Annotated in this window: 56 protein-coding genes (2 of these 56 running past the window's edge); 21 read left to right on the top strand and 35 right to left on the bottom strand. The window is 64.4% G+C overall.

The features are described 5' to 3' along the window. Both XI04_RS07010 and XI04_RS07005 read right to left on the bottom strand, forming a co-directional pair. Window positions 1-626, bottom strand: partial view of a lytic murein transglycosylase gene (locus XI04_RS07010; protein ID WP_271608249.1) — the 5' portion only. It extends 193 nt beyond the left edge of the window; 626 of the gene's 819 nt are visible here — the first part of the coding sequence; it begins with the start codon at window positions 624-626; its stop codon lies off the left edge, out of view. 36 nt (window positions 627-662) lie between these two features. After that, window positions 663-2,516, bottom strand: coding sequence for a flavin-containing monooxygenase (locus XI04_RS07005; protein WP_152103115.1), 1,854 nt, complete (start codon window positions 2,514-2,516; stop codon window positions 663-665). 176 nt (window positions 2,517-2,692) lie between these two features. Here XI04_RS07005 and XI04_RS07000 point away from each other — a divergent pair, with 176 nt between their 5' ends. From XI04_RS07000 to XI04_RS06990, 3 genes are all read left to right on the top strand, one after another. After that, window positions 2,693-4,318: a long-chain fatty acid--CoA ligase gene (locus XI04_RS07000; RefSeq protein WP_028145210.1), complete on the top strand. Its 1,626-nt coding sequence runs from the start codon at window positions 2,693-2,695 to the stop codon at window positions 4,316-4,318. A gap of 161 nt (window positions 4,319-4,479) precedes the next feature. Then, window positions 4,480-5,592, top strand: coding sequence for a glycoside hydrolase family 172 protein (locus XI04_RS06995; protein WP_038970949.1), 1,113 nt, complete (start codon window positions 4,480-4,482; stop codon window positions 5,590-5,592). Window positions 5,593-5,622: 30 nt separating this feature from the next. Further along, on the top strand, window positions 5,623-6,834 hold the full coding sequence (locus tag XI04_RS06990; RefSeq protein WP_271608251.1) for an acyl-CoA dehydrogenase family protein: 1,212 nt from the start codon (window positions 5,623-5,625) through the stop codon (window positions 6,832-6,834). 57 nt (window positions 6,835-6,891) lie between these two features. On the opposite strand, the gene XI04_RS06985 is transcribed toward XI04_RS06990, so the two are convergent. Together XI04_RS06985 and XI04_RS06980 are read right to left on the bottom strand one after the other, a co-directional pair. Next, window positions 6,892-7,800 carry an amino acid ABC transporter substrate-binding protein gene (locus tag XI04_RS06985; protein ID WP_271623544.1) on the bottom strand — a complete coding sequence of 303 codons (909 nt, stop codon included), beginning with the start codon at window positions 7,798-7,800 and terminating at the stop codon, window positions 6,892-6,894. 159 nt (window positions 7,801-7,959) lie between these two features. After that, a complete protein-coding gene (locus XI04_RS06980; RefSeq protein WP_028145214.1) occupies window positions 7,960-8,379 on the bottom strand; it encodes a nuclear transport factor 2 family protein in 420 nt (139 codons plus the stop codon). A gap of 143 nt (window positions 8,380-8,522) precedes the next feature. Between XI04_RS06980 and XI04_RS06975 the strand changes: the two genes are divergently transcribed. Next, the gene (locus tag XI04_RS06975; RefSeq protein ID WP_271608253.1) at window positions 8,523-9,764 is read left to right on the top strand and encodes an amidohydrolase family protein; all 1,242 of its coding nucleotides are present in this window, start codon (window positions 8,523-8,525) and stop codon (window positions 9,762-9,764) included. A gap of 205 nt (window positions 9,765-9,969) precedes the next feature. After that, window positions 9,970-10,317: a hypothetical protein gene (locus XI04_RS06970; RefSeq protein ID WP_212477027.1), complete on the top strand. Its 348-nt coding sequence runs from the start codon at window positions 9,970-9,972 to the stop codon at window positions 10,315-10,317. On the opposite strand, the gene XI04_RS06965 is transcribed toward XI04_RS06970, so the two are convergent. From XI04_RS06965 to XI04_RS06935, 7 genes are all read right to left on the bottom strand, one after another. Then, window positions 10,307-11,221 carry a DUF1932 domain-containing protein gene (locus XI04_RS06965; RefSeq protein WP_370156925.1) on the bottom strand — a complete coding sequence of 305 codons (915 nt, stop codon included), beginning with the start codon at window positions 11,219-11,221 and terminating at the stop codon, window positions 10,307-10,309. The two genes, XI04_RS06970 and XI04_RS06965, sit on opposite strands and share 11 nt — an antisense overlap. Next, complete coding sequence (locus XI04_RS06960; protein ID WP_271608254.1) at window positions 11,221-12,090, bottom strand: hypothetical protein; 870 nt, start codon at window positions 12,088-12,090, stop codon at window positions 11,221-11,223. The genes XI04_RS06965 and XI04_RS06960 overlap by 1 nt, the downstream gene beginning before the upstream one ends. A 20-nt stretch (window positions 12,091-12,110) precedes the next feature. Next, complete coding sequence (locus XI04_RS06955; RefSeq protein ID WP_271608255.1) at window positions 12,111-12,794, bottom strand: 4-carboxy-4-hydroxy-2-oxoadipate aldolase/oxaloacetate decarboxylase; 684 nt, start codon at window positions 12,792-12,794, stop codon at window positions 12,111-12,113. Further along, complete coding sequence (locus XI04_RS06950) at window positions 12,791-13,504, bottom strand: PIG-L deacetylase family protein (RefSeq protein ID WP_027517331.1); 714 nt, start codon at window positions 13,502-13,504, stop codon at window positions 12,791-12,793. The genes XI04_RS06955 and XI04_RS06950 overlap by 4 nt, the downstream gene beginning before the upstream one ends. A 67-nt stretch (window positions 13,505-13,571) precedes the next feature. Continuing rightward, entirely contained in the window at window positions 13,572-14,873 is a 1,302-nt protein-coding gene (gene dctA, locus XI04_RS06945) for a C4-dicarboxylate transporter DctA (RefSeq protein ID WP_271608256.1), read from the bottom strand. Continuing rightward, entirely contained in the window at window positions 14,870-15,754 is an 885-nt protein-coding gene (locus tag XI04_RS06940; protein WP_028145221.1) for an amidohydrolase family protein, read from the bottom strand. The genes dctA and XI04_RS06940 overlap by 4 nt, the downstream gene beginning before the upstream one ends. 30 nt (window positions 15,755-15,784) lie before the next feature. Further along, window positions 15,785-16,495 carry a TetR/AcrR family transcriptional regulator gene (locus XI04_RS06935; RefSeq protein ID WP_097668147.1) on the bottom strand — a complete coding sequence of 237 codons (711 nt, stop codon included), beginning with the start codon at window positions 16,493-16,495 and terminating at the stop codon, window positions 15,785-15,787. Between the two features lie 112 nt (window positions 16,496-16,607). On the opposite strand from XI04_RS06935, the gene XI04_RS06930 reads away from it, so the two are divergent. Beyond that, entirely contained in the window at window positions 16,608-17,588 is a 981-nt protein-coding gene (locus XI04_RS06930; protein ID WP_038946341.1) for a tripartite tricarboxylate transporter substrate binding protein, read from the top strand. A 78-nt stretch (window positions 17,589-17,666) separates the two neighbouring features. Here XI04_RS06930 and XI04_RS06925 read toward each other — a convergent pair whose 3' ends face one another. After that, window positions 17,667-18,806 carry a mechanosensitive ion channel family protein gene (locus XI04_RS06925; RefSeq protein WP_028145224.1) on the bottom strand — a complete coding sequence of 380 codons (1,140 nt, stop codon included), beginning with the start codon at window positions 18,804-18,806 and terminating at the stop codon, window positions 17,667-17,669. A 128-nt stretch (window positions 18,807-18,934) separates the two neighbouring features. On the opposite strand from XI04_RS06925, the gene XI04_RS06920 reads away from it, so the two are divergent. Next, window positions 18,935-20,185, top strand: coding sequence for a DUF763 domain-containing protein (locus tag XI04_RS06920; RefSeq protein WP_038946340.1), 1,251 nt, complete (start codon window positions 18,935-18,937; stop codon window positions 20,183-20,185). A 38-nt stretch (window positions 20,186-20,223) separates the two neighbouring features. Here XI04_RS06920 and XI04_RS06915 read toward each other — a convergent pair whose 3' ends face one another. From XI04_RS06915 to XI04_RS06890, 6 genes are all read right to left on the bottom strand, one after another. Beyond that, entirely contained in the window at window positions 20,224-20,466 is a 243-nt protein-coding gene (locus XI04_RS06915; protein ID WP_028145226.1) for a hypothetical protein, read from the bottom strand. A gap of 82 nt (window positions 20,467-20,548) precedes the next feature. Further along, window positions 20,549-20,749, bottom strand: coding sequence for a hypothetical protein (locus XI04_RS06910; RefSeq protein WP_028145227.1), 201 nt, complete (start codon window positions 20,747-20,749; stop codon window positions 20,549-20,551). A 13-nt stretch (window positions 20,750-20,762) separates the two neighbouring features. After that, window positions 20,763-20,948 carry a hypothetical protein gene (locus XI04_RS06905; protein WP_028145228.1) on the bottom strand — a complete coding sequence of 62 codons (186 nt, stop codon included), beginning with the start codon at window positions 20,946-20,948 and terminating at the stop codon, window positions 20,763-20,765. 141 nt (window positions 20,949-21,089) lie between these two features. Beyond that, entirely contained in the window at window positions 21,090-22,358 is a 1,269-nt protein-coding gene (locus XI04_RS06900) for a cytochrome P450 (protein ID WP_028145229.1), read from the bottom strand. 90 nt (window positions 22,359-22,448) lie between these two features. Next, window positions 22,449-22,775 (bottom strand): hypothetical protein, encoded by a 327-nt coding sequence (locus XI04_RS06895; RefSeq protein ID WP_028145230.1) that lies wholly within the window; start codon window positions 22,773-22,775, stop codon window positions 22,449-22,451. Between the two features lie 105 nt (window positions 22,776-22,880). After that, entirely contained in the window at window positions 22,881-23,654 is a 774-nt protein-coding gene (locus tag XI04_RS06890; protein WP_028145231.1) for a ferredoxin--NADP reductase, read from the bottom strand. A 157-nt stretch (window positions 23,655-23,811) separates the two neighbouring features. Between XI04_RS06890 and XI04_RS06885 the strand changes: the two genes are divergently transcribed. Beyond that, a complete protein-coding gene (locus tag XI04_RS06885) occupies window positions 23,812-25,008 on the top strand; it encodes an amidohydrolase family protein (protein WP_028145232.1) in 1,197 nt (398 codons plus the stop codon). A gap of 124 nt (window positions 25,009-25,132) precedes the next feature. After that, on the top strand, window positions 25,133-25,822 hold the full coding sequence (locus tag XI04_RS06880) for a hypothetical protein (protein ID WP_028145233.1): 690 nt from the start codon (window positions 25,133-25,135) through the stop codon (window positions 25,820-25,822). A 10-nt stretch (window positions 25,823-25,832) separates the two neighbouring features. Here XI04_RS06880 and XI04_RS06875 read toward each other — a convergent pair whose 3' ends face one another. The 9 genes from XI04_RS06875 to XI04_RS06835 all read right to left on the bottom strand — a co-directional run bounded on the left by XI04_RS06875 (window position 25,833) and on the right by XI04_RS06835 (window position 34,619). Continuing rightward, a complete protein-coding gene (locus XI04_RS06875) occupies window positions 25,833-26,219 on the bottom strand; it encodes a hypothetical protein (RefSeq protein WP_028145234.1) in 387 nt (128 codons plus the stop codon). Between the two features lie 160 nt (window positions 26,220-26,379). Further along, window positions 26,380-26,835, bottom strand: coding sequence for a MarR family winged helix-turn-helix transcriptional regulator (locus tag XI04_RS06870; protein ID WP_028145235.1), 456 nt, complete (start codon window positions 26,833-26,835; stop codon window positions 26,380-26,382). 25 nt (window positions 26,836-26,860) lie between these two features. Next, window positions 26,861-27,565: an ABC transporter ATP-binding protein gene (locus tag XI04_RS06865; protein ID WP_028145236.1), complete on the bottom strand. Its 705-nt coding sequence runs from the start codon at window positions 27,563-27,565 to the stop codon at window positions 26,861-26,863. Next, window positions 27,562-28,353 carry an ABC transporter ATP-binding protein gene (locus XI04_RS06860; protein ID WP_028145237.1) on the bottom strand — a complete coding sequence of 264 codons (792 nt, stop codon included), beginning with the start codon at window positions 28,351-28,353 and terminating at the stop codon, window positions 27,562-27,564. Before XI04_RS06860 ends, XI04_RS06865 begins: the two co-directional genes overlap by 4 nt. Beyond that, window positions 28,350-30,239, bottom strand: a complete 1,890-nt coding sequence (locus XI04_RS06855) for an ABC transporter permease (RefSeq protein ID WP_028145238.1) — start codon at window positions 30,237-30,239, stop codon at window positions 28,350-28,352. The genes XI04_RS06860 and XI04_RS06855 overlap by 4 nt, the downstream gene beginning before the upstream one ends. A gap of 147 nt (window positions 30,240-30,386) precedes the next feature. Next, window positions 30,387-31,589, bottom strand: a complete 1,203-nt coding sequence (locus XI04_RS06850) for an ABC transporter substrate-binding protein (protein ID WP_028145239.1) — start codon at window positions 31,587-31,589, stop codon at window positions 30,387-30,389. Window positions 31,590-31,668: 79 nt separating this feature from the next. Beyond that, window positions 31,669-32,253, bottom strand: a complete 585-nt coding sequence (locus XI04_RS06845) for an amino acid synthesis family protein (protein ID WP_018320970.1) — start codon at window positions 32,251-32,253, stop codon at window positions 31,669-31,671. Window positions 32,254-32,268: 15 nt separating this feature from the next. Next, window positions 32,269-33,165, bottom strand: coding sequence for a UPF0280 family protein (locus tag XI04_RS06840; protein WP_212477110.1), 897 nt, complete (start codon window positions 33,163-33,165; stop codon window positions 32,269-32,271). Beyond that, the gene (locus XI04_RS06835) at window positions 33,162-34,619 is read right to left on the bottom strand and encodes a hypothetical protein (protein ID WP_028145241.1); all 1,458 of its coding nucleotides are present in this window, start codon (window positions 34,617-34,619) and stop codon (window positions 33,162-33,164) included. The genes XI04_RS06840 and XI04_RS06835 overlap by 4 nt, the downstream gene beginning before the upstream one ends. Window positions 34,620-34,868: 249 nt before the next feature. Here XI04_RS06835 and XI04_RS06830 point away from each other — a divergent pair, with 249 nt between their 5' ends. Continuing rightward, on the top strand, window positions 34,869-35,351 hold the full coding sequence (locus XI04_RS06830) for a (2Fe-2S)-binding protein (RefSeq protein WP_028145242.1): 483 nt from the start codon (window positions 34,869-34,871) through the stop codon (window positions 35,349-35,351). After that, on the top strand, window positions 35,351-38,875 hold the full coding sequence (locus XI04_RS06825; RefSeq protein WP_271608258.1) for a molybdopterin cofactor-binding domain-containing protein: 3,525 nt from the start codon (window positions 35,351-35,353) through the stop codon (window positions 38,873-38,875). Before XI04_RS06830 ends, XI04_RS06825 begins: the two co-directional genes overlap by 1 nt. Here the strand turns inward: XI04_RS06825 and XI04_RS06820 are convergent. Continuing rightward, window positions 38,872-39,840, bottom strand: a complete 969-nt coding sequence (locus tag XI04_RS06820; RefSeq protein ID WP_028145244.1) for a catechol 2,3-dioxygenase — start codon at window positions 39,838-39,840, stop codon at window positions 38,872-38,874. The two genes, XI04_RS06825 and XI04_RS06820, sit on opposite strands and share 4 nt — an antisense overlap. Window positions 39,841-40,258: 418 nt before the next feature. Between XI04_RS06820 and XI04_RS06815 the strand changes: the two genes are divergently transcribed. The 3 genes from XI04_RS06815 to XI04_RS06805 all read left to right on the top strand — a co-directional run bounded on the left by XI04_RS06815 (window position 40,259) and on the right by XI04_RS06805 (window position 43,341). After that, window positions 40,259-41,998: an ATP-binding protein gene (locus XI04_RS06815; RefSeq protein WP_026202466.1), complete on the top strand. Its 1,740-nt coding sequence runs from the start codon at window positions 40,259-40,261 to the stop codon at window positions 41,996-41,998. A gap of 238 nt (window positions 41,999-42,236) precedes the next feature. After that, window positions 42,237-42,815 carry a peroxidase-related enzyme gene (locus XI04_RS06810; RefSeq protein WP_271608259.1) on the top strand — a complete coding sequence of 193 codons (579 nt, stop codon included), beginning with the start codon at window positions 42,237-42,239 and terminating at the stop codon, window positions 42,813-42,815. 10 nt (window positions 42,816-42,825) lie between these two features. Continuing rightward, window positions 42,826-43,341: an MgtC/SapB family protein gene (locus XI04_RS06805; RefSeq protein ID WP_038946318.1), complete on the top strand. Its 516-nt coding sequence runs from the start codon at window positions 42,826-42,828 to the stop codon at window positions 43,339-43,341. A 3-nt stretch (window positions 43,342-43,344) separates the two neighbouring features. Here XI04_RS06805 and XI04_RS06800 read toward each other — a convergent pair whose 3' ends face one another. From XI04_RS06800 to XI04_RS06775, 6 genes are all read right to left on the bottom strand, one after another. Further along, window positions 43,345-43,554, bottom strand: a complete 210-nt coding sequence (locus XI04_RS06800) for a hypothetical protein (RefSeq protein ID WP_271608260.1) — start codon at window positions 43,552-43,554, stop codon at window positions 43,345-43,347. A 3-nt stretch (window positions 43,555-43,557) separates the two neighbouring features. Beyond that, window positions 43,558-44,703 (bottom strand): PepSY-associated TM helix domain-containing protein, encoded by a 1,146-nt coding sequence (locus XI04_RS06795; RefSeq protein WP_271608261.1) that lies wholly within the window; start codon window positions 44,701-44,703, stop codon window positions 43,558-43,560. 8 nt (window positions 44,704-44,711) lie between these two features. Next, entirely contained in the window at window positions 44,712-46,676 is a 1,965-nt protein-coding gene (locus XI04_RS06790) for a TonB-dependent siderophore receptor (protein WP_370157313.1), read from the bottom strand. 553 nt (window positions 46,677-47,229) lie between these two features. Then, complete coding sequence (locus tag XI04_RS06785) at window positions 47,230-49,806, bottom strand: HAD-IC family P-type ATPase (RefSeq protein ID WP_028145249.1); 2,577 nt, start codon at window positions 49,804-49,806, stop codon at window positions 47,230-47,232. Next, window positions 49,803-49,970, bottom strand: a complete 168-nt coding sequence (locus tag XI04_RS06780) for a hypothetical protein (RefSeq protein WP_162832235.1) — start codon at window positions 49,968-49,970, stop codon at window positions 49,803-49,805. The genes XI04_RS06785 and XI04_RS06780 overlap by 4 nt, the downstream gene beginning before the upstream one ends. 230 nt (window positions 49,971-50,200) lie before the next feature. Further along, on the bottom strand, window positions 50,201-50,344 hold the full coding sequence (locus tag XI04_RS06775) for a hypothetical protein (RefSeq protein WP_162832236.1): 144 nt from the start codon (window positions 50,342-50,344) through the stop codon (window positions 50,201-50,203). Between the two features lie 268 nt (window positions 50,345-50,612). On the opposite strand from XI04_RS06775, the gene XI04_RS06770 reads away from it, so the two are divergent. Beyond that, window positions 50,613-50,768 (top strand): hypothetical protein, encoded by a 156-nt coding sequence (locus XI04_RS06770; RefSeq protein WP_162832237.1) that lies wholly within the window; start codon window positions 50,613-50,615, stop codon window positions 50,766-50,768. Between the two features lie 52 nt (window positions 50,769-50,820). Here the strand turns inward: XI04_RS06770 and XI04_RS06765 are convergent, their stop codons facing one another. Next, window positions 50,821-51,450 carry a ParB-like protein gene (locus XI04_RS06765; RefSeq protein WP_028145250.1) on the bottom strand — a complete coding sequence of 210 codons (630 nt, stop codon included), beginning with the start codon at window positions 51,448-51,450 and terminating at the stop codon, window positions 50,821-50,823. A 338-nt stretch (window positions 51,451-51,788) separates the two neighbouring features. Between XI04_RS06765 and XI04_RS06760 the strand changes: the two genes are divergently transcribed. The 6 genes from XI04_RS06760 to XI04_RS06735 all read left to right on the top strand — a co-directional run. Then, window positions 51,789-52,130: a hypothetical protein gene (locus tag XI04_RS06760; RefSeq protein ID WP_028145252.1), complete on the top strand. Its 342-nt coding sequence runs from the start codon at window positions 51,789-51,791 to the stop codon at window positions 52,128-52,130. Window positions 52,131-52,353: 223 nt separating this feature from the next. Continuing rightward, window positions 52,354-52,641 (top strand): acyl carrier protein, encoded by a 288-nt coding sequence (locus XI04_RS06755; RefSeq protein WP_007592476.1) that lies wholly within the window; start codon window positions 52,354-52,356, stop codon window positions 52,639-52,641. A gap of 10 nt (window positions 52,642-52,651) precedes the next feature. After that, the gene (locus tag XI04_RS06750; protein WP_028145253.1) at window positions 52,652-53,122 is read left to right on the top strand and encodes a 3-hydroxyacyl-ACP dehydratase FabZ family protein; all 471 of its coding nucleotides are present in this window, start codon (window positions 52,652-52,654) and stop codon (window positions 53,120-53,122) included. After that, on the top strand, window positions 53,119-54,324 hold the full coding sequence (locus XI04_RS06745) for a beta-ketoacyl-ACP synthase (protein ID WP_271595029.1): 1,206 nt from the start codon (window positions 53,119-53,121) through the stop codon (window positions 54,322-54,324). Before XI04_RS06750 ends, XI04_RS06745 begins: the two co-directional genes overlap by 4 nt. Before the next feature lie 18 nt (window positions 54,325-54,342). Beyond that, the gene (locus XI04_RS06740) at window positions 54,343-55,620 is read left to right on the top strand and encodes a beta-ketoacyl-ACP synthase (protein WP_028145255.1); all 1,278 of its coding nucleotides are present in this window, start codon (window positions 54,343-54,345) and stop codon (window positions 55,618-55,620) included. An 8-nt stretch (window positions 55,621-55,628) separates the two neighbouring features. After that, window positions 55,629-55,865, top strand: the beginning of a protein-coding gene (locus tag XI04_RS06735; protein WP_271608263.1) for a lipid A biosynthesis lauroyl acyltransferase. Its footprint extends 696 nt past the window's final position; the window shows 237 of its 933 coding nt (coding positions 1-237); it begins with the start codon at window positions 55,629-55,631; its stop codon lies beyond the right edge, outside the window.

Here is a 55,865-nt window from a genome sequence, read left to right as displayed (position 1 = left end):
ACCTCGAGGTTGCCGGTGCCATAGGCCAGGATGTTCTTGGGCATGAACTGGGTCTGGCCGACCTCGCCATGCATGGAGCCGCGGGTCGCCCCCGACAGCGTGCCGCGGTCGACCAGCTTCAAGGCCGCGTAGAGCTGGTCGGTGAAGAATTCAGGACGGCGGCAGTCATAGGCCAGGGTTGCGATCGACGACAGCATGTTCTGGTTGCCGCGCTGGCTGCCGAAACCGGTCTCCATGCCCCAAATCGCGATCAGCGGGCCGGGCGGGACGCCATAGCGCTGCTGGATGGAGGCGAACAAGGCAGCCTGCGACTGCTTGAGCTGGCGCCCCTTGGCGACGATAGTGGTGGCGCCGCGCTTGGCGAGAAACTGGTCGAGCGTCAGCGAAAAGCTGCGCTGGCCGCGGTCGGCCGCGATGGTGGCACTGGCGTAGTTGGTCTGCATCAGCGCCGAGAGCGCGGTCTGGCCGATGCCCTTGCCCTGCGCCTCTGCGCTGAACTGTCGTTTCCAGGCCTCAAAACCCGCCGGCGAGCTGCCGCATTGCGCGGCCGCGGCGGCGGACGCCAGGCACCCGAGCAGCGCCATCGCACCAACAACCGCTCCCGCAACAGCCCTGCCCGTGGTCATACCCAATCTCCCGTCCTGTAACCGATCGGCGCAACCTTACCCGGAGGAACGCGCCGACTCCATGGCCTGATCATAGGACAATTCGAGGCCGTCCAGATTGCCTTCCTTCCGCCATTTGTCGAGCAGCCGCAGGAAGGCCACCGGCCCGCGCCAATATTGGCTGTTTCTTGCCGCGATCGGATCGAACACGCCCTCGTTGTTGTAGTAACCGGGCGTGCATTCGGCGAGATAGGTCTGGCGGCCGAGCGCGGCCTTGACGACCTCCTCGACCCAGGCGTTTTCCGCGGCCAGCGTCGGCTCCAGCGTTCGGGCTTTGCGCTTGCGCGCTTCGGCGATCACATAGGCGATGTGCTGCGACTGCTCGTCGATGATGTGCGGGAAGTTGGCGCTCTGGCCGGCCTGCACCGTGACGATCAGGAAGCAGTTCGGAAATCCGCGGCTGTAGAACCCATGCATCGTCTTGACGCCGCCTTGCCAGCGCTCGGTCAGGCTCATGCCGTCGCGGCCGTAGACCTCGAAGCCCATGCGGCGGGCGTAATCGGTGCCGACCTCGAAGCCGCTGGCATAGATCAGGCAGTCGAGCTCGTAAGCCTTGCCGCCAGCCACGACGCCGTTCTCGGTGATGCGATCGACCCCCTGCCCTTTGGTGTCGACGAGATGCACGTTGGGACGATTGAAGACATCGAGATATTCGTCGTGGAAGCACGGCCGCTTGCAGAACGCCTTGTACCAGGGCTTGAGCGCGTCCGCGGTCGCCGTGTCCTTGACCACCGCATCGACGCGGGCGCGGATCTCCTCCATCTTGCGGTAGTCGGCCTGCTCGATGACTTTCAGCGCCTCTTCCATCGAGGTCACCGGCTGCGGCTGCCGACGCGGCGCCAGCAGGATCTCGCCGAGCAGGCCGGTCCAGCCGTCCTGCACCAGGTCCCGTTCGACCGGCTCGCCGGAGATCACGGCGGTGAAATTGTCCATACGCTCGCGCTGCCAGCCGGGCCTGAGGCTCTGCGCCCAATCTTGATCCGTCGACCGGTCGTCGCGCACGCCGATCGCCGACGGTGTGCGCTGGAAGACATAGAGCTCCTTCGCAGCGCGTCCGAGATGCGGCACGCATTGCACGGCGGTGGCGCCGGTGCCGATGATGCCGACGCGCTTGTCGGCAAGTCCGGTCAGACCACCATCCGCATTGCCGCCGGTGTAGCCGTAGTCCCACCGACTGGTATGGAAGCTGTGGCCCTTGAAGGTCTCGATGCCGGGAATGCCCGGCAGCTTCGGTCTGCTGAGCGGACCTCCGGCGAGAATGACGAAACGCGCACGGATGCGATCGCCCCGATCGGTCTCGACCAGCCAACGCGCCTCCTGCTCCTGCCATGCCATTCGCGAGATGACGGTCTGAAACAGCGCGCGATCGTAAAGACCGAAATGGCGGCCGATGCGACGGGAGTGCTCGTAGATCTCCGGCGCGCGCGCATATTTGCGCACCGGCATGTAGCCGGTCTCTTCCAGCAGCGGCAGATAGATGTAGCTCTCGGTATCGCAGGCGGCGCCAGGATAGCGATTCCAGTACCAGGTGCCGCCGAAGTCGGCCGCCTTTTCCACGATGCGGAAATCATCGATGCCGGCTTCGCGCAAACGCGCGGCACAGAGCAGCCCGCCAAAGCCGCCACCGACGACGAGCACTTCAGTCCCTTCACTGACAGGTGCGCGCGCAAATCCGGGATCGGCCCAGGGGTCGTCGAGGTAGCGGCCGAATTCCCCTGTTACCTCGACATACTGGGCCTTGCCCTCGGCACGCAGACGGCGGTCGCGCTCGTCGCGGTAGCGCGCGCGGAGAGCTGCAATATCGACGGTAGGTTCGCCGGCTGCACCGGTCTTGTGTCTTTCCGCTGACATGCATTTCCTCCACGGAGAACGCTGCTTCGCCGGCAGCTCGGATCAGTTAGCCCTGAAAAAGTGACGCATGCAATCGCGTCCAATGCTTTTTGCGTGAACGCCGCGCGACGTTCCGCTAACCTCACGCGCAAATCACAAGGGCAACGCCACGCAACGACGTGGCCGTGGAGGAGACCATGCAGGGATTGATGATGGACATGCCGCTTCTGATCAGCGGCCTGATCCAGTATGCCGCGGACTATCACGGCGAGGCCGAGATCGTCGCGCGCGAGATCGAGGGCGACATTCATCGCTACACTTATGCCGATGCCCATCCGCGCATCAAGCGCATGGCGCTGGCGCTGAAGCGGCTCGGCATGAATCCGGGCGATCGCGTCGGCACGCTGGCCTGGAATACGCATCGTCATTTCGAGATGTTCTATGCCGCGCCGGGTATGGGCTATGTGCTGCACACCGTCAACCCGCGGCTGTTTCCCGAGCAGCTCGTCTACATCATCAACCACGCCGAAGACCGCCTGCTGTTCATCGACCGCGCCACGCTGCCGATCGTCGAGGCGATCGCGCCGCAGCTCAAGACGATCGAAGCTTATGTCGTGATGTCGTCGCGCGAGCGGATGCCCGAGACCAAGCTCGCCAACGTGCATTGCTACGAGGAGCTTCTCGACAAGGAGAACGAGGCCGGCTTCACCTGGCCGGAGTTCGACGAGAAGTCCGCCTCCACCATCTGCTACACGTCCGGCACGACCGGCAATCCCAAGGGCGTGATCTATTCGCACCGTGCCGCGATCCTGCAGACCATGACCTGCTGCAATTTCGACTTCCTGCCGGGACATGTCGAAGGCGTGCGCGAGGTGATGATGCCGATGGCGCCGCTCTTCCATGGCAATGGCTGGAACATGCCGTTCACGGCTCCCTACACCGGATCGAAGCTGGTGCTGCCGGGCCGCAACTACGAGCCCGACAAGCTCTATGAATTGCTCGAAGGCGAGAAGGTGACGCTGTCGGCGGGCGTACCGAGCTTCTGGCTGATCCTGCTCGACTGGCTGGGCCGCACCGGCAACAAATTCTCCACGCTGCGGGCAACGTTGTCGTCGGGCTCGGCGCCGCCGCGCGCCATGGTCGAGAAACTGAAGCGCGACTACCATATCGACTACATCCAGGCCTGGGGCATGACCGAGGCGCTCGGCTGCTCGATGCCGGGCTTAAGGCCCGGCTCGGAGCATCTCGGCGACAAGGAGAGGTTCGACCGGCGCCAGGTGTCTGGCCGCGCCTGCTTTGGCACGAGCTTGCGCATCGTCGACGACAGCGGCGCCGAGTTGCCACGCGACGGCAAGTCCGTCGGCCATTTGCGCGCTCGTGGCCCCTGGGTCGCCTCCGGCTACATGAAGCTAGACGAAGGCCTCGACCGCGACGGCTGGCTGATCACCGGCGACATGGCGGTGATCGACCCACAGGGCCACGTCACGCTCACCGACCGCTCCAAGGACGTGATCAAGTCCGGCGGCGAATGGATCTCCTCGATCCAGCTCGAGGACGTCGCCTTGTCTCACCCCGACGTGCTTCAGGCAGCCGTGGTCGCGATCAACCATGAGAAATGGCAGGAGCGTCCCCTCCTCCTCGTCGTCCGCAAGAAGGGCGCGACCGTCGACGGCAAGACGCTGCTCGACCATATGCGCCCGAAAATCGCGAGCTGGTGGATGCCGGACGCGGTCGAATTCCTCGACGAATTCCCGATGACGGGGACCGGCAAGGTGTTGAAATCGGCTCTGCGCGAGAAGTTCAGGGAGTATCGCGTCGCGTGAGCCGCGCGCAGAGGCGTCGACCTTGTAGCCCGGATGGAGCGCAGCGCAATCCGGGCTACGAAGGCGGACATCGGTCGTCTTCCCTGACGCCATCATCTTCACCTTTTGGTCAATTCAGCGACGATATATCGGGAGGTCGCTAACCCCGCATCGAGGACATCATGGCGTTTTCCGGATTGGGCCTGCATCTCGGCAATCTGTCGCGCCTGTCGAACGCGCAGACGCGTTCGATCAGCCCCGAGAACTTCACCGGCGAGAAGGGCAAGGGCGGCATGTCCGTCGATGGCCCCGCCGCCCGCCAGGCCCGCGATCTCGGACAGGGCTGGAAGGTCTCGCCCTACGTCGTCATCGAACCGGGCACGACCTTCACGCTCGGCGACATCGCCGGGCAAGGCGCGATCCAGCAGATCTGGATGACGCTGGCGCGCGGACGGCTGCGGCATTCGATCCTGCGCATCTACTGGGACGACCAAACGCTGCCGAGCGTCGAGTGCCCGGCCGGCGATTTCTTCGCTTGCGGATGGGAAGAGTTCGCGCAGGTGTCCTCCCTCGCGGTCTGCGTCAATCCCGGCCGCGCCTTCAACTGCTATTGGGAGATGCCGTTTCGCAAGCGCGCGCGCTTCACGCTCGAGAACCGCAGCGAGGAGCAACTCACCGTCTACTACCAGATCAACTACACCCTGACCTACGTGCCGGAGGACTGCGCCTACTTCCATGCCCAATTCCGCCGCACCAACCCGCTGCCTTACAAGGAGGTCTATACCATCCTCGACGGCATCAGCGGCGCGGGCCACTATGTCGGCACCTACATGGCCTGGGGCGTCAACAACAACGGCTGGTGGGGCGAAGGCGAAATCAAGTTCTTCATCGACGGCGACGGTGACTTCCCGACGATCTGCGGCACCGGCACCGAGGACTATTTCTGCGGTGCCTATAATTTCGATCCCTATGTCGCCCATTCCGGCCAGGGCCAGCAATCGCGCTACCAGGAATTCACCACGCCCTATGCCGGCCTGCCCCAGGTGATCCGCCCCGACGGCGTCTACAAATCGCAGCAACGGTTCGGCATGTATCGCTGGCACATCCCCGATCCCGTGCGCTTCCACTCCGATCTGCGTGTGACGATCCAGGCGCTGGGCTGGTTGCCGGGCACCAAGGAGGCCAAATACCTTCCGCTGCAGGACGACATCGCCTCCGTCGCGTTCTGGTATCAGACGCTGCCGACGGCGCCCTTCCCGAAACTGCCCGGCCCGGATTATCTCGAAATCGGCTGATCCTGCCGCCGATCAATAAGGAGACCAGAGATGCTTTACCCGATGTCGCCAAAAGTCGTCGAGCTCAAGCGCAAGCTCGAGAGCTTCATGGACCGGCACATCTACCCGAACGAGGAGCGCCTCTATCGCGAGGCGGAAGAGCTGGGACCCTGGAAGGTCTATCCCGTCGTCGAGGAGTTGAAGCCGCTGGCGCGTGCGGAAGGTCTCTGGAATCTGTTCCTGCCGGAGTCCGGCCATGGCGCAGGCCTGACCAATCTCGAATACGCGCCGCTCTGCGAGGTGATGGGCCGATCGCATCTGGCGCCCGAAGTGTTCAACTGCTCGGCGCCCGATACCGGCAACATGGAGGTGCTGGAGCGCTACGGTTCGGAGAAGGACAAGGAGCGTTGGCTGAAGCCGCTGCTCGCAGGCGAAATCCGCTCCTGCTTCGCCATGACGGAGCCTGCGGTCGCCTCATCCGATGCGACCAACATCGAAAGCTCGATCGTGCGCGACGGCGACCATTACGTCATCAACGGCCGCAAATGGTACACGACCAACGCAACCGATCCGCGCTGCAAGATCTGCATCTTCATGGGCAAGACAGACCCTGACAATCCCGACCGCCACAAGCAGCAATCGATGATCCTGGTGCCGATGGACACGCCGGGCATCGAGGTGAAGCGCCCCCTGCCCGTGTTCGGCTTCTACGGCGTGCCTGACCGGGCCTCCGAGGTCGTCTTCACCAATGTGCGGGTCCCCAGGGAGAACATGCTGCTCGGCGAAGGCCGCGGCTTCGAGATCGCGCAGGGCCGCCTCGGCCCCGGCCGCATCCACCATTGCATGCGGCTGATCGGCCTTGCCGAACGCACGCTGGAGAAGATGTGCCGCCGCGTGCGCAGCCGCGTCGCCTTCGGCAAGCCGGTCTCCGAGCAAACGGTGACGCAAGAGCGCATTGCAGAATCCCGCATCATGATCGAGCAGGCCCGGCTGCTCACGCTGAACGCGGCCTACGCGATGGACACGGTCGGCAACAAGGTCGCGAAGGCCGAGATCGCGATGATCAAGGTCGCCGTGCCCAACATGGCCTGCCAGATCATCGACTGGGCGATCCAGGCCCATGGCGGCGGCGGCACCTCGAACGATTTCGGTCTGACGCAGGCCTATGCGACCGCGCGTTTGCTGCGGCTTGCCGATGGACCGGATGAGGTGCACCGAAACCAGATCGCCCGGTTCGAGCTGAAGAAATATTCGAACGCGTAGATCCGGTGTTCGCCGAGAGCGCGCGGGTCGTTTGCCGCGCGCCTCGGCGCCCTCGCCTCAGTTCGCCAGATACACGTCCGGATCTGCGCTCCAGCTCGGCTTCTTGAAGGCGTTGCGCAGGGCGGGCGACATCGGGACGTTGTAGTTGAGGCCGTTCGGCGGCGTCGGGGACTGCAGCCATTTCTTGTAGAGCACCTCGATCTCCGGGCTTGCATAGAGCTCCGCAGTCGCGCGGTCGGCGAGCGCCTTGAACGTCGCATCCTCCCGCCGCAGCATGATGCCGTAGGGCTCGGGCTTCGAGAACGCCTCCTCGCTGATCATGAAGGCTTGCGGCTCCTTCGAGCGCGCAATCGCGACCGCGAGCTGCACGTCGTCGAGTGCGTAGGCCTGGGCGCGGTCGGTTTCCAAGAGCAGGAAGGCCTCGGCCTGATCCTTCGCCGGCATCAGGCTGATGCCGAGATTGCGTTCCGTGTTGACCTTGGCGAGCTGCGTCAGGTTGACTGAGCCGGCCACGGCCGTGACCGCCTTGCCCTTGAGATCGTCGATGGTGTTGATCTTTGCTGCCTTCTTGGCTGCAAAGCGCGTCGCGCTGAGGAAGTGCGTGTTGGTGAAGGCGGCCTGCTTCTGGCGGTCGGCGTTGTTGGTGGTCGCCGAGCAGTGCAGATCGAGCGTGCCGTTGACCATCAAGGGGATCCGGTTCGACGAGGTCACGGCGAGCGTGTCGACGACGATGTCGGGCATGCCCAGCTGTTTCTTCACGGCATCGACGATCCCAAGGCAGATGTCCATGGCGAAGCCGACCGGCTTCTGGTTGCCGTCGAGATAGCTGAACGGGACCGAGGCCTCCTGATAGCCCAGGGTGATCTTTTTGGTCTCCTTGACCTTCTGGAGCGTGCCCGACAAATCTTCGGCTGAAGCTGCGCCTGCAAGACATGTCAGGGCCAGGATAACGGTGGGTAGACGCATCGGCTGCTCCTAAAGGGGCTCGCGCCTCCATGCCGGGCGCAATCGCGGGATTTGATAGCGCAGGCGCACGCCAGCCGCCAGATGGGCTCGCGCCTATCAGCTATCGCAGCTTTCGATATGACGAGCGGCCGTTCGGCTCCGCCTGTGGCGTGACGGACCTTACGCGTCGATGCCGCGCTGGACCAGGATGCGCTCGGCGCTATCGTTCCAGACATCCATCCTGGTGATCTTGCCATTGCGCACCACGAAGCGGTCGACATAACGGTTGCCCTCGAACGGAGTCCCATCCTTCCATTCGCCGTAGAGCGTACCGACGCTGTAAACCACGGTCTCGCCGTCGCCGGGGCAGACGTCGAACCGGTCCATCTTCTTCTTGACCCAGCGGTAGCGCTTGGCGTTGAAGCCGGTCGGGCCGCGCGGATGATCGAACTCGCGCCCGCCGGTGAAGGTGATCACGGTGCCCGGCGCCATATAGGTCGCCGCAGCGTCGGGATCGGGAATCATCGATGCCGTGAGATAGGCCTCCACGATCGCGGCGTCGGACAAATCAGCAGTTTCGGCTCTGGCGGCAACGGACATGGCAGGCTCTCCTGGGTTCGCGGAATATTACCGCCACTGTCGCGCAATCCATGCATATATTTTGAACATTTGCCTCGCTACACTGCCGACAATCTGGAGCCGCCGATCCCGGCTGATTGCTCTAAATTCCGTCCGCAAGAGCCATGATCACCCAGCCCGCCTTCGACCTGATCTTCCGTAACGCGCTGCTCCGATCATCCGCCGCGCCCGTCGACATCGGCGTGAAGGGCGGCCGGATCGCCGCGATCGCGCCGAAGCTCGCCTGCGAAGCGGTCGAGGTCGATGTCGGCGGGCACCTCGCCCTGCCCGGCTTCGTCGACACCCACATCCATCTCGACAAGGCCTGCCTGCTCGACCGCTGCGGCCACGATCACGGCAGTCTCGGTGACGCCATCCGAGCCGTATCGGCGATGAAACGCGACTTCACCGTCGAGGACGTCTACGCCCGCGGCGCCAAGGTGCTCGAACGCGCGATCGTGCACGGCACGACGCGCATGCGCACGCATGTGGAAATTGATCCGCGGATCGGCCTGCGCAGCTTCGAGGCGGTGAAGGCGCTGAAGCGCAACTATGCGTGGGCGCTCGACCTGTCGCTCTGCGTGTTCCCGCAGGAGGGGCTAACCAACGATCCCGGAGCCGAGGAGCTGCTGGTCCAGGCGCTGCGCGACGGCGGCGAGACGATCGGCGGCTGTCCCTATACCGACACCGATCCGACCGCGCATCTTGCGCGCATCTTCGACCTCGCCCAGGAATTCGACGTCGACGTCGACCTCCATCTGGATTTCGATCTCGATCCCTCCTGGTGGCATCTCGACGAGGTCTGCCGCCAGACCGAGCGGCGCAACTATCATGGACGGGTCGCGATCGGCCATGCGACAAAGCTCTCGGCATTGCCGCCCGAACGGATGAAGGCTGCCACCGCACAACTGGCAAGAGCCGGCGTCGCCGTCACCGTGCTGCCCGCGACCGATCTCTATCTCATGGGGCGCGAAGCCACCCACAACGCGCCGCGCGGGCTGACCCTCGCCCACAAGCTCGCGGGCGACGGCGTGGTTTGCTCGGTCGCGACCAACAACGTCCTCAATCCCTTCACCCCGTTTGGCGACGCCTCATTGCTGCGGATGGCGAACTTCTACGCCAATGTCGCACACGCTTCGGTCGGGGATTTCGACACCTGCTTCGATCTCGTGACCGAGCTGCCGGCGCGGCTGATGAACCTCGACGATTACGGCATCAAGGTCGGCAATCCCGCCGATCTCATCGTGCTTGATACGCAAGACAGCCGCTTCGCCATCGCCGAGCTGCCCGACGTCATGATGGGCTTCAAGGAGGGCCGACAGACGTTTGCACGGCAGCGGCCCACTCTGTTCCGGCCTGGGGCCTGAACGCGTTTCCGGTCGAATCTCCAACGGTAAAATCGTCGGGAACACGGCTGATCGTCGGACCGTTTCGTACCGATTCACGGCCGATCCGTCCCCAGATCCGAGTCCGGTAGAATCCCGGACCGTAGCTGTGCGCATTGCACAACGGGTCGTCCGGATCATACTAAGCGGACGCACTGAACGACCTGTTCAGTGGGGAAGTATGTATATGTTCAGCGCATTCAGTAGCATCGATTATCGCTCCATTCGGGCCAACTCGCCGGCTGAAACCGCCGTCAAGCGACTGAATGGTATCGGCGAAGTCCTATCTGGCCTCGATATCTCGGCGATCCACACGCAGGACGACATGACCCGCGCGCTCTGGACGCTGGATACCGCCGACAAGTGCATCCGCATGATTCTCACCGAGTTCCGCACCGCGCCCGCCAAGGAGCAAGTCGTCCACGAGGCCAAGCGCCTGGTCGACCTGATCGAGCTCGCCCGTGACGAAATCTCGAACTATCGCGACAGCGGCAGGGTTTTTAGCTCAACCCACGCGTTCGGCGTCAGCGTTTGATCTTGCTCAGGATTCGATCTGCCTCGGTACGCCAATCAGCGCTGCGCGCGAACTCCGCCGCGCCCCTGACGCCGAACAGCCCTTCATCAGCAAGGTCAGCCACCCAGGCCTGACGCTCTGCCGTGCCCTGCGCGGACCATGGTGTCAGTCCCGCCTCACGCACGGTCTCGGCGACCTCACGCACCTCCTCGGCGCGCCGGCGACCGTGCTCGATCACGCGCTGGAAGAAATAGGCGCCCTGCTTCTCCCAGTTGATCCCGGGGAACGTCTCCGCGAGCGAGGCCAACACCGCATCCTCGACCCCATAGGCACGCGCGGTCGTAAAACTCTCGATGACCATCGCCTCCAGGCCCTTGATCATGATGCTGCGGCACATCTTCACCGCGGAGGACACGCCGAGCTTGTCGCTCGCGACCTTGGCGGCAAAACCGATGGTGTTGAGCAGCGGCTCGATCTCTCTCGCGCCGGGGCCGCCGAGAAGCAGCGGCACCTTGATGCGATACGGCGGCACCGAGGTCATCACCGCACCCTCGACATAGCGGCCGCCTCCGCCGTCGATCAGCGCCGCGGCGCGCTGCTTGGCGCCCGGAGAGGCCGAATTGAAGTCGAGGAACCAGGTGCCCTGGTTGATCGCAGCGGCGCAGGCCTTCGCCACCGGCACGGCCTGGCTGGCGGTGACCGCGGAGATGATGAAGTCCGATTTCGCCGCCAACTCGGCGTGCGAGGCCGCAAGCGCCACACCGTGTTTCGCCGCATGCTCCTTCAGCGGCGCGCCCTGCTCGCCCCCGAGCTTGATGTCATAAGCCGAGACCTTGATGTCCTGCTGGCGCAAATCCTCGGCCAAGATTTTGCCGACTTCGCCGTAGCCGACCAGCCCGATCTGCCATCGTTTCGGATCCACCATCAGTTCAATCCTCGTGTCGTCTCGTCGAACAGCTCCTCGACAGCATAGCGGCGTGGGATCAGCTCCTGCTGGAATGCGTAGTCGACGATCAGCTCCAGCGGCTTGCGGTTGGCCTCGATCCCGAACGGGACAAGGTCAGGCCCTGCCACTGCTCCCGCCTGCTCCTTGTTCCGCTTGAGCAGATCATAAACGCCCACAACGACGTCGGGCCGCGATTTCGCAAGTTGCTCGGTCACGACCACGAGGTGATTGACCGGGACGACGCCGCGCCTCGCGTACCATTTGGCGGCCTCCGCGGCTGGATCGGGGAAGAGCGGCTTCAGCTTGAGATTGTCGGAGGTCTCGCCGAGGACGGCATCGAGCTCACCGTCGAGCAGCATCTGCAAGATCTTCTTGTCCTTCGGGGCGCGCTCGGTGGTGTCGACATATTCGGCCACGTGCGGATCCTCGAAGGTGATCCAGCGGATCCTGTCGAGATTGACGCCATAGTCGTTGGCGAGGATGCCCCTGATCCAGGCGCCGGTCGTGGTCGTGAACGAGCGAATGCCGACTCGCTTGCCTTCGAGATCGGACGGCCCGAGCATTCCATGTGCGGGATTGTACAGCGCATAGGAATGCTGGAAGCGCCCGAGCATGGTCGCCGGCAGCAGCACCAGCGGCTTGCCGTGCGCCTTCGCCATCAGATAGGTGACGATCGCCATCTCGCAGACCTCGAAGGCCTGCTCCCGCACCATCGGCTTGAACGCGGTGTTGGTCGGCGTGTACGCGATGAAGTCGAGATCGAAAAGATCGGAGCGGAGTTCGCCGCTCTTCACGGCCTGAACATGGGGGTGGCCGCCGAGCACGGCCTTCAGCTTGAGACGATCCATCCACCCGCTCCGCTAAATCTTCAGACGTCCTTGGGATTATCGACATAGACAAGTCCGGCCTTCGCCTGCGCTTCGCGCATGCCGTACATGTCGAGGCCCAGTTCGCCCGAGGCAAGGCGCGCGCGCTTGCCGCCCTCGTCCGCGTTGCGCTTCCTCGCCTTCTCGGCGACCTCGGCGGCATAGCGCTTCGGGACTACCACGACGCCATCGTCATCGGCGACGACGATATCGCCGGGGTCGACATTGACGCCGGCGCAAACGACGGGGACGTTGACCGAGCCGAGCGTCGCCTTGACTGTGCCCTTGGCCGACACCGCACGCGACCACACCGGAAACTCCATCTCGTGCAGCGCTTTGACGTCGCGGCAACCGGCATCGATGATCAACCCCTGCACGCCACGTGCCTGCAGCGAGGTCGCCAGCAATTCGCCGAACATGCCGTCGGTATTGTCGGTGGTGCAGCCGACGACGAGGATGTCGCCCTTTTTGCACTGCTCGACCGCGACATGGATCATCCAATTGTCGCCGGGCTGCGCCAGCACCGTGACGGCGGGCCCCGCAATCGACGCACCAGACCAGACCGGACGCAGATAGGGCTTCATCAGGCCGATGCGGCCGTAAGCCTCGTGCACGGTCGAAACACCGTACTCGGCCATGTCGGCGGGATCGGCCCGCTCAATGTTGCGAACGACGACCGGCTTCATGCCAGCTCCTCCGCAACCGTCGGGAACAGGCGCTGATAGGCCTCGCCATAAGTCATGGGCACGCCGGTGTTGCGGCTGCCCTGAATACCACGGTTGAGCGCGACCCGCTCGTAATAGCCCCAGAGGTGTTTTTGCGCAGCGAGAATCTGGAACGCCTCGTACTTCTCCTTCCAGACCTCGTCGATCTTGAGGAGCAGATCCGGCTTGTAATTGCACTGCTCTGGCTGATGCGGCTCGAACAGGAACACCGGCGGCGCCGAATATTTGTACTGCGCGCCGGGCTTGTGACCCATCGCCTGCGCGACCACGCGGGTCTCCTGCGCGAAATGCGCCGCGTTGGGATGGTCGAAATTATAGGGGTCTTCCAGCGCGTGGGTCAGCACGAAACTGGGATTAAGCTCGCGATAGATGTCGACCATGCGGTCGAAATGCGCCTCGGTGAGCTTGAGAGGATAATCGCCGCAATCGAAGAACTCGATCTCCGCGCCGAGCAGTTTTGCCGCGCGCTCCGCTTCGTCCTTGCGGCCGGCCTTTACCGATTCCAGCGTCGCGCCCTTCTCCTTCCAGGCGAACTGGCTCTCGCCGCGCTCGCCAAAGGACATGCAGACGATCTTCATGCGATAGCCCTTCTTCGCATGCAGCGCGATCGCGCCGCCGGCGCGCCAGACGAAATCGCCGGGATGGGCGGTGATGACCAGACCTGTCTTCATGGGAGAAACTCCCCTCTCTTGTTCGTAACCATCATAGGCCGCCTGCGTCACGCCGGAAGCCACTTCATCAGATTGCAGCGGCCACTTGTTCCTCGCCGTCGAGCACGCGCCTCAGGCGCTCGCCGTCGAGCGCGCCTTCCCATTTGGCAATCGCGATGGTCGCGACCGCGTTTCCGATCAGGTTGGTCGGCGTCAAGCCCTGCGACATCAGGCGATGGATGCCGAGCACCAGCGCAACGCTCGTCACCGGGACGGTGCCGGTCGCCGACAGCGTCGCCGCCAGCACGACGAAGGCGGCGCCGGCAATCCCCGCCGCCCCCTTGGAGGTCACCAGCAGGATCAGCAAGAGCTCGATCTGATCGGCCAGCCCGAACGGCGTGTTGGTTGCCTGCGCCAGGAACACCGAGGCCGCGGCAAGGTAGAGGCAGGTGCCGTCGAGATTGAAGGAATAGCCCGTCGGGATGACGAGCCCGACCACGCTCTTCTCGCAGCCCGCTTTCTCCAGCTTGGTCAGCATCCGCGGCAGCACCGTCTCCGACGATGTCGTGGCTATGCAGATCAACAGCTCTTCCCAGATGTAGCGGATCAGCTTGAGCAATGAGAAGCCGCAGAGCCGCGCCACCGGGCCGAGCGCCACGACGATGAAGACCACACAGGTGAGATAGAAGCCTCCGAGCAGCTTGCCGAGCGAGGCCAGCGATCCCACGCCGAACTTGCCGACCGTAAAGGCGATGGCACCGAAGGCACCGATCGGCGCCGCCCACATCACGAAACCGACGACGGCGAACACCATTTTCGCAGCGATGTCGATCAGATGGACCAGCGGCGCGGCCCGTTCGCCGAGCTGCACCAGCGCAAAGCCGCAAAGGACCGAGATGAACAGCACCTGGAGGATGTTGCCTTCGGCAAAGGCGCCGATGAACGTCGCGGGCACGATGTTCATCAGGAACGGCACGAAGCCAATGACGCTGGTCTGCTTGACATAAGGCTCGATCGCGCTGGCATTGATGCTGGCGGGATCGATGTTCATGCCGACGCCGGGCTTGAGCAGGTTGATCGCGATGAGACCGATGATCAGCGCGATCGTGGTCATGATCTCGAAATAGACGATCGCCTTCACGGCGACGCGCCCGACCCGCGCCATGTCGGCCATATGGGCGATGCCGTGCACGACGGTGCAGAAGATGATCGGCGCGATCAGCATCCGGATCGCCTTGATGAAGGCATCCCCCAGCGGCTGCATCTTGGCGCCCGCCTCGGGACTGGCGATCCCAAGCGCGATGCCGGCGGCCATGGCGATGAGCACCTGGATCCAGAGCTCCCTCCACCAGGGCCGCCCGCGCGGCTTGTCGATTGCAAGCACGGTCATCGGTCGAACTCGAACAGGCGCGCCGGATTGTCGACAAGGATCTTCTGCTGGAACTCGGGTTCGGGCGCGAACAGCGGAATCAGGTCGACGAGGTCGCCGTCATTCGGCATCACCTTGACGTTGGGATGCGGCCAGTCGGTGCCCCAGATGACGCGATCCGGCGCGGTCTCGACGATCTTTCGCGCGAACGGCACCGCATCGGTAAAGGGCGGACCGCTGGAGGACACCCGCTCCGAGCCGCAGATCTTGACCCAGCATTTCTCGTCGCGCTGCATCAGCTCGATCAGGATCCTGAACGGAAGCTGATCGAGCCCCTGCGCCGCCTTCACACGGCCCATATGGTCGATGGTGTAGCTGAGCGGCAGCCTGGTCAGCATGTCGGCATATTCAGGCAAATCGATCGCATCGAAATGCAGGTCGATGTGCCAGCCAAGCGGCGTGACCATCGCGATGATACGGTCGAACACGCGCTTGTCGGGCACGCCGCCGAGATGGCGGACGAAATTGAAGCGGCAGCCGCGGAAGCCACCTTCGTGCAGCACACGGAGCTCGCGCTCGGTGATGCTGTCGTCGATATTGGCGACCGCACGGTAGGCGCCGTTGCTCTCAGCGATCGCATCAAGCGCCACACTGTTGTCGGTGCCGTGCACGCTGGCATTGACGATGACCGCACGCTCCACGCCGAGCTTGGCATGCAACGCCCTGAAATCCTCCAGCGGCGCGTCCGGCGGCGTGTAGGACCGGTCAGGCGCATAAGGGTATTTCGCACCGGGACCGAAGATGTGGCAATGCGCGTCGCATGACAGCTTCGGCAGCTTGAACTTGGGCGTGCGCGTGTTCGGATCGGGCGGCGGAATGGTGGGCGTGTACATCATCGTCATCACTTCAACCGTCGGGCGAGACGGCTTCTTTCAAGTCCTGCTGCCGACGACCGGCCGCCGCCGCGACGGCGCGACATGATCGAGCGGCGGCGCCTGGAAGGAGGCAACCGTGGCCTGCACCAGCTGCTCGATAGCGCTGGCGGCATCGCCGCCATCGGCTTCGCCGCGCGACAGGCGCGAGACGCGATCGGGCGTCACCAGCGAGTAATAAAGTGCGCCTAGCAGGAAGTGACTGCGCCAGACGATGTCGGTGCGCGGAATGTGCGGCAGGCTCTCGTGGATCGCATCGATGAAGGCGTGGCTGGTGTCGTCAAATGTCTGCGCGATGATTTTTCGCGCGACCTCGTTGCCTTCGGCCGACATCACGGCGCGCAGCCGCGTGAAGCGCGCACCGCCGCCGGCAAGATCGCTGCCTGAGGTGAAAGCCGGCACGACATAGGCGCGCACCACCGCCTCCAGCCGGTCCTGGAGATCACGCACGCGCCTCGCGGCGGCGAGCAGTTCCGAACGGCGCAAATTCATCGGCCCGCAATGGCGGCGGTAGATCTCCAGCAGCAGGCCGTCCTTGGTCTTGAAATGATAGGTGACGCTGCCTGGATTGGCTCCGGCAGCCTGCGCGATGTCGCGCACCGAGACGGCATTGAAGCCGTTGGTGGCGAACAGCTCCTCGGCCGCGGCGAGGATCGCCTCGCGCATGTTCGGCTTGCGGGCCGTTTCCTTGCTGGTGGGCTTGCGTACCATGTGATTTGTACTATCGTACAAAAGATCAGGTCTCGTCAACAAAAACCATGGCGGCATCCAGACGACCCGAAGACCGATGCAAGGATGCGCGCCCGCAAGGAGTGCTGGGAAAATGCTGGGTTTTAACAAGACAATCGGCGGATTGATGCTGGGCGCCGGTTTACTGCTGGCGGGCAGCGCCGCGCAGGCCGCCGACAATTATCCGAGCAAGCCGGTTCACATCCTCGTGCCCTACGCGGCCGGCGGCGCGGTCGATGTGCTCGCGCGCACGCTGGGCCAGGCGCTGGCGAAGTCTTGGGGGCAGCAGCCGGTGGTCGACAATCGTCCAGGCGCCGGCGGGATCGTCGCCTCGCAGGCGCTGACACAGGCCGCGCCCGACGGCTACACGCTGATCCTGGTCGCGAGCGGCCATCCGCTCAACCAGTTCATCTATCCGAGCGTGCCCTACGACACGTTTAGGGATTTTACCGCAATCACCGAAGTCGCCTCCTCACCGCTCGCGATCGTCGTGGCCAAGGACAGCCCCTACAAGACGCTCGGAGATCTCCTCGCTGCGGCGAAGAAGGAGCCGGACAAGCTCTCCTACGGCATGTCCGGCAATGGCACCTCGGCGCACCTGGCCGGCGAACTGTTGAAACACATGTCCGGCAGCAAAATCGTCGCGATTCCCTACAAGGGCGGCGCGCCGGCGCTGACCGCCGTGATCGCAGGCGAAATCCCGCTCAGCATCAATCCGCTTGCGGAAGCGATCGGTCAGCTCGAAGGCGGTCCGGTGCGCGCACTCGCGGTGACCTCGGCCGAACGCTCCAAGGCGCTACCTGACGTCCCGACCGTCGCAGAATCCGGCGTCGCCGGTTACGACGTTTCGGTGTGGTGGGGCGTGCTTGGTCCGGCAAAAATGCCGCCGGAGATCGTGGCGAAGCTCGAAACCGATCTGAAGGCAGCGCTTCAGGACCCGAACGTGCTGTCGACGCTCGGCAAGATCGGCGCCGCTCCGGTCGGCTCCTCTGCCAAGGAGTTTGACGCCTACATGCACGCCGAGGCAACCAAATGGGAGCCGGTGCTGAAGGCGGCCAACATCCGCGCGCAGTGAGCAGCAGCAGGCGGCCTTGCGCGGCGCGGTCAGGACTTCGCGCGCGTAGCAAGCCTCGGCTCAGCAACAAGGGCCTGTTCAGTTGTGGGCCCTCGCCCGCATCTTCTCCGGCGTAACGGGCCGTAGGAAATCGGCATCATCGTCGGTCGACGGGATCAGGATCGCGCGCTCGCGCGGCAGCGCCTCCGGCATCTCGTCGCGGATGAAGGCCACGAGCTTTTCCCTGATCTCGCAGCGCAGGTCCCACGACTGCGGCGCGTTTCTCGCGCTGACCAGCGCGCGGAGCTCGATGGTCCGCGAGTCCGCGTCGATCACCTGGAGATTGACCACGGCACCATCCCAGAGCTTGGACTGTTTCACGGCGTCCTCCAGCCAACGCCGGATGCGCGGGACGTCGGCACGATAGTCGACGTGGAGCGCGATCACGCCGATCAGGGATGCGGTGTCGCGGGTCCAGTTCTGGAACGGCTTCTCGATGAAATAGGACAACGGCACCACCATGCGGCGCCAGTCCCACAGCCGGATCACGACATAGGTCGAGGCGATATCCTCCACCCAGCCCCATTCGTTCTCGATGATCACGGCATCCTCGATGCGGATCGGCTGCGTGATCGCGATCTGCAGGCCTGCGATCAGGTTGCTGAGCAGCGGCCGGGCGGCAAGGCCGACGATGATGCCGGCCGCGCCGGCGGAGGCGAACAGGCTGACGCCATATTGCCTCACCGAATCGAACGTCATCAGCGCGGTGGACACCGTGATGACGACGATGATGGTGTCGGTGACGCGCTTGAACACGCGAACTTGCGTCACGTGCTTGCGCGCGACGAAATTCTCGCTGACGTCGCGGAAATTCTGCAGATAGCGCGCCGCGCTCATGTCCACGATCCGGATCGAGATCCAGCCGATCAGGGCAATGACGGCCACGACGAACAGGCGCATCAGCGGCGTGCGGATCATGTCGTCGAGCGGGGCAAGCGGCAGGACCAATGCGACGGCCGCCAGGCAAAGCGCCAGCTGGGCCGGGCCGGCGGTGCGGTCGATGAATACGCTCAGGAGCGGAAGGCGGGTTCCGAAGGCGCGCGCGAGCAGCCATACGGCGAGCCGGTAGACGAACAGCGCAAGCAAGATCGCGCCGACAACCAGGCCGAGGCCGACAAACCACGACGGTATCCAGCCGAACATCCTGTCGATGTCAGCCATCAGGGCCTGCAAATTCATCGATTGTCCCCGTCATTGCATTCGCATAGCCCGCTCAACGCCTCCCGGCCGGCTTCGCTCCCCTCTCTCGTGCAACGCAGCATTCCGCAGATGCAACCGTCGCCGAACTGCGCTAATTTGTGAGCACCATGACCAGACGTACCGGCAGCGCCGATCTTCCCTTGCACACCGGACGGGTTCCGCCGTGGCTCGCGAGCCGCATGGCTTCGCTGGGATCGATCGTCACGCAGGCGATCGTGCATCATTACGGCCGCGATGCGTTTCTCCAGCGGCTGTCCCATCCATTCTGGTTCCAGTCATTCGGCGCCGTGATGGGAATGGACTGGCACTCCTCCGGCATCACGACATCCGTGATCGGCGCACTGAAGCGCGGGCTCGGGCCGCTCCAGGACGAGCTTGGCATCTATGTCTGCGGCGGCCGCGGCCAGCATTCGCGCAAGACGCCGGACGAGTTGATGCAGCTCGGCGACCGCGTTGGATTCGACGGCGCAAAGCTCACCCGCGCCAGCCGCCTGGTGGCGAAGGTCGACAGCGCGGCCGTGCAGGACGGCTTCGACCTCTATCTCCACGGCTTCTTCGTGACCGCCGACGGCAAATGGACGGTGGTGCAGCAGGGCATGAACGGCGACAAGCGGCAGGCCCGCCGCTATCACTGGCATTCCGAGGCGCTGAAGAGCTTTGTCGATACGCCGCACAGCGCGATCGACGGCCCGCAGCAAGGCGAGATCGTCAATCTCACCGACCACCGCGCCGATATCTCGCGGAGCGCGCAGCTCGAGCTCCTCAACGATCTCGGCCCCGATCGAATCCTCACTGAATTCGAGCGGCTCACCGGGCCTGCGCCCGAGCCTGCGCAGGCCATGCTGCCGCATCTGATCATGCCCGCGCATCACGATGTCCGGCCGAAGGATGTGTTCGCGCGGCGCCTGCACGGCACCCTCGCCGCAGCCGCCGAACGCGGCCCGGTCGATTTCCCGGAGCTGCTGCTGACGCCCGGCGTCGGCGCGCGCACCGTGCGCTCGCTGGCGATGGTCGCCGAGGTCGTGCACGGCGCGCCCTATCGCTTCAGGGATCCCGCGCGTTTCTCGCTCGCCCATGGCGGCAAGGACCGGCATCCCTACCCTGTCCCGATCAAGGTCTATGACGAGACCATCCGCGTGCTGAAGGGCGCGATCCAGAACGCCAAGCTCGGGCGTGATGAAGAGATGCAGGCGATGAAGCGGCTAGATGATCAGGCACGGCGGCTGGAACGCACCGCGCACGGCCCGTCGGTCGAGACCTACATCGCCGGCGAGCGCGCGGCGTCACCCGACCTCGACGGCCGCTCCGTCTTCGGCTGGGAGCGCGATCTCGTGCCGACAAAAAAGCGGACCGGCTGAAGACCGGTCCGCAAGTTTCAGCGGGAGGAACGGCTCTCTCAGGTCTCGTCAGTCTCCGGCGTCTCGTCGAGCCGGTTGGCTGCATGATCCTGATACTGTTCGGTCTGAATGGACTTGCCGTCCATGCCGCGAATGTCCGAATGCTGGGCCTTGTCGCGGTTGGACAGGACCATGTTATCGCCGATCTTGTCCTTGGGCACTTCGGTCAATGCACCGGTGCCGTCGCCCTTGCCATGCATGCCGGATCTGAAGTGCGTCTTGCTGCCGTGCCCACTTGGCATCAGTCTCTCCTCTTGCAGTGATCGCCCGTTGAAAGCTCGGTACTCCCGTTGCACCGGCGTCGGTCGCGGCGGCCGCTGTGGTCTATCTGCCGCCGCCCTTGCCGGCCGCATCGTGGCGGTGATGGGAATCCTGCTCGCCTCCACCACCGGAGACGCGGCTGTGGCTTCGCTGTTCATCGTCCGCAGGCGGCTTCTTCACCTCCAGCGGCGCCTTCGCGTTCTCATGCGATGCCCCGGGGCCGCCCTGACGAATGCTGCTGGGTGTCTTGGTGGATGTCGACATGAATGTCGCCTCCTCAACGGTCTTGCTGGTGTCCCTGATTGGTCGTGTTCTGCTTGATGTTGCCTTGTTGGCCCTGTTGGTCCGGATTTTCCGCGCGCTGCTGGCCGCGCGGAGTCTGATCGGCCGACGTTTGCTTAGTGTCGCCAGTTCCCTTCCGGCTCTGATTGTCCGGCGGAACATTCGGCATTTTGCTGGTCATGATCCAACCTCTCTGAGAGATGGGAATCCCTGGACACGCAACTGTTCCTTCGCATGCCATCAGGTCCCGGTGGACAACAGCAAGCGCCACAGGCTGTTCCGAGCAGATCATGGTCAGCGACGATTTGCCGAAGAGAGAGCCTCACTCCGCCCGAACGGGAGAACGATCAGCCATCGCCGGCGCCGCAGCGGTAAATGTTCCGTGGACCGCGGCCGTGACAGGAAGCTTCGCAATCATGCGAATCCCCGGCCGCTTGCGCCAATGGATCTGCGAGGGATCGACGGCCAGACCAAGTTTCGGCCAGCGCACGAACAGCGCTTCCAGCGCGCAGGCCGCCTCGATGCGCGCCAGCTGATGGCCGAGGCAGAAATGGATTCCTGTCCCGAACGAGAGGTGACGGTTCGGCTTGCGCTCGAGATCGAGGCTTTCGGGACGATCATGCATCGCCGGATCCATGTTTGCGGCGGCGAGCATCACCATGACACGGTCGCCCTTCCTCAAACGCACGCCTTCGACCTCGACGTCCCGCCGCACATAGCGCGGTTTTGAAAATTGCACCGGAGAGACGAAACGCAAGAACTCTTCCACCGCAAGCCCAGCGCGGCTCCAGTCCTGTTCCAGCCAATCGCGAAGGCCGGGATTCCTGAGCAGCTCGTAGGCGGAACCGCTGATGAGATGCGTGGTCGTCTCGGAGCCGGCTGCAAGCAGCAGAAACACCATCGAGACCATTTCATCCGGCGTGATCTGAGCACCCTCGCGCTCGACCTGGACCAGTTCGGCGATCAGGCCTTCACCGCCCTGCACGCGCGCGGCCTGCAATTGCTGCTCGAGGTAGGCCCGCATCTTGCGAAAGGCCCACAGCAATCGAAAGAAGCTGACGACATTCGTCAGCGAGGACATCGCGTTGCCCCAGGCGATGAATTTGGGCCGGTCGGCCAGAGGCAATCCCAGAAGCTCGGAGATCACTGCGAGCGGCAGGATGCGCGCGTAGCGCTGGACCAGATCTGCTGGCCGTCCCTCCGCGAACAGCTCGTCGGCCAAGCCGTCGGCAATGGCACGGATGCGCGGCTCCATCGCGACGATGGCACGACGGCGAAAGGCCTCGTCCACGATGCTGCGGAGCCTCGTGTGATCTGGCTCGTCCATCGTCAGCATGTTGTTGGCGATGGTCCTGACGAAGCTCGGCATCCACCAGCGCAGACTCGCGACGTCGCCATCCTCTTTGCGCAGCGTGAAGGTGGCGCCGTCTTTCAGCACCTGTGCCGTCGCGTCATGGGTCGTGGTGATCCAGACATTGCCGACCAGGGGAAATCGCGTCGCGACGAGAGGACCGGACATGCGCAACGCCGCGATCGCCTTGGGCGGATCACGAAAGAAGGCCTCGCTTGTGAAATCGAGGCGCGCTGTCATGGGATCACCGGAGTGATTGTTGGCGTCTCACCCAAATGGTATGGGCGGGCCAACGCGCAAGGGTCGGAACTGGCGCGAGGAGACGAAGACCTATCCACGCCCGGGCGAGCGCTGGCCGGTCTTGCGCTGCTGCTGGTTGGTATAGGCGTCCCAATGGCTCCAGCTGCCGTTGCTGAGGCTCTGCATGTCGGTGCCGAGCGGACGGCGCGTGCGCTTGTCGTGATCGGCGATCACGCGCTCGGACTGGGCGATCTTGCGCTTGAGTTCCGCGGTCGCCTTCTGGGTCTGGCCGTTCCGCTTCGAGGAGGCGATCTCACCCATCGTGAAGCGCGCGGTCTCCAGCGCCTTCAACTCGGCGCGGTTCTTCTTCAACTGGACCCGGTGCCAGGCGATGTTGCTGTCGCTGTCCGCAACCATGTGGGAACTCCGCTGATTCGTTCCCACAGTGTATCAAGCGCCGAATCGGCGCCGCAACGGGCCCGACGCGGCGAAAATGCGGTCTTCTCAAGCAAAAATTGCGCGTTATCGCTCGGCAAAGGCCTTTTCGACCACGAATTGGGCCGGCTCGCCGTGATTGCCCTCGACAAAGCCGCGCTCTCCCAGGAGCACGCGCGTATCAGCGACCAGTGCCGGGCTGCCGCAAATCATGACGCGGTCGTGGGCAGCCTCCAGCGCCGGCAGGTCAATATCGGCGAACAGCTTGCCCGTGGTGATGAGGTCGGTGATGCGGCCGCGGTTGCGGAAGGGATCGCGCGTCACGGTCGGATAGTAGATCAGCTGATTCTGAATGTACTCGCCGATCAGTTCGTCCTTCGGCAGCGTCTCGGTGATCATCTCGCCATAGGCGAGCTCCTTGACGTGCCGGCAGCCGTGCAGCAGCACGACCTTCTCGAACCGCTCGTAGGTTTCGGGGTCCTTGATCACGCTCAGGAACGGCGCAAGACCCGTGCCGGTGCCGATGAGGTAGAGGTTGCGCCCCTCCTCCAAATTGTCGATCACCAGCGTGCCCGTGGCCTTGCGGCTGACGATGATCTCGTCGCCTTCCCTCAAATGCTGGAGCCGCGAGGTCAGCGGACCGTCCGGCACCTTGATCGAGAAGAACTCGAGCGTGTCCTCGTAATTGGCGCTGGCGACGCTGTAGGCCCGCAGCAGCGGCTTCTCGCCGACCTTGAGCCCGATCATGGTGAATTCGCCGTTGCGGAAGCGGAAGGTCGGGCTGCGGGTGGTCTTGAAGGAGAACAGCGTATCGGTCCAGTGGTGGACGCTCAAAACACTTTCCTGATTGAAATTGCTCATCTCACCTTCCCTGTCGCGTCCAATGCGGTTCCGAGGCGGGCAGCTATGCGTCGTTTGTACACGATCATTCGTATACTAATGAATAATCCTGCTTGATCCCGCGGTCAAGGCTGCCCAAGATCGAAAGCGTTGCAGTTAGGAATAAGGAGCCCCTTCCATGGCGCATGACGCACCCCAGGCCGCCGGACCCTCGAAGCTCGTGATCCGGAACATCGGCCTGATCCTGTCCGGCGCCCTGGAAAAGCCGATCCTGGATGGCGACACGATCGTCGCCGAGAACGGCAAGATCACCGCGATCGGCCGCTTCAAGGACGTCGACATCGAAGGCGCGACCACCATTGTCGACGCCCAGGGCACCACGGTGGCGCCGGGCCTGATCGACAGCCACGTCCACCCCGTTGCGGGCGACTGGACGCCGCGACAGAACCAGATCAACTGGATCGACAGCTATCTGCATGGCGGCGTCACCACCATGATCTCGGCCGGCGAGGTTCACATGCCGGGCCGCCCCCGCGACGTCGTCGGCCTGAAGGCGATGGCCATCTTCGCCCAGCGCGCGTTCTGGACCTTGCGTCCGGGCGGCGTGAAGGTTCACGCCGGCGCGCCGGTGATCGAATGCGAGATGGTCGAGGAGGACTTCAAGGAGCTGGCCTCCGCCGGCGTCAAGCTGCTCGGCGAGGTCGGCCTCGGCGGCGTCAAGGACGGTCCCACCGCACGCAAGATGGTCGGCTGGGCACGCAAATACGGCATCCAGAGCACCATCCACACCGGCGGCCCCTCGATCCCCGGCTCCGGCCTGATCGACAAGGACGTCGTGCTGGAGGCCGACACCGACGTGGTCGGCCACATCAATGGCGGCCACACCGCCCTTCCCGACGACCAGATCCGCTGCATCTGCGAGGGCTGCAAGCGCGGTCTCGAGCTGGTGCATAACGGCAATGAGCGCTCCGCTCTGTTCACGCTGCGCACCGCGCGCGAGATGGGTGATCTGCACCGGGTCATCCTCGGCACCGACGCGCCCGCCGGCTCCGGCGTGCAGCCGCTCGGCATTTTGCGCATGGTCTCGATGCTGTCCTCGCTCGGCGAGCTGCCGGCCGAGATCGCCTTTTGTCTCGCCACCGGCAACACCGCCCGGATGCGCGAACTCGATTGCGGCCTCATTGAAGTGGGGCGATCCGCCGACTTCGTCATCATGGACAAGGCCCAGCACTCGCCCGGCAAGAACATCCTGGAGAGCGTCCAGCTCGGCGACCTCCCGGGCATCGGCATGACCATCATCGACGGCATCGTGCGCACCCAGCGCAGCCGCAACACCCCGCCGGCGGGCAAGGTGCCGGAGGTGGTGGCGAAGTGACGCAGCCGGAGCGGCACACTGCTCCGCACCTCCCTCGATGGCGTTGAACAAGTCTGCGACCTGCTGCGTCTAACGCAGGCAGCCCCCGGTGGCGGCATTTGATTGCTGGACCATCGAGGAAAACATGAAGAACTCATCGCGAATAGCCCTCGGCGTTGCTGGCGCGGTGGCGGGCTATGTCGCGATCTTTGTGCTGTTTTCCCTGTTCGAATTCGGCAACCGCGCGGACCCGATCACCTCGGGTCTGTTGGGACTGTTCGTCTACTCCCCCATCGGCGCGATCGCCGGCGCGGTGTTTGCCAACTGGCTGGTGACGCGTTCAGGCGAGGACGCAGGCAATGGCAGCGTCGGGCGCAACAGCCTGAAGTCTCTCGGCGTCGTCGTCCTGCTCTGCGTCGCCGGGATCGGCATCTACATCGCCTACGCCTATGCGACGGCGACGCCCTGGCTCAACCGGAACGGCGGCAATCCCCTGCTCGTATTCGAGGTGCGTTTTCCGGCCGGGGTCACGGTGCCGACATCAGCCCAGGGCATCACCATCGAATTGCAGACCGACCTCAACACGATGCCGGGCGAAGTGACCCCGGCCGCCTTCTATCGTGACGGCGACCAGCCCGTCATCGCAGGCGACGTCGAGCTCGCGTTTCGAACCTCGCACCGGCAGCTCGCCGTCAATATCGAGGGCCAGCCGAGCCGAATCTACCCGATCGACTTGACGGCCCGGGCGCCGCATACGCCGGAGTTCGGGACCTGGCGGCGGCTCGCCGACGGCAGCGAAATCCGCTACCGCGCCAAATGGCCGGGCAAGACATAAGCGTTCGAGATCAGCGCTTGTTCGCGATCTCACAACGCACATAGGTCTGGCGCTTAGCCTGCCCGACCGGTCCGTTGTCCATCACCAGCTTGCCGTCGGTTGCGATGGAGACCCGGGGATTGGACCGAAACTTCTCGCCCTCGCCTTCGCAGGCGAGCTTCATCTTCCAGCCGAGCTTTCCGTCGGCGGTGATCTCGCCGGCGCGGCAGCGCGTCTCGTACCAGTAGAGGCGGTTGCCGCCCTCGATGCTCATGCGGTTGGGGCTGTCGTCGTCGCGGCAGTCCTTTTTGGTAGACGCCCAGAAGCCTTCGTAGGGCTGCGCGGCAAAGGCAGGCGCGCTGCCCGCCAGCGCCGCACCGAGAGTGAGGAGCATTACAAATCTCGTGGCGACTCTCATGAATAAAGACCTCGACAGACCCTCCATCGAGATTAGTCGCCAGTCCTCGCACCTTGTTCAACTGCCGTAGGTGGGCAAAGCGAAGCGTGCCCACCATTGAGAAGTGGTGGGCACGGCGCTTCGCGCCTTTGCCCACTCTACGAGACCGTCTACGGCACCCTCACCGCAGCTTGTTCAACAACGCCATCAGCATCTCGCGCTCCCTGGGCTCGAGCGGCGCCAGCGTCTCGCGGGTGATGGCCAGCGCGTTCGGCGCGACCTTCTCCGAAAGCTGCTGACCGGCGCGCGTCAGGCTGACAAGGAGCCGCCGACCGTCCTCGGGATCCTGGCTGGTCTCGGTCAACCCGCGCGCCGTGAGCCGATCGATCACGCCCTTGATGGTCGCGACGTCCATCGCCGTCAGCCGGCCGAGCTGGTTTTGCGAGCACGGCCCGGTCTCGGCGAGTTTCGACAATGCCGCCCACTGCGTCGGCGTCAGATTGGTGCCGATATCGCGGGAGAAGATCGAGCTGTGGCGCTGCCAGACCTGGCGCAGGATGAAACCGACCTGCTCGTCGAGCACGTAAGGCGGTTTTCCCGGTTTGACGCTCTTCTTGGCCGTGACGCTTCTCGCCATCCGCTCGCTGCCCCTCCCTTTGCGTTCACAACGACAGATGCGCGTCGCGGATATCCGGACGCGCATCGAGCTCGGCCATGGTGCCGCCGAAGCAGATGCGGCCGCGCTCGATGATGTAGGCGCGATCCGAAATCAGCCGCGCGAAATGCAGATTCTGCTCGGAGACGACGATGCTGACGCCCTCCTTCTTCATGGTCAGGATGGCGTCGACCATCTGCTCCACGATCTTCGGCGACAGACCTTCCGAGGGCTCGTCCAGCAGCACCAGCGACGGATTGCCCATCAGCGTCCGCGCAATCGTCAGCATCTGCTGCTCGCCGCCGCTCATGCGCCCGCCGGGACGGTTCTTCATCTCGCCGAGATTTGGAAACAGCGCGAACAGCTTTTCGCGTGTCCAATGCGGCGCGTTCGGACGCTTGGGCTGCCTGCCCACTTCGAGATTCTCCTCGACGGTCAGGTCGGTGAATATCCGGCGCTCCTCCGGCACATAGCCGAGCCCCTCGCGCACGATCTCGTGGGTCGGCTTGGCCGAGACGTCCTTGCCCTCGAACATGATGCGGCCGGTTCGTTGCGCGACCAGGCCGACGATCGAGCGAAACGTCGTCGACTTGCCGGCACCGTTGCGCCCGAGCAGCGCAACCACCTCGCCCTCGCCGACCTCGAAGCCGATGTCGAACAGGATATGCGCCGGGCCATAATGGCTGTTGAGGCCCTCGACGGTGAGCTTCATATTGATGCTCCGTCGCGATGGCGGGCATCGTAGACCAGGCCCTCGCCGAGATAGACCGCCTGCACCTGCGGATTGCCGCGCACCTCGGCCGGCGTGCCCTCGGCGATCAGCGTCCCTCGATTCAGCACGATGATGCGGTCGGCATGCTCGAACACCACGTCCATGTCGTGCTCGGTGAAGAGCACGCCGATCGATTTCTCCCGCGCGATGCTCGCGGTCAGCCGCATCAGGTCGACGCGTTCGCGCGGCGCCATGCCGGCGGTCGGCTCGTCCATCAACAGCAGCTTGGGCTGGTTGGCGAGCGCCACCGCAAGCTCGAGCCGCTTGAGGTCGCCATAGGCAAGCTCACCACAGGGGCGATCGGCATAGCCGCCCATGCCGACCAGCTCGAGCAGACGGCCGGCCTCGCCGCGGTCGAACTTCGGCGCCGAGCCGAACAGATTGAACAGCTGCCTCCCGTGCGAGATCAGCGCAACCTGCACGTTCTCGCGCACGGTCATGGTGGCGAAGGTCGCGGTAATCTGGAAGGTACGCCCGACACCCATGCGCCAGATCTCGCGCGGCTTCTTCCCGGTGGTCTCTTCGCCGAGCAGACGGACTTGCCCGGTATCAGGCTTGTTCTGGCCGTTGAGCATGTCGAAGCAGGTGCTCTTGCCGGCGCCGTTCGGCCCGATCAGCGCCAAAATCTCGCCGGCGCGCAGCGAGAACGCGACGCCGCGCACGGCATGGATGCCGCCATAGGATTTGGTCAGACCTTCGACCGCAAGAAGTGGGGGTGCAACACTCATTCGGCAGACTCGATCGGCTTGGCGAGCAGAGGTGATCCCGGCGGCGACGCCTTCCTGCGACGCTGCGCCAGCATCTCCAGCATGCCGACAATGCCCTTGGGGAAGACGACGACGATCAGAACGATGAAACCGCCGAGCACGAGTTTCGACAAATCGGTCTGGCTGACCAGCCAGATGTTCAAGGCCTTGTAGACGATGGCGCCGATCACCGCGCCGGACACCGTCTCGACACCGCCGAGCAGCACCATCACCAGCGCATCGACCGAGAGCGAGATGCCGAGATTGTCAGGGAAGACGCTGCCCTTGAGGTAGGCGAACAGCGCGCCGCCGATGCCGGCGGTCGTGCCTGCGATCACGAAGGCGGTCCACTGGATGCGCTTGGCATTGATGCCGATCGCCTCCGTACGCAGGAGCGAGTCGCGCGTGGCGCGGAGCGCGTAGCCGAATGGCGAGAATACCATGGCCCGCAGTGCGATGGTCACCAGCGCCGCAACGCCGAGCGCCAGCCAATAGAAGTGCGACGGGCTAGCCGCCCATTTTTCCGGCCAAACGCCCAAGATGCCGTTGTCACCGCCGGTGACGCTCACCCACTGGAATGCGATCGACCACACGATCTGCGCGAAAGCGAGCGTCAGCATCGCAAAGTAGACGCCGGAGAGCTGCACGGCGAAGAAGCCGAACACGGCCGCGCCCATGCAGCCGAGCAGCGGCCCGAGCAGCAGGCACACGATCATCGGCAACCCCGCCATCTTGGCGAGGAAGGCGACGCCGTAGGCACCGAGCCCGAAATAGGCGGCATGGCCGAAGGACGCGAGCCCGCCGACCGACATCAGGAAGTGGAGGCTGACGGCAAAGATGACGAAGATCGCGATCTCCGAGCCGACGGTCAGCGCATAGTTGCCGGCGAACAGCGGCAGCGTCGCTGCGATCACGAGCGCGGCAAGCGCTGCAAGCCGCTCGTTCGACGTCAGCGGGCGCCAGGGATTGACGGTGAGACCGGGCGTCTTGCGCGCCGGCGCCTCCGGTTTGCCGAACAGACCCCAGGGTCGCACGATCAGCACCACCGCCATCACCAGGAAGACCAGGATGATGGAAATCTTGGGGAAGATCAGGATGCCGAAGGCATTGAGCTCGGAGACCAGCACCGCCGCGACGAACGCGCCGACGATGCTGCCGAGGCCGCCGATCACGACCACGACGAAGACTTCGACGATGATGCGCAGATCCATCGCGTGATGCACGGCATCCCGCGGGATCTGAAGCGCGCCGCCCAGCGCGGCGAGGAAGACGCCGACCGCGAACACCGACGTAAACAGCCATTTCTGATTGACGCCGAGCGCTGCGACCATGTCGCGGTCCTGCGTCGCCGCGCGTACCAGGACGCCCCAGCGCGTGCGCTGGAACAGCAGCCAGAGAATGCCGAGCACGACGGGCCCGAGCACGATCAGGAACAGATCGTAGCTCGGGATGTTCTGGCCGAAGAAATCGATGGCCCCCTTGAATCCGGGCGCACGACGGCCGACGAGATCGTCGGGCCCCCAAATCAGGACGACGAGATCCTCGACCATCAAGGTCAGGCCGAAGGTCGCAAGCAGCTGGAACAGCTCGGGGGCGTGATAGATGCGGCGGAGCAGCACCATCTCGACCAGCACACCGATCATCGCCACGGCAATCGCGGCCAGCACGATACTGCCCCAGAAGCCAAATGCGCCCGACAGGCGCTCCGTCAGCGTGAAGGCAATGTAGGCGCCGATCATGTAGAAGGCGCCATGCGCGAAATTCACGATCCGCGTCACGCCGAAGATGATCGACAGGCCCGAGGCCACCAGGAACAGCGACGCCGCGCTGGCGAGACCGGTCAGAAACTGTACGACGTAAAAGGCCATCGGCGGTCCGGGTTCGGGGAACTCGTAGGGTGGGTTAGCGCAGCGTAACCCACCACCTTTTCTCGTGTGGCACCGAAAGAGGTGGGTTACGCCGAGCAGATACGCTTTGCGCATCTGCAGGGCTAACCCACCCTACGGCAGCGGGGATCAATCCTTCGGACGCAGCTTCTCGACTTCGGCATCGCTGGGCAGATAGTCCGAGCCCTTCTTGTAGGACGAATCCACCATCACGCCCTTGCCGTCCTTCAGCGCGGTCTTGCCGACAAAGGCACCGAGCGTCGACTGATGGTCGATCTTGCGGAAGGTGATCTCGCCGAATGGCGAGGGCATCGACAGCCCCTCTGCCGCGGTGATCAGCTTCTCCGGATCAGTCGAGCCCGCCTTCGCCAGGATCGCGGCGGCCGCCTTGATGGTCTGGTAGCCAACGATCGAGCCGAGGCGCGGATAGTCGTTGTACTTGGCCTGGTACGCCTTCAGGAACGCGTCGTGCTCGGGCGTCTTGATCGAGTACCAGGGGTAACCGGTGACGATCCAGCCCTCGGGCGTCTCGTCCTTGAGCGGATCGAGATATTCCGGCTCGCCGGTCAGGAACGAGACAACCTCGCGCCCCTTGAACAGGCCGCGGGTGTTGCCTTCGCGCACGAGCTTGACGAGGTCGGCGCCGAAGGTGACGTTGAGGATCGCTTCGGGATTGGCGGCGGCAACAGCCTGCACCACCGGACCCGCGTCGATCTTGCCCTGCGGCGGCCACTGCTCGTCGACCCACTGGATGTCAGGGCGCTTCTCCGACATCAACTTCTTGAACACGGCAACCGCGGACTGGCCGTATTCATAGTTCGGCGCGATCGTCGCCCAGCGCTTGGCGGGCAGCTTGGCGGCTGCTTCCACCAGCATCGCCGCTTGCATGTAGTTGGAAGGGCGCAGGCGGAAAGTGTATTTGTTGCCCTTCGACCAGGTGACGGCATCGGTCAGCGGCTCGGCCGCGAGGAAAAACACCTTCTTCTGGTTGGCGAAGTCGCTGACGGCGAGGCCGATGTTCGACAGGAACGTACCCGTCAGCATCGCGACGCCCTCGCTCGACACCAGCTCATTCGCCGCAGTCTGCGCGTCCGCCGGCTTGCCGCCGTCGTCCTTCGAGATCACGACCAGCTTCTTGCCATTGATACCGCCGGCCGCGTTGATCTCTTCGACCGCGAGCTGCCAGCCCTTGCGATAGGGTTCGGTGAACGCCGGCAGCAGCGAATAGCTGTTGATCTCGCCGATCTTGATGTCCTGCGCCAGGGCCGAATGAGCCATGCCGCCCGCCAGAAGCGCAAAGGCCGCGCCGACGAAGTAATTTCTTGCTCGCATCCCAACCTCCAGTTTTGAACTCTTTACGTCTTCTGCCTGATCTCATCGGAGAGGCTGTGCCCGCCTCCCGCTTCGAGCCCTATCTCAGACCGTCCTCGCCCTTCACTTCCGCAACGGTAAGACCGCCGACGCGCGGCAGCGGACGGCCGCTGTCCGTGACGGCGACCGCGACCATGATCTCGTTGGCGCGCGGCGCATCGTTGATCTGCACCTCCATGCCGTCGAAATGGCTGCGCACGAACGCGGCATCCTTGTGCCCAAGCGGGATGTCGAGCGTCGTGCCCGGGCCGCTGCGCTTCTTCGACGACGGGATCAGCGCCGCGCCCTTGCTCAGCACTTTCCGCACCGGCGCGCCCATCTTGGGGTGGAGGATCGCGGCGGCATGCTCCAGCTCGCCGTTCTCGCCGACAGCGGCAGCCTTGCCGTAGCTCTGCGCCTTCGCGCCATCGATGCCGAGCGCCGCCACGGCGCGCTTCGACAAGAGCTCACCGAGCTCTTCCCCGATCGCGATCAGCGGCGAGAGGTCCTCGACATATTGTCCGGCAAAGGGATTTTCGATCACGGCGATCGCAGCCGCGCGCCGGGTCGGCGGCGAGACCTGGCGGCCCATCTCCATCTGCGTCTCTTCGACGACGGTGACGATCTTGCGGATGATCGCGCTCATGTTTCACTTCCCTGTTCAGGCACAGACGGCGTTCTCCGGCAGATGCGGGCGCGTTCGTTGCTCTTCTATATCCTTAGCTCCGATGACAAGCATATCACCACAAAGCTGCAAGACGGCACCCTCGATCAATCCGCGATCGAACAATTGGCGTGCACATTCCGCGCCAGATTCGAGCGTTGTCCCGACCTCGTCCTGCGACAACTCGCCGACGTCGCGGGTGACGAGGCGCGAGCCGAGATCGCTGTCGGGCTGAAGCTTGTTTGCAGGCGTTCGGATGATGGCGGGATGCCCGGGCAGGTCGACGGCATTGGCTATGACCGTCGCCGCCGCATCGGCCTGCGACGCCGTTGCCGCCAGCACCGTCACGGCGTCGGCAATGCCGAACGAAAAACTGCGGCCGTGGCGTCCGCTGGTCGCGATGCCCCGCACGGGGTCATCCGCATCCACCCTCATCGTTCGCATCACGCCAGCGCGATCGGGTCGGTCCATCAGGCCGACCGAAAAATGCTCGCCCTTGCCGAGATGGAGCGCGATGTCGCCACCATTGTTGACATAGGCCTGATCCAGCGTCGCAGCGCCCAGCATGGCGCCCAGAATCTCCTCAGCCACGCTACCGGCAACAGCCGCCATCGGCGTGATGAAGCAATCGGAGGCGTAAGGCGCGACCGCTGCGTGCATCCGGCGCGCCACCACGCCCCTCAGCGAAGTGCGCTTCCCGGCGGCCGTCCGCAGTTCCGGCAGCTCCGCGCAGAGTTCGTCGAGCAGTCCGGTGAAGCGGCGCGCGGCCGCCTCATAGGCCGCACGTACATCGTCCGTGCGCCCCCTCGCCTCAACGACCAGATCGATCGGCCCATCCTGCAAATGCAGCCGCCGGCCATCAGACAGCAATGCGATTTGCGGGAGCCTTGTCATGCCCGCGGTCCCGGGATCGGGTTCTGCCAGGGCAGCTGGCGGACATCGTCGCCGCTCTGCACCTCGGAGAGCGGCTTCACATAGTCCATGTGCCCGCCGAGCGCGGCATAGTCGGACAGCTTCATCGTGAACTCGATCGGCGCAACCAGCGCCGGCGTCGGCACGTAGCCGAACGCGCCCGCCGGCATCTGCGTCACGTCGACCATGTAGGTGATGCCGCCGCCCGGCCAGACATAGACCGGCGCGCCGCCACTGGTGACGCGCGTCAGCGCGTCCTTCACCGAGCGCGTCAGCCGCACCGGATTGTCGGTGACACCGGCGCGCAGCGAGCCGCCGGCACCGGCCATGAACAGCACCGTGCACAGCGCCGGCTCGCAATTCTCCTGGATACGCTCGACCGAGAACTTAAGGTCGTCAGGCATCTCGGTCTCGACTGGCTTCAGGGCCCCGTCGAGCACGTAATAAGACGAATGCTCGCCGGTCGTGGAGACCATCAGCATCGAGAGACCCGGTTTTGCTTCCTTGGCGTCGAACGGCCCGAGGATCGCGAGCGGATCGGAAATGTTGGTGCCACCCCACCCCGTGCCGGGATCGGCGACCTGGAAATAGCGGCCTGGCGTCGAGCGGCGGCCCTTCATCTTGATGCCGGTGTCGGCGATGTCGAGCAGCTTGCCGGCCTGATGCTCCGAGAGCACGCCGGTGATGTGATCGTCGACCACGACGACTTCGTCGACCTTGCCGTGCCATTGCTTGGCAAACATGCCGATCGTCGCCGAGCCGCAGCCGACGCGCATGCGCTCTTCTTTCATGCCGTTGACGATCGGCGGCTGGCCGGCCTGGACCACGACGCTCGCGCCGCCGTCGATGGTCAGCTCGACCGCCTTGCAATTGGCGAGATCCATCAGCGTGTCGCAGGTGACGCGGCCCTCCTTCTTGGAGCCGCCGGTCAGATGATGCACGCCGCCGAGCGACAGCATCTGCGAGCCGTATTCGCTGGTGGTGACGTGGCCGACCGCCTCGCCCTGCGCGCGGACTGTCGCGGTCTCCGGCCCGAGATAGCGATCGGTGTCGATCTTCACCTTGATGCCGCAATAGGAGAAGATGCCCTCGGTGACCACAGTCACCATGTCGACGCCGTCGACCTCCGCCGAGACGATGAACGGCGCCGGCTTGTAGTCGGGATAGGTCGTGCCCGCGCCGATCGCCGTCACGAAGGTGGAAGGTTCGTGGACGATCTTGCCGTCCCAGTCTTCGGTGCGGCTGAACGGGACCAGCTTGCCGCCATGCGAGACCGTGCGCTCCAGGATCACATGCGGATCGACGCGGACGAGCTTGCCGTCGTGGTTGGCGTAGCGATCGCAGGCGCCCGCCGCGCCCGGCTTGATGTAGCACATCACCGGACAAGCATCGCAGCGGATCTTGTCGATAGCAGCGCTCGTCGTTTCCATCACCATGTCAGAGCCAGCGAGACCGCGGTTATCATTCGTATACGAACGATGGTGCGCGCGCCCCGGATGGCTGTCAAGCGGCGGTGCAGCGCAAAAGATGCTGCTGCTGCATAAAACCTCATTTGCCTATCCGCCCTGTCCACAAAGAAGGCAGTCGCGCTGCAGTGCGGCATGCATGGCTTGCACGTTTGTGTACAAACGGTATCGTCGCGACGTAGATTTTCGCCATTACTGGCCGAGCGCTTGGAAACGAGGATGACGCAGACACCGATCCGCCTCACCGTGAACGGGGGGATCCACGAGGTCGCTGCAGCGCCGGAGACGCCGCTGCTCTACGTGCTGCGCAACGATCTCGCGCTCAACGGCCCGAAATATGGATGCGGCCTCGGCGAATGCGGCACCTGCACTGTCCTGATCGACGGGGCCGCAGCCCGCTCCTGCGTGATTCCCGTCGGTGGCTGCGCCGGCCGCGACATCGTGACGCTCGAAGGGCTCGGCACGCGCGACAAGCCTGACCTCGTGCAGCAGGCCTTCATCGACGAGCAGGCCGCGCAATGCGGCTATTGCCTCAACGGCATGATCATGACCACCAAGGCGCTGCTCGCGATCAACCCGCGCCCGACCGAGCAGGAGGCGCTGGCGGCGCTCCGCTACAATCTCTGCCGCTGCGGCACACATGTCGAAATCCTGCGCGCCGTGATGCGCGCTTCCGGCCAACTCACCGAGGCCGTTGATTGATGGCCTCCCCTGCCCCTGATGGATCTGAGCGCCAATCCGGTTCGCTCGTCGTCGTCCGCACCGTGGACGAGCTCACGTCCGAGACTTTCATCCGCATCACCGCGGATGGCTCGGTCAGCGCCTATAACGGCCATGTCGATCTCGGCACCGGCATCCGTACCGCGCTCGGCCAGATCGTCGCCGAGGAGCTGGACGTGTCCTTTGCGCGCGTCGTCGTGGTGCTCGGCGACACTGCGGTGGTGCCCAATCAGGGCGCGACGATCGCGAGCGAGACCATCCAGATCACGGCCGTGCCCCTGCGCAAGGCCGCGGCGCAAGCCCGTCACTTCCTGATCGCGCGCGCGGCCGAGCGGCTGGAGCTGCCGGCGGCCGATCTCAGGATCGAAGACGGCCTCGTGCGCGGGCACGACAATCGCAGCATCAGCTACGGCGAATTGATCGGCGACGAGACGATCCGCCTGGAGCTGGCCGACGACGTCACCGTCAAGGCGGTCGGCGATTATGCCATCGTCGGCCAGTCGATGCCGCGCGTCGACCTGCCCGCCAAGGCCACGGGCGAGCTGACTTTCGTTCACGATATCCGCGTCCCCGGCATGCTGCACGGCCGCGTGGTGCGCCCGCCCTATGCCGGCGTCGATGCCGGTCCGTTCGTCGGCACCAGCCTGATCGCGGTCGACGAATCCTCAGTGCGCGACATTCCCGGACTTGTCGCCGTGGTGCGCATCGGCGACTTCGTCGGTGTCGTCGCCGAGCGCGAAGAGAACGCGATCCGCGCGGCGGAGCAGCTCAAGGTGAGCTGGAAGCCTACGCCTACCCTCACCGATCTCGCAGACATCGAGACCGCGCTGCGCGCCAATCCATCGACGCCGCGCACGCTGATCGACAAGGGTGACGTCGATGCGGCGATAGCAGGTGCGGCCAAGCCGATGCAGCGCACTTACGTGTGGCCGTATCAGATGCACGCCTCGATCGGCCCATCCTGCGCCGTCGCGGATTTTCAGGACGGCAATATCCGGGTCTGGTCGGGCACGCAAAATCCGCACGTGCTGCGCAGCGACCTCGCGCTGCTGATCGAGCGTCCCGAGAGCGAGATCGAGGTGATCCGGCTGGAGGCGGCCGGCTGCTACGGCCGCAACTGCGCCGACGACGTCACCGCCGACGCGGTGCTCCTCTCACGCGCGGTCGGCCGCCCCGTGAGGGTTCAGTTGACGCGCGAGCAGGAGCACGCCTGGGAGCCCAAGGGCACCGCGCAGCTCATCGACGTCAATGGCGGTCTGGATGCGGACGGCGGTATCGCGGCGTATGATCTCGCCACGCGTTATCCCTCGAATGCCGCGCTCACGCTGGCCCTGCTGCTCACCGGTCGCATTCCATCCGAACCTGCCGTGCTGCAGATGGGCGACCGCACCGCGATCCCGCCCTACGATTACGACCACATGCGCGTCGTCGCCCATGACATGCCGCCGATCGTGCGCGCCTCCTGGTTCCGCGGTGTCTCCGCGCTGCCGAACACCTTTGCGCACGAATCCTACATCGATGAAGCCGCAACCGAGGCCGGCGTCGATCCGATCGAATACCGCCTGCGCTACCTCAAGGACCAGCGCGCCGTCGATCTCGTCAATGCCGTGGCCGAGCGCGCGGGCTGGGCGCCGAGGCCGGTGCGCGAAGAGAAGGACGGCGAGGTCGTGCACGGGCGCGGCTTTGCCTATGCGCTCTACGTCCACAGCAAGTTTCCCGGCTACGGCGCGGCGTGGTCGGCGTGGATTGCCGACGTCGCGGTGAACAAATCGACTGGCGATGTCAGCGTGACGCGCGTGGTTGCGGGACAGGATTCCGGATTGATGATCAATCCGGACGGCGTACGCCACCAGATCCACGGCAACGTCATCCAGTCCACCAGCCGCGCGCTGATGGAGGAAGTCTCGTTCGAGCGCGGCGCGGTGGCGGCGCGCGAATGGGGCGCCTATCCGATCATCCCTTTCCCCGACGTGCCCAAGATCGACGTGCTGATGCTGCCACGTCAGGACCAGCCACCGCTCGGCGTCGGCGAGTCCGCTTCGGTCCCGAGTGCGGCGGCGATAGCGAATGCGATCTTCGATGCCACCGGTGTGCGCTTTCGCGAGCCGCCCTTTACGCCCGAACGCATCCTGAGGGGATTGCACGGTGAAACATCGCCCGTGCCGCAGGCCCTGCCCGCGCCCGCCGCGCCGCCGCCGTCGCGCATCTGGGAGACTCCCTTCGCCAAACGCGCCGGCATTGTCGCGACGATTGCCGCGGTCTGCACTGCCGCGATCGGCATTGCCGCGGCGCTGCTGCCGGGGCGCGCGATTGCGCCGATCGCCCGGCCCGACGCATCGGTCTATTCCGCCGCGACGATCGCACGGGGAGAGCAGCTTGCTGCGCTCGGCAATTGCGCGGAGTGCCACACCAATATCGACAGCGTACTCAATGCCGGCGGCCGCGCATTGGAGACGCCATTCGGCACGATCTATTCAACCAATATCACCCCCGACGTCGAGACCGGCATCGGTGCCTGGTCCTATCCCGCCTTCGAGCGCGCAATGCGCGACGGCTTGCATCGCGACGGGCGGCAGCTCTATCCCGCCTTTCCCTACACACACTTCGCCAAGACAAACGAAGCCGACCTTCAGGCGCTCTATGCCTATCTGATGGCGCAGCCTGCAGTGCGCGCGACGGCGCCGGCGAACACGCTCGCCTTCCCGTTTAACCTGCGCCCGCTGCTCGCGGGTTGGAATGCGCTCTTCCACCAGGCAAAGGAATTCAAGCCCGACCCCACCAAGTCCGAGGCCTGGAATCGCGGCGCCTATCTCGTCGAGGGCCTCGGCCATTGCAGCGGCTGCCACTCGCCGCGCAACGCGCTCGGCGCCGAGCAACGCAAGGCCTATCTCGCCGGAGGCTTCGCCGAAGGCTGGGAAGCGCCGCCGCTGACCTCGCTCTCGCACGCGCCGATCCCGTGGAGCGAGGACGAGCTGTTCGCCTATTTGCGCACCGGCCATTCGCGCTATCACGGGGTCGCCGCCGGCCCGATGGCGCCTGTTGTCAGGGATCTCAAGGCCCTGCCCGACCAGGATATCCGCGCGATGGCGGTCTATCTCAACTCGTTCAACGACGCCGCAGCCGATGCGCCGGAGGTGCTCGCCGCGAAGCTGGAGAGCAAGACGCAGGTTACCATCGCCTCCTCCACCGGCGCACGCCTCTATCAAGGCGCCTGCGCGGTCTGCCACGAAGTCGGCGGCCTTCCACTGTTCGGCAGCCGGCCCTCGCTCGCGCTCAACAGCAATCTGCACAGCGCAACGTCGGACAATCTCGTGCAGGTGATCCTGCACGGTATCGCCGAGCCGGTGTCGAGCGACCTCGGCTACATGCCGGCGTTCAGGAACAGCATGAGCGACGCGCAGGTGGAGGAACTCGTCAGCTTCCTGCGCGGCCAGTTCGCGCCGGACAAGCCGGCGTGGACCGGCGTGCGCGAGACGATCGCGAGGGTGCGCGGCTCAATCCACTAAGCGTGCTTCTTCACTTCCACCGGCGGCGTGCCGTGGGTGTGGAAGGACTCGATCGTCTTCAGCCCCCACGCCTGGCCCTTCTTGCGCTCCTCCTCGGTCCACACGATCGGCTTCCAGTCCGGCGCCAGGATCAGGCGGGCGCCGGCATTGGCGACTTCGACACGGTTGCCTCCGGGCTCGTAGACGTAGAGGAAGAAGGTCTGCTGGATCGCGTGCTTGTGCGGGCCGGTCTCGATGTGGATGCCGTTCTCCAGGAAGATGTCGGCAGCGCGCAGAATTTCCTCGCGGCTGTCAAGCGCGTAGGTGACGTGGTGGAAGCGGCCGGGCACGCCTGAATGGTCGAGCGAATAGGCGAAGTCGTAGCTCTTGTTCGACATCGTCAGCCACATCGCCGCTTCCCGCCCGTCGTTGAGCACGATCTGCTCGGTGAGCCGGCAGCCGAGGTAATTCTCGAAGAACTCGCGGTTGGCCTTGATGTCGACGGCGAGGCAGTTGAGATGATCGAGGCGGCGGACATTGACGCCGCGCGCGGGGAAGCGCTGCGCCTGGTTCTTCAGCGCCGGCTTCAGCTCGGGCGGTGCCTGATACCATTCGGTCTCGTAATAGAGCTCGACGATGTGGCCGTCGGGGTCGCGGCAGCGGAAGGTCGGCCCCTGCCCCATGTCGCCGTCGATCCAGCCGATATCGAAGCCGGAGCCCTTCAGCGCGGCGACGCGGCGCTCCAGCGCCTGCTGGCTGCGCGCGCGCAGCGCCATGTGCTCCATGCCCGAGGTCTTCGACGCCGTCAGCTTGAGCGAATAGCGCTCGTAATCGTCCCAGCCGCGCAAGTAAACCGACTCGCCCTTCTGGCCGCTGACGGTCATGCCCATGACGTCAACGAAGAATTTCAGGCTCTCATCGGGCTTGGGCGTCAGCAGCTCCATATGGCCGAGATGAGCGAGATCGAGGATCGGTTCGGGCTGCATGGCTTTCCTCCAGGGCACAGCTGGCGATCCGCCGACCGGATCGCATCATCGGGAGCAAGGCTGCAACGCGCTCAGCCCCCGGAGACGGTCACAAGGTCCGCCGGCCTATTTGTACTAATGTACAAATGATTAGGTCCCGTCAACAAATCAACCACCCCTGGATCGAAGGAAGATGTCCCCCGAACGGTGGACTGACTGGCCTGATGGTAAAATGTTCCTTAATTGCCTTTCGGCTCCAACGGCCCGAAATTGCGCCAATTTCCCGCCGTTTCCGCCAGTAGGTATGCAATCGGAACAAACCTCGCGGCCGAATTGTCGCGGATTTAACGAAGTGCCCGCGCCCGGCGCTTAACCGTTTGTGCAGCCACGGCCGCGCATAGTCCGAGCAGATCCCTTGCTCTTGCCAGGTTCATTCATCGTGACATCCTTTGGACGCGTGATTTCGGTTCGCGGATCGCTGGCCCGAGTCGGGCTGCTGGCAGAAAGCCAGATGCCTATCTCGGAAGTTCGGGCGACCGTCGGCCGCTTCGTCAGTATTCGCAGCGCCAGCTCGGTCATCGTTGCGATGATCACCGAGGTGTCCTGCGAGAACCTGTCGAGCAGCGACAGTTATATCGCGGTTGCCTCGGTCGACCTGCTCGGCGAGATCCTCAACGCCAGCGACAAGCCGAAATTCCAGCGCGGCGTCACCAACTATCCGACCATCGGCGATTCCGTCGATCTGATTACCAGCCAGGAGCTGCGCACGATCTACGCGCCGACCGGCTCGGACCAGATCAATGTCGGCTTCCTCCAGCAGGATCGCTCGGTCGTCGCCTATGTCGATGTCGAGGAAATGCTGTCCAAGCATTTTGCAGTGCTGGGATCGACCGGCGTCGGCAAGTCCACCGGCGTGTCGCTGCTGCTCAACGAGATCCTGAAGGCGCGCCCGAACCTGCGCATCTTCCTGCTCGACGTGCACAACGAATATGGCCGCTGCTTCGGCGACCGCGCGCTGGTGCTCAACCCGCGAAACCTGAAGCTGCCGTTCTGGCTGTTCAACTTCGAGGAAATCGTCGACGTGCTGTTCGGCGGCCGCGCCGGCGTGCCCGAGGAGCTCGACATCCTGGCCGAGGTGATCCCGCTCGCCAAGGGCGTCTACACCCAATATCAGAACGCCGACCGCATCGGCCTCAAGCGCATCGATCCCAAGCAGATCGGCTACACCGTCGACACCCCGGTGCCGTACCGCCTGGTCGACCTGATGTCGCTGATCGACGAGCGCATGGGCAAGCTCGAGAACCGCTCCTCGCGCATCATCTATCACAAGCTGATTTCGCGCATCGAAGCGGTGCGCAACGACCCCCGCTACGCCTTCATGTTCGACAACGCGAATGTCGGCGGCGACACCATGGCCGAGGTCATCAGCCATCTGTTCCGCCTGCCGGCGAACGGCAAGCCGATGACGGTGATGCAACTCGCCGGCTTCCCCGCCGAGGTCATCGATTCCGTCGTCTCGGTGCTGTGCCGCATGGCCTTCGATTTCGGCCTGTGGAGCGACGGCGTCTCGCCCCTGCTGTTCGTCTGCGAGGAAGCGCATCGCTACGCCTCCGCCGACCGCAATATCGGCTTCGGCCCGACCCGCAAGGCGGTGTCGCGCATCGCCAAGGAAGGCCGCAAATACGGCGTCTATCTCGGCCTCATCACCCAGCGTCCGGCCGAGCTCGACGCCACCATCATCTCCCAGTGCAACACGCTGTTCACGATGCGTCTTGCCAACGAGCGCGACCAGGCGCTGCTGCGCGCCGCAGTGTCGGACGCCGCCGCGAACCTGCTCTCCTTCGTGCCCTCGCTTGGCACGCGTGAAGTGCTGGCCTTCGGCGAAGGCGTCGCACTGCCGACCCGGTTGCGCTTCAAGGAGGTGCCACCGCACCAATTGCCGCGCGGCGAGGCTACCATCAGCAGCGTGCCTTCGGTCACCTCCGGCCATGACATGCATTTCGTCAGCGCCGTGCTGGAACGCTGGCGCGGCGCCACCTCGCAGCGCGACGTGCCGAACGACCCTGTGTTCTCGGCTCCGCCCGCCAAGACGCTCTCCAACGTCGAGGCCCCGATGCTGCAGCCCTCGATGGGGCTCGATCCGGACCGCTTCTCGCTGTTGAAGAAGCCGCTGCGGTAAGGACTCTCGTGTCCCGGACGCGCATCAGCGTGAAACGCTGCTGCGCAGAGCCGGGAGCCATGCCACAATCACGGCACTCTCGGAGACATGGGCCCCGGCTCAGCAGCGCTCCGCACCGGACGATGCCTCGCATCGCCGGGAGCGCTGCGCTGCGTCCGGGCACGAGACGTAACGACTCCTCTGGAGCCTCTCGCCCGCATCGACTATGGTCCCCGGCCGCAAGCCGGAATCCATGACCATGACACAGCCCTCACAACGTTTCCCAGCTCCCGCCCTCGACACGCTGCCCGATGACATCCGCACGCGTCTTCTCGCGGTGCAGGAGAAGAGCGGCTTCGTGCCGAACGTGTTCCTGACGCTGGCCTATCGTCCCGACGAGTTCCGCGCGTTCTTCGCCTATCATGACGCGCTGATGGAGAAGGACGGCGGCCTCACCAAGGCCGAGCGCGAAATGATCGTGGTCGCGACCTCGGCCGCCAACCAGTGTCAGTATTGCGTGATCGCCCACGGCGCGATCCTGCGCATCCGCGCCAAGAACCCGCTCATTGCCGACCAGGTCGCGGTGAACTACCGCAAGGCCGACATCACGCCGCGGCAAAAGGCGATGCTCGATTTCGCGATGAAGGTCTCGGCCGACGCGCAGCGCATCTCCGAGGACGATTTCGCCGGGCTCGCGCCGCACGGCTTCAGCGACGACGACATCTGGGACATCGCGGCGATCTCCGCCTTCTTTGCGCTGTCGAACCGGCTGGCGAATTTCACGGGCATGCGCCCGAACGACGAGTTCTACCTGATGGGACGCGTGCCGAAGAAGTGACGGACAAGACATGACCGAGATGGACTGGCCCGAAATCCTGCTGCGCCTCGGCACCGCGACGCTCGCCGGCAGCGCGATTGGCCTGAACCGCGACCTGCACGGCAAGCCGATCGGGCTGAAGACACTCGGCATCGTCGGGCTCTCCACCGCAACCGTCGTGCTGCTCGCGGTCCAATTCGCCGAGCCCGGCAAGATCACCGATGCGGCGAGCCGTGTGATCCAGGGCATCCTGACCGGCATCGGCTTCCTCGGAGCCGGCGTCATCGTCCATGAGAGCGATCGTTTTCGCGTACGCGGCCTGACCAGCGCGGCCTGCACCTTCCTCGCCGCCTGTCTCGGCATTGCGTGCGGCGCCGGGCAATGGAAAATCGTCCTGGTCACGCTGGCCTTCACCTTCGTGCTGCTCACGATCGGCCGACGTGTCGAACGCTGGCTGCATCGGATGCTTGGCGGCAAGGATGAGAAACACGACGTCAGCCACGATATCGAAGAGCGCCACCTGTCGGAGCCGGATCGCCGTCCATAAATCTCAGCGGGGTCGACCTGCACGGCGCCAGCAGACAATCGCCAGAACGACCGGCAACGACAACCCCAGCCACGAAAGAGCGTCCCAGAAGCCGTCCCCGACGAGCGCAACGCCGAGCCCCGCGCCGCAGACGACGCTGACAAGGACAGGCCAGCGGAAGACATCCCAGGCGCTCTTGTGAATCCGGAGCTGGTTCCGGGCGGGAATGGCCATGGGCTAGACGCCGACTGCCGCGGTCCGGCCCGCGTCGAGCGGCTTGCGGCGGACCGACGACTTTCGCCTCGCCACCCACAGATAGATCCCGCTGACGAGAACGATGATCGTGATGATGTCCAGCAGCGCCCAGATGATCTTCAGTGGAAGCCCACCATAGTCGCCGAAATGCAGTGGGCGCGAGACCTGAAGCGTCTTCAGATACCAGGGCACCTCGGGTGCCGCGATCGTCTTGCCGTCATTGGCATCAACGAGCATCGGCTGGAGCATGCGCGCCGTGAAAGGCGTCGCGCCCTTGGTCCAGACGACGAGGTGCTGCGGACTGCCGAAGCGGGCCGACGTCGGCATCGTCACCGAGGTGACCAGACGATCCGGAAATCTCGCGCGGACGAGTTCGACAGAAGCCTGAACCGACGGGATCGGAGCCACGGGCTTGCCGAGATGAGGCGCCAGCAAGACCGGGATCAGCTGCGCGCGCCACAGATCGAACAGCGGCGTCGCCAGCGTGTTGATCATGCCGGTGAGACCCACAACCATCGTCCAGGTCACGGTGACGATGCCGAGGAGATTATGGGTGTCGAGCCATTTGGCGCGTGGCGACGAGCGCCGGCGGATCGTGCCGAAATCGAGCCGCCGCATGAACGGCCAATACACGACCACACCGGATATGATCGACGCTGCGAACAGAAGACCCATCCCTCCGAGAAACAATTCGCCGGGCAAGCCCGCGAACATGTCCTTGTGAATCCGCAATACAATGTCCATGACGTCCTGATGGGGAGCCTCCTCCCCGAGCACCTCGGCGGTGCGCGCATCAAGCGTTAGGCGATGAAAGCTGCCCGGCGCCGGGATCGCCGTCGGAGAAACCGCGACCGTGACCAGCGGCTCCGTCTGCTTGAGATTAAGGAGCAGCACGTACTGACCGGGAAAGCGCGCCTGTGCCGCCGCGATCATCCGGTCGAGCGAGAGCCGCGCCGTACCGGCCGGCATGGCGGGCGCCGCGATCTCATCGTCGAGCAGGTCATCGATCTCATCGTGAAAGACCAGCGGCAGCCCCGTGACGCACAGCATCAGCAGAAACAGCATGCACACCAGGGACGTCCAGGTGTGAATGCGGGACCACAGGCGAATCGTGCGTGCTTGAACCATGACGAATACTACCAGCGATAGCTGACCGTGCCCGTGATGGTGCGCGGGCTCGTGTATTGGCAACCGCCATTCGTCGTGCAGGCAAGCGTGACGCGATCGGCGATGTTCTTCACGTTCAGCGCCAGGTTGACGCCCTTCGGCTGACGATAATGCATGCCCGCATCCAGCACGACGTAGCCCTCGTTGACGATTGTGTTGGTGGTGTCGGCGAAGGTCGGTCCGTTGTAACGGATGCCGCCGCCAAGTCCCCAGCCGTCCCAGGTGCCGCCCTGGATCGTGTAGTCGACATAGGCCGATGCGAGCTGGCGGGCGACGAGCGTCGGCACCTTGCCGAGGTCGGTCCCGGTGCTCTGCGTCACCCTCACATCCTGGTTGGTGTAGGTCGCCACGAAGTTCAGCCCGGGCATGATCTGCGCCAGCGTCTCGAACTCGATGCCGCGCGAGTTCACCTCGCCGAGCTGGACCGAGAAGCCGAGATGTGATGGATCGGACGTGAGCGAATTCTGCCGCGTCAGGTCGTAGATCGCCACGGTCATCAGCAGGTTTCGCGACGGCTGATACTTGACGCCCACCTCATGCTGCTGCGCCATCGTCGGCTTGAACGGGTTTCCCGCAAAGTTCGTGTTGGGTGTCGGCAGGAAGGATTCCGAGTAGCTATAATAAGGCGCAACACCGGAATCGAACACGTAGGAGACGGCTCCCCGCTTGGTGAAGGCCGTGTCCTTCGTGTCGGTGGTCTTGTTGGTCGCCAAGGCGTAGGTGTTTTGTTCCGAGGCGTCGTACCGGCCACCCAGCGTGAAGATCCAGTTCTGGATCTTCATCTGATCCTGCACATAGACGCCGACCTGGTCGATCGTCTGGTTCGTCGAGGGGGTGGTGAGCGCAGTCGGAACGACGACGGCCTGGTCGTACACCGGATTGAGCTTGCTGAGCGGCGGCGCTGCTCCGGAATAAGTCCGGTCCGTCATGTTGAACGTCAGATAGTCGACGCCGGAGACCACCGTATGCTGAAGCGGCCCCGTGCTGAACTTGCTGATCAGGTGGTTGTCGGTCGACAGCGATTCGACCTGCTCCTGTATGCGCACCGCACGCCGCGGAAAGACCGTGGTCGTATCGAGCGGACTTCCGATGAACGTCAGATAGCGATAGTCGAGTTCGGTGTGGCCGTAGCGGGCCTTCGATTCGAAGACCAGATTGTTGCTGAAGCGATGCTCGAACTGGTAGCCGACACGCTCCTGCTCCTGGTCGAACTTGTTGTAGCTGGGATCGCCAAGGAAAAGCGGCAGCGCCGTGATACCGGTGATCTTCCCGCCGCTCACATGGGCCATCGACAGCGGAAAGGCGTTGCCGGTCAGATCGCGGGTATAGTCGGCGAGAATGGTCAGCGTCGTGTCATTCGTCGGCTTCCAGGTCACCGCCGGCGCGATATAGGTGCGATTGTCCTTCACGTAGTTCGAGAAGTTGGCGATCTGCGCATCGGAATCCCTGAACACACCGGTCAGCCGGTAGAGCAGCGTGCCGTCCTTGGTGGCAGGACCACCGAAGTCGAAGGCACCCTGAAACCGGTCGTAGTTGCCGAACTGCCCGACAATCTCACCGAAGGCCTTTTCGGGCGGCCGCTTGCTGATGACATCGACAAGTCCGCCCGGCGCGCCCTGTCCATACATGACCGAGCTCGGCCCCTTGATGACGTCGATGCGCTCGAAACCATAGGGCTCGTTGCGGAACAGCGAGAGGAAGTTGGGATCGCCCATCTCGCGAAGCCCGTCGCGATATGCGCCGTAGCCGTTGTTGTCGAAGCCGCGGATGAAGACATTGTCGAAGCGCGGGTCCTTACCGCCCGGCTGAATGGCGAGACCTGCGACATGCTGCAATCCTTCGACCAATGTCGTGACGGAGCGGGCATCGAGCTGATCGCGACTGACGACGGAGACGGATTGAGGCGTCTCGAGGTTCGGGACGTCGGACTTCATCGCAGCCGAGCTGACGACAGGTACAAATCCCTTCACCGGATCCGTACCGCGCTCCATGGCGACGGCGGCGGGCTGAGAGCCGGACTGGAGCACCTGTCCTGCCGCGCGCGATCGCGCAGTTCGGGCGCTCACAGACCGGGTGGTGCGCGATCTCGTGACCTGACGCTTGTTCGCGCGGCTTTGCTCGACGACGACCGGCGGAAGATCTGATGCTGCGCTCGCGCTCTGGGCTTGCGCGTTGCCGCCAAAAGCGATCGCCGGAGGAAGCACGACAAGACCGCACAGCATCGACACGCATCCGCGCTTCGTTGCGCGTGCGTCAAACACGAATTCCAGCATTCCCAGTCCCCGAATTTACCGGGACGACCATGCAAAGACTCCGAACGCACAATCAAAGTCTTTTGGACGTTCGTGTCGTAGAATCTATGTAGACTGGATCCATTCTAATGAAATGGCCTCAGCATCTTGCGCCGGCCCTCCACGGGCTGCATGAATTCCCGACGCTGACGATCCACCGCAGCGCGCCGCGATGACCGACCTGCCGCGTCACGATCTAGAATCGCAACCGCCGGCCCCAAACCGGCTTCAGCAGTTCGAGCGCCGTGAGTACCAGCAATCCTGCGCCGAGCGTGACCATCAGATCGTCCAGGTGCAGGGGACCGAACCGGAACAGACTGGACGCCGGCGGCCAGAACAGGGCCGCGGCCAGAACGAGCGCGATCGACAGGAATATCCAGAGCAAAGCCGGATTCGGACGGAAGAACGCCGACAAGAACGACGCGCTGAAGGACCGGTTGACCAGCACCAGCGCGACGACGCAGACGACCAGCGCGATGAAAGCCAGCGTGCGCGCCTCGTCGGGTGGAATACCGGAACGAAGCGCAACGACGAAAATCACCGCGATCAAGGCAAAGGCCATGACGCCTTGAAGAACGCTCCAGCCGACCAAAGCCCACGAGAACAGTTCCGCATCGGCGCGCCGCGGCGGGCGCGTCATGACATCGCGCTCCTCCCGCTCGGCTTCGAACACGAGCGAGCAGACCGGGTCGATGATCAGCTCCAGAAATGCAATGTGAACGGGCCCGAGAACCAGAGGCAGCCCGAAAACCAGCGGCAGCAGGGCGAGCCCCGCGATCGGAACGTGGACGGCGAAAATGAAGGCCATCGCCTTGCGGAGATTGTCGTAGATTCGGCGCCCCAGCCGGATGGATGCGACGATGGAGCCGAAATCGTCGTCGAGCAGGACGATCGAGGATGCCTCGCGGGCGACATCGGTGCCGCGGCCACCCATCGCGATCCCGATATGGGCCGCCTTCAGGGACGGCGCGTCGTTGACGCCGTCGCCGGTCATCGCGACGATCTCGCCGTTGCGCTTCATCGCCTGAACGATCCGCAGCTTCTGCTCCGGCAGGACCCGCGCGAACACGTTCACGTTCCTGACGAGGGCCTCCAGCCCGCTCTCGTCCGCGAGCCTGATCTGCTCACCGGTCGCGACCTCGTTGACGTCGAGCCCGGCCTGCCCGGCGATCGCCATGGCGGTCGCCGGATAGTCGCCCGTGATCATGACGACGCGGATGCCGGCCGAACGACATTCGGCCACCGCCTCGGGGACATGCGGACGAAGCGGATCGGCCAACCCGACCAGACCGAGGAAGCGAAACGAAAAACCTTCCTGCGAGCTCGGCAGGGCCTCGCCGTCGCAGGTCGCGGCGGCCACGCCGAGCACGCGAAGACCGTCCTTGGCCATCGCCGCGACCGCATCCCGCATCGCGTCCTGGTCCGCACCATGCAACTTGCAGAGGCGCGCAATCGCTTCGGGAGCACCTTTGGCCGAGGCGAACACTCCCTGGGACGATTGCCAAACCTGGGTCATCGCCAGCAGTTCGGGACGCAGGCCGTAGGTGCGGATCAAGGTCCGAGCATGCAGGGTTTCATCAGCCTCCGGCAGGTTCGCCTGCGCGAACGCGTGCAGGGCCTTCTCCATCGGATCGAACGGTTCGGGCGAGCTCGCCAGAGCACTGCAACGCGCCAGCTCGAAAAACTCCGCTCCCACGGGCGCCGGCTGCGAAGACACGAGGCGGACGCTCGTCCCGCCGCGTAGCCTCAGCTCCGCGACCGACATCCGGTTCTGCGTCAACGTGCCGGTCTTGTCGGTGCACAGCACCGTGGCGGAGCCGAGCACCTCGATCGCGGCCGCGCGCCGCGTCAGCACCCGCGCCTTGGAGATCCGCCAGGCGCCCATGGCCATGAACACCGTGAGGACGACGGCAAACTCCTCAGGCAGCATGGACATGCCGATCGCGATGCCTCCGAGCATTGCCTGCAGCCAATCCCCGCGCAACGCTCCGTAAAGCAGGACAGCCGCCAGGCTGATCGCCGCGCCGCCGAGAAAGCAAAGCCGTACGAGCCGTGCGGTCTGCTGCTGCAGCCGCGGCGGCTCCGACTGCAAACCATGCAGCGACAGTCCGATCTTCCCGATCTCACTGCGAGGGCCGGTGGCCTCGACCTCGGCGAGGCCCTCGCCTCGCACGACCAGCGAGCCCGAATACACGAACGGCAGGTCATCGCCGCCCGGGCGATGTTCGGCCAAGGCGACCTTTTCAGTCATGGAAGCCTCGGCGACCGGCGTCTTGAGGGCCTGCTTGCGAACCGGGACCGACTCTCCGGTCAGCAGGGACTCATCGACCGCCAGATCACGCGCACTGACGAGTACCGCATCCGCCGGAATCCGATCGCCTTCGGCCAGGACGAGGAGATCGCCGCGGACGACGTCCCGGCCCGCGATCCGCCGCCGCTCGCCATCCCTGACCACGAGCGCTCGCGGACTGGTCAGCTCCCGCAACGCCTCCAGCACGCGCTCGGTGCGGGTTTCCTGCACGATCGTGATCACGACGGAGATGGCGCCGAATGCCAGGAGAAGCAGCGCCTCGCGGAGGTCGCCGAGCAGCAGGTAAACCAGCCCGCCACACAGAAGGAGAGCGAGCATCGGCTCGCGCAGCACCTCGAGCACGATGCGCAGGGGCGTGCGCCGTTCGGGCCGAGGCAGCTCGTTGTAACCTTCATGTTGCAGCCGCAGCCGGGCCTCGGTTTCGCTGAGCCCGGCCGAACCGCCGCTTTCTGTCCTGCTCACGTCTTCCGCCGCATGCTCCAGAGACTTCCAGCCCCCACGACGGCTGTCACGAGCAGGACGGCGACGAAGGTCTGGATGATGGTGAAGTTCAGGGCATCACGCGCGACGAACAACGCGGTGAGCGCGCCGGCAATGATAAAGACGATACGAAAGATGAGGCTCATGGTCATGTCTCCAGTCTTGCATGACTTGGAGCCCGGGCCCACGACGTCTGGGCACAACGCTGCTTCTGCAACCATGCAGAGAGACTTTAGCCCGTCACAGCGGCGCAGATTTGCGACAAGTCAAGCCTGATCCGGCCATCGCCGCATCTGGCCGGTCGACGGGTGCGACGTGATGTCCCGCCGCGAGCGATCAGCCGCGGCATCGCTCATGGTTGCAAGGCGCCGTGCCGCTAGCGCTTCGCCATCAACTCGAGCGCCGGAGCAAAGCGCTCCGCGAACGTCAACGACTTGGCGTGGTGAACTGCGGCAAACGATGCCGAAATTCCTGCCGAAGCGACCGCGAGCAACGCAATTACGAAAGCCAGACGGCGCATGTTCGCCTCCTGTGTGAGCTCGTCTACCCCATACAGATGGGACGGCTCTGTTTCAGGACGGTTTCATGGGCGCGGAAATTGATTTCACTCAAGCGCCTGTGATGGGATCCGGCTTATCTGGACGCATTCCGCAACCAACTAACAATGGTCGACGTATTTTGCAGCGGAGCCCGGCCGTGTTGGGAATTCTACGTCCGCGGACACGATCCTAAAGCACTGCGGCGACCAGCAGCATTCGCTGGAATGGGAGTCATCAAGGACTATTCAAATGAAGATCGTGATCCAGAAGCTCAATGGCCTGTGGCACCTCATCGTCGGATCGTGCCTGATCCGAACGCCCTTCCTCGACACGCAGGATCGTGCGCTAGTGGTCACTTACGCTCGCCGCGCCTATCCCGGCGCCAGGATCTTCCAGCGCGACTGACGCGAGCGGCTGCGCATGATGGTCAGCTCACTAGAGCGATTCCCGACTGCCCCTAATCATCGTCCTCCGGACCGCACCAGCCGGGCAGATAGATCGCGTCCTTGCTCTTGGCTGCGGACATCGCCTTCTCGATCGCCTTGTCGAAATCGGCCTCCACCGTCTTGCGCGAGACCTTTCGGCGCAGGAAGTCCGCCCACAGGAATTCCGAGAACGGCGTGGTGTCCTTGGCGAAGCCGCCCAGGCGGCGCAATTCGCCGGCAAGGCTGCGGAACGGATCGTCCTTGAGATCGGCAACCGATTTTGGCAGGTCGCGAAACTGCCGCCGTTCGCCCTTGGCGTCGTAAGGATAGACCCAACGCTTGTTGTCCATCACGCCCCAGAAGGCCTCGCGCTCGACCATGCGGAGGTCGCCGACGATGGTCACCAGCACCTCCTTGACGCCTTCGTCGTGCAGCGCGCGGCCGAGGTGATGATGGTCGATCACATAATAGCGCGCGTCGGGACCGTAGACGACGGGGATCATGTGCTTGCCGAGCAGATCGGCCTGCTTCTTCTTGTCATGCTCGCGCCAGCGCTTGCGCTTCTCCTTGACCTCGCGCATGCCGACCGTCATCTGCGTCGGCCGGAGCGACAGGATCGGGACCGGGTGCACTCTCGGCTCACGCGCGTTGGTCGTGGTCATGGTCGAAGGCCCCTCGCATGGATGCAACTGACGGTTCAGGTTCCACGACTATGACATGGGCCATGCGGCGGCAAAACGTGTTCGGAAGGACGCGGAGATCACAAGCCGATGTAGAGGGGAACGAAGGTGTGAAATCCTTGGCCCTTGCTACCTCTGTTGTTGCAACGCAACCCTTGCATCCCTGCCGCCGACACGACGGCCGGTTCCGCGGTCGCTTCCCACAATCCATGCACAAATAGTGCGAGCGTACAAATGCACGCGGGCATTGCGAAGATTTTCTGCAACACGTTCATCACGTGTGCTATCTAAAATCGCTGCTTCGGAGTGATCCCCGCCCCATGACGACCCAGCGGCCCATAAGCTCTGACGACGAGCACCGGGTGCTCCAGTTCAGGCCGCGCACCTCGCCTTCCCCGACGGTCCACCGCGGCAGCGGTACCGTGCAGCCGTTGCGAGTCGCCCCCGAACCGCTCGACCTGTCGCGCTACGAGAAGCCCCGCGCCGAGCCGGACAATTTCCGCCATCGCATGCTCGCCAACATCGCGGCGCTGGCCTTCACCATCGCGCTAACCGCAATCGGAATTTGGCTCGCGGTCAGCATCGCCGACCTGCGCCGGACCCAGGATTGCGTGCTGATGGGCCGTCGCGACTGCGTCAAGATCACGACGCCGCACATCTAGGCCCACCTCGCCCCGGCCCCGGCGGGCACGCGACTTCAGCGGGGCATCCCCAGCCCCGTCTCACCGCCTGCCCGCCTCCATTGAACTCAGGGCGGCGCTCCGATATACGGGCTTTCGACCCGGCCAGAGGGGGGTTTGAGGGCGTCATCAGGGGCGCGATGCCCACCCACCGTGCCACTCTGGATAACCTGACAAATATCCGCAATATATCAAAGGCTTAGTGATGTCTTCCACATTCGATCAGGTCGCCACGATCATCGCTGAAACCTGCGACATCCCGCGCGACACGATCACGCCGGATAGTCATGCCATTGACGATCTCGGCATCGACAGCCTCGATTTCCTTGATATCGCGTTTGCGATCGACAAGCAGTTCGGCATCAAGCTCCCGCTGGAAAAGTGGACCCAGGAGGTCAATGACGGCAAGGCGACCACCGAGCAGTATTTCGTGCTGAAGAACCTGTGCGCCCGCATCGACGAACTGGTTGCGGCCAAGGGCGCGAGCGCCTAAGCGCGCGGTCATGCAACTCGAATACTTCCACATGATCGATCGCATCGTCGACCTCAAGGTCGACGAGAAGACGATCGTCGTCGAAGCGCAGGTCCCGCAGGAGAGCACCATCTTCGAGGGGCACTTCCCGGGTTACCCCTTGATGCCCGGCGTGCTCCTGATCGAATCGATGGCGCAGGCCTCGGGCTGGCTTCAGCTCGGCGTGTTCAAGTTTGAACGCATGCCGATCCTTGCCGCCGTGAAGGAGGCCAAGGTCCGCGGCTCGGTCTTCCCCGGCGATCTCATGAGCATCGAGGCGAGCCTCATCCATGAAGGCTCCGGCTATGCCATGACCGAAGCCAAGATCAGGGTCGGCGGCAAGCTGCGCGCGAATTCGGCGCTCACCTTCACGCTGATCCCCTTCCCCAATGCGGATATGCGCGGCTACATGACGAAAGTCGCCGAGCGCGTCGGCTTTCCGCAACAGGCCGTATCGCCATGACTGACACTGCTTCGAAGCCCGGCCAGACCGAAGTCTGGATCACCGGCATTGGACTCGCGACCTCGCTCGGCGAGGGCCTGGACGCCAACTGGGCCGCGCTTCAGGAGAAGCGCATCAATGTCGACGAGAAGGGCTTTGCGCCCTACATCGTGCATCCCTTGACGCCTGTCAGCTTCGACAGCCAGATCCCGAAGAAGGGCGACCAGCGCCAGATGGAAGCCTGGCAGCGCATCGGCACCTACGCCGCCGGCCTTGCGCTCGATTCAGCCGGGATCAAGGGCAACAAGGACATCCTGTCGAAGATCGACATGGTGGTGGCCGCCGGCGGCGGCGAGCGCGATCTCAACGTCGACACCGGTGTCTTGACGGCCGAGGCCAAGGGCGCGAACGCGCCCGGCTTCCTCAACGAACGGCTGATGAGCGATCTGAGGCCGACGCTGTTCCTGGCGCAGCTCTCCAATCTGCTCGCCGGCAACATCGCCATCGTGCACGGACTTGGCGGCACCTCGCGCACCTTCATGGGCGAAGAGGTCGCGGGCGCCGATGCTGCCCGCATTGCGCTTGCGCGCATCGCCTCGGGCGAGAGCGACATCGCGCTGGTCGGCGGCTCGCATAATGGCGAGCGCAAGGACTTGCTCGTCCTCTACGAATTCGGCGATTTCAACCTCAAGGACAAGTTCGCTCCCGTCTGGGCGCGCAAGGACCACGCCGGCTTCGCGCTCGGATCTGCCGGCGCCTTCCTGGTGCTGGAGTCGAAGGCGCATGCGCAAGCGCGCGGCGCAAAGCCGTTCGCAAGACTGTCGAGCGTCGTCGCCGACCTCGCCCGGCGCAAGCAGCCCGGCGACATGGCCGCGACGCTGGAGCAGCTGTGGGCCAAGCTGCCCAGGCGCGAAGGTAAAGGCGCCATCATCTCAGGCGCAACCGGTGCAGAGCCCGCAACGAGCGAAGAGCGCGGCTTCCTGAAGGGCCATGCCGATTTCCCGGTGCGTTCGACCGGCACGATGTTCGGCCACACCATGGAGACGCAATTCCCGCTCGGCATCGCGCTCGCCGCGCTGTCGATCTCGCGCGGTGCGCTGTTCCCGCCGAACGATTCGACGGGCACCGAGATTGAAATGCAGGGAGCGCCCACCCAGATTGTGGTGGTGGGGGCCGGACACTGGCGCGGCGAAGGCATGGCGCTGGTCGAGGCAGTTAGCTAGCTCTATCGGGGGATCGACATGACTGCACCACGCGACAAACTCGGGCGCCCCGTCGTCGTCGTCACCGGCATGGGCATCATGACCTCGCTCGGTGCCGGCAAGGCCGACAATTGGGCCAAGCTCGTTGCCGGCGAATCCGGCATCCGTACCATCACGCGCTTTCCGGTCGACGGCCTCAAGACCACGATGGCCGGCACCGTCGATTTCGTCAGCGTCGATCCATTCTCCTCCACCGGCCTGTCCGAGCGGATGGCTGAGCTCGTGACGGAAGAAGCGCTCGAGCAGGCCGGCATCGGCGCCAAGGCCGATTTCCCGGGGCCCCTCTTCCTCGCGGTTGCGCCGGTCGAGGTCGAATGGCCACAGCGACGCGAGCTCGGCCGCGCCGTCGGCGCGCTCGACTTCAACTATGACGATCTCTTGCGCATCTCCGGCGGCGGCAAGTACAGCGCCTATCATCACCGCTTCATGTTCGGCTCGGTGGCCGCGCATCTCGCCGAGACCTTTGGCACCAAGGGCTCGCCGATCTCGCTGTCGACGGCCTGCGCGTCCGGAGCCACCTCGATCCAGCTCGGCGTCGAGGCGATCCGCCGCGGCGAGACCGATGCTGCGCTGTGCGTCGCGACCGACGGCACCGTGAACCCCGAGGCCCTCGTGCGCTTCTCGCTGCTCTCGGCGCTGTCGACCCAGAACGATCCGCCGCAGGCGGCCTCCCGCCCCTTCTCCAAGAACCGCGACGGCTTCGTCATGGCCGAAGGCGCCGGCGCGCTCGTGCTGGAAAGCTACGAGGCCGCCACCGCGCGCGGCGCAAAGATCCTCGGCGTGATCGCCGGCTGCGGCGAGCTCACCGATTCCTTCCATCGCACCCGCTCTTCGCCCGACGGCAAGCCGATCATCGGCTGCATGAACAAGACGCTGGCCGATGCCGGCATGACGCCGGACCAGATCGACCACATCAACGCGCACGGCACGGCGACGCCCGAGAACGACAAGATGGAGTTCAACACGACATCGGCCGTGTTCGGCGAGCTCGCGCAGAAGATTCCGGTGACCTCCAACAAGTCGATGGTCGGCCACACCATCTCGGCGGCAGGCGCGGTCGAGGCGATCTTCTCGCTGCTCACGCTCGAGCATCAGCGCATCCCGCCGACGATCAACTACGAGACGCCGGATCCCACGATCCTGTTCAACGTCGTCGGCAACAAGGCGCGCGACGCCCGCGTCACCGCGGTGATGTCGAACTCGTTCGGCTTCGGCGGCCAGAACGCCTCGCTGATCCTGACCCGCGAACCGGCCTGACCGGACGCATGGCGCTGCTTCCTGCGAGGACGAAGGCCCGCGCGCGGGAGGCTGCGAAATCGATCGGCGGCAGCCTGATCGGCGCCGCCACCGTCGGTATGCTGCGCACCACGCGCTATTTCGATCCGGTCAAGACCTCGGACTTTTTCGCGCGCGTGGTGAAGCTGATCGGCCCGCGCCTGCGCGAGCACCGCATCGGTCGCGCCAACCTCACCGCGGCGTTTCCGGAGAAGTCGCCCGAAGAG

The organism is Bradyrhizobium sp. CCBAU 11430 (genome assembly GCF_028128855.1).
GTDB lineage: Bacteria > Pseudomonadota > Alphaproteobacteria > Rhizobiales > Xanthobacteraceae > Bradyrhizobium > Bradyrhizobium ottawaense.
This window is presented reverse-complemented; position numbering and strand designations above follow the sequence as displayed.

Coding starts and splice junctions, on each gene's coding strand:
- XI04_RS07005 (WP_152103115.1), bottom strand. CDS start 2,516: ATGTCAGCGGAAAGACACAAGACCGGTGCAGCCGGCGAACCTACCGTC.
- XI04_RS07000 (WP_028145210.1), top strand. CDS start 2,693: ATGCAGGGATTGATGATGGACATGCCGCTTCTGATCAGCGGCCTGATC.
- XI04_RS06995 (WP_038970949.1), top strand. CDS start 4,480: ATGGCGTTTTCCGGATTGGGCCTGCATCTCGGCAATCTGTCGCGCCTG.
- XI04_RS06990 (WP_271608251.1), top strand. CDS start 5,623: ATGCTTTACCCGATGTCGCCAAAAGTCGTCGAGCTCAAGCGCAAGCTC.
- XI04_RS06985 (WP_271623544.1), bottom strand. CDS start 7,800: ATGCGTCTACCCACCGTTATCCTGGCCCTGACATGTCTTGCAGGCGCA.
- XI04_RS06980 (WP_028145214.1), bottom strand. CDS start 8,379: ATGTCCGTTGCCGCCAGAGCCGAAACTGCTGATTTGTCCGACGCCGCG.
- XI04_RS06975 (WP_271608253.1), top strand. CDS start 8,523: ATGATCACCCAGCCCGCCTTCGACCTGATCTTCCGTAACGCGCTGCTC.
- XI04_RS06970 (WP_212477027.1), top strand. CDS start 9,970: ATGTTCAGCGCATTCAGTAGCATCGATTATCGCTCCATTCGGGCCAAC.
- XI04_RS06965 (WP_370156925.1), bottom strand. CDS start 11,221: ATGGTGGATCCGAAACGATGGCAGATCGGGCTGGTCGGCTACGGCGAA.
- XI04_RS06960 (WP_271608254.1), bottom strand. CDS start 12,090: ATGGATCGTCTCAAGCTGAAGGCCGTGCTCGGCGGCCACCCCCATGTT.
- XI04_RS06955 (WP_271608255.1), bottom strand. CDS start 12,794: ATGAAGCCGGTCGTCGTTCGCAACATTGAGCGGGCCGATCCCGCCGAC.
- XI04_RS06950 (WP_027517331.1), bottom strand. CDS start 13,504: ATGAAGACAGGTCTGGTCATCACCGCCCATCCCGGCGATTTCGTCTGG.
- dctA (WP_271608256.1), bottom strand. CDS start 14,873: ATGACCGTGCTTGCAATCGACAAGCCGCGCGGGCGGCCCTGGTGGAGG.
- XI04_RS06940 (WP_028145221.1), bottom strand. CDS start 15,754: ATGACGATGATGTACACGCCCACCATTCCGCCGCCCGATCCGAACACG.
- XI04_RS06935 (WP_097668147.1), bottom strand. CDS start 16,495: ATGGTACGCAAGCCCACCAGCAAGGAAACGGCCCGCAAGCCGAACATG.
- XI04_RS06930 (WP_038946341.1), top strand. CDS start 16,608: ATGCTGGGTTTTAACAAGACAATCGGCGGATTGATGCTGGGCGCCGGT.
- XI04_RS06925 (WP_028145224.1), bottom strand. CDS start 18,806: ATGAATTTGCAGGCCCTGATGGCTGACATCGACAGGATGTTCGGCTGG.
- XI04_RS06920 (WP_038946340.1), top strand. CDS start 18,935: ATGACCAGACGTACCGGCAGCGCCGATCTTCCCTTGCACACCGGACGG.
- XI04_RS06915 (WP_028145226.1), bottom strand. CDS start 20,466: ATGCCAAGTGGGCACGGCAGCAAGACGCACTTCAGATCCGGCATGCAT.
- XI04_RS06910 (WP_028145227.1), bottom strand. CDS start 20,749: ATGTCGACATCCACCAAGACACCCAGCAGCATTCGTCAGGGCGGCCCC.
- XI04_RS06905 (WP_028145228.1), bottom strand. CDS start 20,948: ATGACCAGCAAAATGCCGAATGTTCCGCCGGACAATCAGAGCCGGAAG.
- XI04_RS06900 (WP_028145229.1), bottom strand. CDS start 22,358: ATGACAGCGCGCCTCGATTTCACAAGCGAGGCCTTCTTTCGTGATCCG.
- XI04_RS06895 (WP_028145230.1), bottom strand. CDS start 22,775: ATGGTTGCGGACAGCGACAGCAACATCGCCTGGCACCGGGTCCAGTTG.
- XI04_RS06890 (WP_028145231.1), bottom strand. CDS start 23,654: ATGAGCAATTTCAATCAGGAAAGTGTTTTGAGCGTCCACCACTGGACC.
- XI04_RS06885 (WP_028145232.1), top strand. CDS start 23,812: ATGGCGCATGACGCACCCCAGGCCGCCGGACCCTCGAAGCTCGTGATC.
- XI04_RS06880 (WP_028145233.1), top strand. CDS start 25,133: ATGAAGAACTCATCGCGAATAGCCCTCGGCGTTGCTGGCGCGGTGGCG.
- XI04_RS06875 (WP_028145234.1), bottom strand. CDS start 26,219: ATGAGAGTCGCCACGAGATTTGTAATGCTCCTCACTCTCGGTGCGGCG.
- XI04_RS06870 (WP_028145235.1), bottom strand. CDS start 26,835: ATGGCGAGAAGCGTCACGGCCAAGAAGAGCGTCAAACCGGGAAAACCG.
- XI04_RS06865 (WP_028145236.1), bottom strand. CDS start 27,565: ATGAAGCTCACCGTCGAGGGCCTCAACAGCCATTATGGCCCGGCGCAT.
- XI04_RS06860 (WP_028145237.1), bottom strand. CDS start 28,353: ATGAGTGTTGCACCCCCACTTCTTGCGGTCGAAGGTCTGACCAAATCC.
- XI04_RS06855 (WP_028145238.1), bottom strand. CDS start 30,239: ATGGCCTTTTACGTCGTACAGTTTCTGACCGGTCTCGCCAGCGCGGCG.
- XI04_RS06850 (WP_028145239.1), bottom strand. CDS start 31,589: ATGCGAGCAAGAAATTACTTCGTCGGCGCGGCCTTTGCGCTTCTGGCG.
- XI04_RS06845 (WP_018320970.1), bottom strand. CDS start 32,253: ATGAGCGCGATCATCCGCAAGATCGTCACCGTCGTCGAAGAGACGCAG.
- XI04_RS06840 (WP_212477110.1), bottom strand. CDS start 33,165: ATGACAAGGCTCCCGCAAATCGCATTGCTGTCTGATGGCCGGCGGCTG.
- XI04_RS06835 (WP_028145241.1), bottom strand. CDS start 34,619: ATGGTGATGGAAACGACGAGCGCTGCTATCGACAAGATCCGCTGCGAT.
- XI04_RS06830 (WP_028145242.1), top strand. CDS start 34,869: ATGACGCAGACACCGATCCGCCTCACCGTGAACGGGGGGATCCACGAG.
- XI04_RS06825 (WP_271608258.1), top strand. CDS start 35,351: ATGGCCTCCCCTGCCCCTGATGGATCTGAGCGCCAATCCGGTTCGCTC.
- XI04_RS06820 (WP_028145244.1), bottom strand. CDS start 39,840: ATGCAGCCCGAACCGATCCTCGATCTCGCTCATCTCGGCCATATGGAG.
- XI04_RS06810 (WP_271608259.1), top strand. CDS start 42,237: ATGACACAGCCCTCACAACGTTTCCCAGCTCCCGCCCTCGACACGCTG.
- XI04_RS06805 (WP_038946318.1), top strand. CDS start 42,826: ATGACCGAGATGGACTGGCCCGAAATCCTGCTGCGCCTCGGCACCGCG.
- XI04_RS06800 (WP_271608260.1), bottom strand. CDS start 43,554: ATGGCCATTCCCGCCCGGAACCAGCTCCGGATTCACAAGAGCGCCTGG.
- XI04_RS06795 (WP_271608261.1), bottom strand. CDS start 44,703: ATGGTTCAAGCACGCACGATTCGCCTGTGGTCCCGCATTCACACCTGG.
- XI04_RS06790 (WP_370157313.1), bottom strand. CDS start 46,676: ATGAAGTCCGACGTCCCGAACCTCGAGACGCCTCAATCCGTCTCCGTC.
- XI04_RS06780 (WP_162832235.1), bottom strand. CDS start 49,970: ATGAGCCTCATCTTTCGTATCGTCTTTATCATTGCCGGCGCGCTCACC.
- XI04_RS06775 (WP_162832236.1), bottom strand. CDS start 50,344: ATGCGCCGTCTGGCTTTCGTAATTGCGTTGCTCGCGGTCGCTTCGGCA.
- XI04_RS06770 (WP_162832237.1), top strand. CDS start 50,613: ATGAAGATCGTGATCCAGAAGCTCAATGGCCTGTGGCACCTCATCGTC.
- XI04_RS06765 (WP_028145250.1), bottom strand. CDS start 51,450: ATGACCACGACCAACGCGCGTGAGCCGAGAGTGCACCCGGTCCCGATC.
- XI04_RS06760 (WP_028145252.1), top strand. CDS start 51,789: ATGACGACCCAGCGGCCCATAAGCTCTGACGACGAGCACCGGGTGCTC.
- XI04_RS06755 (WP_007592476.1), top strand. CDS start 52,354: ATGTCTTCCACATTCGATCAGGTCGCCACGATCATCGCTGAAACCTGC.
- XI04_RS06750 (WP_028145253.1), top strand. CDS start 52,652: ATGCAACTCGAATACTTCCACATGATCGATCGCATCGTCGACCTCAAG.
- XI04_RS06745 (WP_271595029.1), top strand. CDS start 53,119: ATGACTGACACTGCTTCGAAGCCCGGCCAGACCGAAGTCTGGATCACC.
- XI04_RS06740 (WP_028145255.1), top strand. CDS start 54,343: ATGACTGCACCACGCGACAAACTCGGGCGCCCCGTCGTCGTCGTCACC.